Here is a 52,027-nt window from a genome sequence, read left to right on the forward strand (position 1 = left end):
GCATGGTGAAGTAGCGCGAGGCGTTGAAGGCGTCCACCAGGGTGCGGCTTTGCGGCGTGGCGCTCTGGTCCCAGACCACCAGCGGCACCCGGTCCACGTCGAGGGTGAGCGCGTAGCCGAAGAGAAAGAGCATAAGCACCGGGATGGCGATCCCGATCCCCAGGCTCCTCCAGTCGCGCAGCACGTGGAGGAACTCCTTGTGCGCTATGGCACGGACCCGCTTCAGCTTCACGAAGCGACTCCGAGGCCCGCCGGAACCTTGAGGGGGAGCTCGATCCGGAAGATGGAACCGCCGCCGGGACGGGGCTCAGCCCAGATCCTCCCCCCCATGAGCTCGGTGATGCGCCGGGCGATCCCCAACCCGAGGCCGAGCCCCGGGAAGGGACGGGTCACCGAACCGTCGGACTGGGTGAAGTCGAGGAAGACGCGCTCGAGGTCCTGGTCGGCGATGCCGATGCCGGTGTCGAGGACCGAGAAGAGCAGGCGCGGCTCGGCATCAGTTGCCCGGTGCTCCAGCTCGAGGGCCACCTCCCCCTCCCTGGTGAACTTGAGGGCGTTGCCGACAACCATGGTGAGGAGCCGGCGCAGGAGCCCCTGGTCCGACTCGATCGCCTCGGGGAGCCCCGCCGCGAGGGTGAGCCGCAGGGTGAGCCCCTTCCCCGCCGCCACCGTTTCCAGCTCGCCCAGGACCGCATCCAGAAAGGGTCTCAGGGTGAAGGGGAGGCTCTCGGCGCTCGCCCCCTCCCCCTCCAGGCGGCTCGTCTCGATCAGGTCCTCGATGATCCCCAATAGCTTCAGGGCGGCCTTCTGCACCAGGGAGAGGTACTTGCGCTTGTCGTCGTCCTCCTCGGAGGTGAGCACGAGGTCGGTCATCCCGAGGATCGGGGTGAGCGGGGTGCGCAGCTCGTGGCTGATGGCGCGCAGGAACTCCTTCTTGGCCCGGTCGGCGGCGCTCGAGAGGGACTCCAAAAGGTCGCGGTAGCGCTTGAGCTCGAGGTGGTTTTTGACCCGGGCCCGCACGATGTGCGGCGAGATCGGCTTGGTGACGTAGTCGATGGCACCGAGCTCGAGCCCGCGGATCTCGTCCTCCTCCTGGCACATGGCGGTGACGAAGATGATCGGGATGTCGCGGGTGCCGGCGTCGCCCTTGAGGACCGCGCAGAGCTGGTAGCCGTCCATCCCCGGCATCATGACGTCCAAAAGGATCAGGTCCGGCTTGTCGGCGCGGATCAGCTCGAGCGCCTCGGCGCCGCTGGTGGCGAAGACCATCTCGTAGTCGTCCCCGAGGCTCTCGCTTAAAAGCTCGATGTTGGTTGGGTTGTCGTCGACGATCATCACGGTCTGGCGCTTCATAGCCGCTCCCTCCCCGGGATTGCCAGGGTCGCGATCTTGCTGGTGAGGCGTGCCAGGAGCGTGCGCGCCTTCTTGAAATCGAGCTTGTCCATGCAGCTCTCCATCTCCCTTAGTTCTTCCTTGAATTCTCCCGGCAGGCCGTCGCGCAGCTTGGCAAACTGGCGCTTGGCGTTGAGGCTGTTTTTCGACAAGAGCCGCTCCAGCTCGGCGAGCTCGGCCGCGAGCCGCTCCTGGGCCACGCTGGAGCGGGTGACCGGCGCCGGGGCGGTCTCCGCGGGGAGCGTCCGCAGCGCCGCCAGAAACGGTTCGAGCACCTCGGAAAGGCGGCTTAAGGGGTGCCAGGTATCCTCTGCGCCGGCGATGGCGCGCTCCAGCCCGAGCGCCGCTGCGTGCACGTAGGTGGCCGAGAGGTTTCCCGCCACCCCCTTCAGGGTGTGGCTCAGGCGGCGCGCCGGCTCGTTTTCGCCGCGCGCCAGGGCCCCCTTCAGCTCTTCCAGCACCCCGGTGAAGTCGGTCTCGAACTCTTTCAACAGCTTGACCAGGAGGGAGCGGTTCCCCCCCAGCCTCTTGAGCGCCTGGGCCAGATCGAAGCCGGGAAGCTGCGCCAGCGGGTCTCCGGTCCCCTCCGGGGGGGGCGGTGCGGCCGGCTCGGCGGGCCTTGCGCGCTCCTCTTCCTGGGCCAGGGCCCTCACGATGGCGTCCAGGAGGAGCGAGTTGCGGGCCGGCAGCGGAAGCACCACGGCGATGTCGAGTTCCGCCGCGCGCTCGCGCAGCTTATCGGCGGACTCGAGCGCCACGGTGACCAGGATGGGGGGGCGGGGCGACTGCCAGGCGGCGACCTCGCGGCAGATGAGCTCGACGCCGTCCATTCCGGCACTGGCCTGGCTCACCACTACGAGGTCGACCGGCTGCGCCCCGGGGAGTGCGGCCCGCTCCAGCGCGGCGCGCGCCTGGGCCGCGGTCCCGGTGAATTCGACCGCGAAGGGGAGCCCGTGTACCGCCTGGACCAGCCGCTCGCGCGGGAACGGTTCGGACTCGAGCGCCAGGATCTTCAGGTTGCGCAGCTTCGGGTCGTCGCTCTGCGCCGGGGCCTCGGCCGTCCCGGAGAGCCCGAAGTTGATGGTGAAGGAGAAGCAGCTCCCGGTCCCGGGAACGCTCTCCACGCCGAGCCCCCCGCCCATGAGCTCCACCAGCTGGCTCGAGATGGAGAGCCCGAGGCCGGTGCCGCCGTAGCGGCGGGTGGTGGAGGAGTCCGCCTGGGTGAAGGGGGTGAAGATCTTCTCCAGCTGCTCGGGGGTGAGACCCACGCCGGTATCCTGGACCGAGAAGCGTACCGCCACCTGGTCCTCCTGCCACCCGGCGGGGCGGACCTCCACCAGCACCTCCCCCTTCTCGGTGAACTTCACCGCGTTGGCGATCAGGTTGTTGAGCACCTGGGCCAGGCGCAGCGGGTCGCCGGTCACAAGCGCCGGGAGTTCGGGGGCCACGCGGACCCGGTAGTGGATCCCCTTCTCCTGGGCCCTGGGGGCCATCATGTCCGAGACGGTCTTCAGTACCTGGGAGAGGTTGAACTCGGTCCACTCGAGCTCGATGCGCCCCGACTCGATCTTGGAGAAGTCCAGGATGTCGTTGATGATCTCCAGGAGGTTGCGACTCGAGGAGCAGATCTTCTCCAGGTAGTCGCGCTGCTTGGGGGTGAGCTCGGTCTTGAGCGCCAGGTGGCCAAGCCCCAGGACCGCGTTCATCGGGGTGCGGATCTCGTGGCTCATGTTGGCCAGGAGCTGGCTCATGGCCCGGCTGGAGGCCTGCACCAGGTCGCGCTCCTGCCGCAGGGCCTCGGCCTCGCGCTTGGCGCTTATGTCCTCGATCATGGCCGCGAAGTAGCGCGGCTCCCCGGCCCGGTTGCGCACAAGGGACATGGAGAAGTTGACCCAGACCGGCGCGCCCTCCTTTTTCAGGTGCCTAAGCTCCATGGAGTAGCTGTCGATCTCGCGGTTTAAAAGCCGCTCGACGTTGTCGTGCTCGGGGGCCAGGTCTTCGGGGTGGATGATCTCGTCGAGCACCCTCCCGAGGAGCTCCTCCTGGCTGTACCCGAGGATCTCGCAGAAGCGGCGGTTGATCCGGATCAGCCCCCCCTTGAGGGTCAGGTGGCAGATGCCGACCGCGGCCTGCTCGAAGGTGTTGCGGAAGCGCTCCTCGCTCTCCTTCAGCTGCTCCTCGGCCTGCTTGCGCGAGGTGACGTCGGTGAGGATCCCCAAGAGGCCGTAGGTGCGCCCCGCGTCGTCCTTGAGCGGGATGAGGGCCTTGCTGATCCAGGCGTTGTCCCGCTCGCGGAGTTCGTCGCGCTCTTCGGGGACCCCGGCGGCCAGGACCCGGGCATCGTCCTGCAGGCGCTTCTGGGCGAGTTGCGGCGGGAAGAGGTCGTGGTCGGTCCGGCCGAAGACCTGGGCGGGCTCGAGCCCGAGGTCCCGGGCGAAGCTCGAGTTGCAGGAGAGGTAGACCGAGTTCAGGTCCTTTAAGAAGATGCGCTGGGGGAGGTTCTCGATGAGGGCCCGGTAGCGTTTCTCGAAGAAGAGCGCCCCTTCGGCCTCCTCGCGCCCGGTGACGTCCTGCAAAACGCCGATAAGCCGCTCAGGCTCGCCGGCGGCGTCGCGGAAGAGCGCTCCGGAGTGGGCGATCAGGCGGCGCACCCCGTCGCTGGGGATAAGCGCGTGCTGCACCGCGAAGCGGTCGGCGCCGGAGAGGGCGCGGGTCACGGCGGCGGAGAGGGTCTCGCGCTCCTCTTCCGGGAGAAGCGCGAGCAGTCCCGGGAAGCTTTCCGAAGCGGCGCCGCCCGAGAGGATGCGGCTCGCCTCGGCGGAGAGGCGCAGCCGGCCGCCGGGGAGTTCCCACTCCCAGCTCCCGACGCCGCAGAGGTCCTCGATGCTTTCCTGGCGCAGCGCCCCGCTCCGGGCGAGCGCGTCGCGGCGCCCGAGTTCGCGCCTGCCCCAAAGCGCCGCGGCCGCACCGGCTGCCAGCACCCAGAGCGAGGCGACGAGCGGCTTTTGCGGGAAGAGCCAGGGTGCCAGCGCCGCCGCGCCGGCGGGAAGAAGCACGCGTGCGGCGCGGAGACTCGCGCGGTCCCGGGTTATGGGTTCTGCCGTTTCGGGCATCGGGTCACCATCTAAGAGGTGCAGGTCTTGGGCGTCAGGGGGCGAGTACACCACCCCCCGTACGTATCGGTCGGGAACCGGAAAACTGAACGGCCGGCACTAGCCGGAGCGCGCCTCCATGAAGGAGACGAAGAGGTCCTCGAGCGACGGGGCGATCCGCTCCAGGCGGACCTCCTGGTCGGGGAGCGCCTCCTTTAAAAGCGGGATGATCGCCTCGGCACGCTCCACGGTGAGGTGCAGCCCGGCGCCGAAGAGGGTCGCCTGGCGCACCCCGGGGAGCGACTCGACCCGTTTGAGCACCTCGAAGGGGCGCTCGCACTCAAGCGCCACGATCTCCCCCGGGAAGTTCCTCTTAAGCTCGGCGGGGCTCCCCAGGGCGATGAGTTCCCCTCCGAAGATGAAGCCGAGCCGGTCGCAGCACTCCGCCTCCTCGAGGTAGTGGGTGGTGACGAAGATGGTGACCCCCTCCCCGGCCAGGCGGTAGATGAGCTCCCAGAAGCTGCGCCGGGAGACCGGGTCGACGCCGGAGGTCGGCTCGTCCAGAAAGACGATGGGGGGCTCGTGCAGGATGGCGCAGCCCAGGGCCAGGCGCTGCTTCCAGCCGCCGGAGAGGGTGGCGGTGCGGGCGCCGCGCTTGTCGGCGAGCCCGGCCATCTCTATGACCCACTCCTTGCGCTCGCGCTTCTTGGCCCCCGGGATGCGGTAGATGCCGCTGTAGAAATCGATGTTCTCCTCGACGGTCAGGTCCTCGTAGAGGGAGAACTTCTGGCTCATGTAGCCGATCTGTTTCTTGATCTGCTCGGATTCCGTGGCGATGTCGAAGCCGGCCACGCTCCCTTTTCCGGAGCTTGGGGGGAGGATGCCGCAGAGCATGCGGATGGTGGTCGACTTCCCCGCGCCGTTGGGGCCCAGAAAGCCGAAGATCTCGCCCCGGGCGACGTCGAGGCTCACCCGGTTCACCGCGGTGAAGTCGCCGAAGCGGCGGGTGAGTTCGCGCAGGGTGACCGCCGGAGGGGGTGCCGTTGCGGTTGCAGCGGCGGCGGGCTGGGGTTGTGGTTCGGGCATGGGTAGCCTTTTTGTGTGGTTGCAAAAGCGCGTGAGCGACACCCGGTGTGGTCCCGGGGGGATCGCTCGGATCGGCCGGATCGGTCGGATCGGGGTTGCCGCGCCGGGTTCTGGTTTAAGGCTGCTCGCGCAACAGGGAGACCAGGAGGTCCTCCAGGGTCGGCGGCACGGGACGCACGGCAACCTCGAGCCCCTCGGCCTCGAGCACCGAGCGGGCCTTCGACTCGGCCGCCCCCGGGTCGGCAGCGAAGAGGTGCAGCTTCTCTCCGAAGAGGACCACCGAGCCGCCGGGGAAGGCGCCGCTTAATACCCGCACCGCGTGGCGCGGATCCGGGGTGGCGAGCTCCAGCACCCCTCCCTTTACCATCCGCTTCAGGTTGCGCGGCGTGTCGCAGGCCAAGAGCCTGCCGCGGTGCATGAGCCCGACCCGCCCGCAGCGCTCGGCCTCGTCGAGGTAGGCGGTGGCCACGAAGACGGTGACCCCCTCGGCCAAGAGCCCGTAGAGGATGCGCCAGAAGTCGCGCCGCGAGACCGGGTCCACCCCGTTGGTCGGCTCGTCCAGGAAGAGGACCCGCGGCCGGTGCACCAGGGCGCAGGCAAGCCCGAGCTTCTGCTTCATCCCCCCGGAGAGCTTCCCGGCCGGGCGGTCCCGGAAGGGGGTCAGCTTCCCGAACTCGAGGAGCTCGTCGATGCGCGCGTCGCGCCCCCGGCGCGGGATCATCTGGATATCGGCGTAGAAGCGGAGGTTCTCCTGCACGGTCAAGTCGGGGTAGAGCCCGAAGCGCTGGCTCATGTAGCCGATCTTGGAGCGGAGCGCCTCGTCGGCGCGGCGCATGTCGCCCCCCAGGACCCGTACCTCCCCTGCCGTGGGATCCATGATCCCGGTGAGCATGCGCAGCGTGGTGCTCTTGCCGGCGCCGTCCGAGCCGACCAGGCCGAAGAGCTCCCCCGCGGGGATCTCCAGGTTGAGCTCCTCGACGGCGCTCAGCTCGCCGAAGCGCTTGTGGAGCTTTTCGGTGCGGATCGCGGGGGTCTCAGGCACGGCGCGCCCCCGCTTTTCGCGCGGCGAGGAGGAGCCGGATCACCGGGTGCCCCCCACCTGGATCTCGGCGTCGGCCGGCATCCCCGGCTTGAGCTCGAGCCCCGGGTTTGCCAGGGTGACCTTGATCCGGTAGACGAGCTTCACCCTCTCCTTCTCGGTCTGCACGCTCTTGGGGGTGAACTCCGCCTCGCTGGAGATGAAGCTCACCTGCCCGGGGTAGACCTTTCCGGGGTGGCTGTCGGTCGTGACCCGCACCGCCTGGCCGAGCTTCACCCGGCCGAGCTGGTTCTCGGGGATGTACCCCTTGAGCCAGCACTGGGAGGTGTCCCCGAGGGTGACGACCGGCGTCCCCGCCGCCACCTGTTCGCCGGGCTCGATCGACTTGGAGAGGACCACCCCGCCGATCGGCGCGCGCAGGGTCGCCCAGTCGAGACGCTCCTGAGCGCTCGCCACCCGGGCGCGGGCCGCCGCCAGACGCGCCTGGGCCTGGTCGATCTGCTCGCGGCGGGGCCCCTTGCGCAGGAGGGCGAGCGCCTCGCGCCGCTCGCGCACGCCGGCCGCCGCCGAGTCGCTGGCCGCCAGGGCCGCGTCGAGTTCGCGCTTGGGGATCACTTCCTTGCCAAAGAGGACCTTGTCGCGCTGGTAATCGGTGGCGAGCCGCTTCGCCTCGGCTTCGGCGCGGGCCAAAAGCGCCTCGCCCTGCGCCAGCTCCTCGCGGCGGGAACCCGCCTTGAGTTCGGCAAGGGCCGCTGCCGCGGCGGCCTCTTCACCGCGGGCCGCCTCGAGCGCCTGGGTGAGTTCCGCCGCATCGAGCCGGGCCACCAGGTCTCCCTGGCGTACCAGGGCACCCTCGTCCACCAGGCGCTGGGTCACCCGGCCGGGGACCTGGAAACTCACCTGCACCTCGGTGAGTTCGATGTTGCCGGAGATGCGCAGCACCCCCTCCGGCCCGCGCGAACCGCCGCGGCGCAGGTAAAGGATCGCGGCGATTGCGACCGCGATGACGACTCCGACCAGGACTGCTTTTTTCACGGCCACCTCCATTTTCCTCACTCTTATAGCACCAGTTCGGGATTTTTGGAACGCTCTATGCTCTTTAATACGGGCATGCGCCACCAGGCAGCATCATGCCGCAGCGTAAGGGGGGGAACTTATGAGGAAAACGGTCCTGTGCATACATGACGAACAGCTCCTCGGGAGCCTAAAAAAGAGGCTGAAGGATCAGGGATGTGCTGAAATAATAGTCCCGGCGAGCCTCGAGGAACTCTTGGCCCATGCCCTGGCGAACCGTCCCGAGGTGATCGTCGTGGAATACGCGGCCGGCGAGCCGGCAACCGGCGCCACCGTGAAGAAGCTCTGGGATCAGCTGGGGGTCCCGATCGTCATGCTCGCGGAGAGCGGCGAGATCGAGGCGGTGGAGCGCTGGGGCGAAGGGGTGCTCTCCACCATCCTCGCCAAGCCGGTGCGCGAGGACGAGCTGATGGCGGCTCTCAGGCTCTCGGTTGCCGCCGCGCGCCGCGTCGAGGAGCTCAAGGAGGAGATCAGCTCTCTTAAGGAGAGCATCGAGACCAGGAAGGTGGTCGAGAAGGCCAAGGGGCGCCTCATGGAGCGCGACCGGTTGAGCGAGGCGGAGGCCTTCCGCCGGATGCAGCGGCTCGCCATGGACCGCAGGATCTCCATGCGCCAGCTGGCCGAGGCGATCCTCTTGACCGACCGGATCGGCGGCTGAACCGGAAGCTTTCCGGAAAATAAGCAGTTGACACAGGCAAGGGGAATCCTTATATTTCTAGGCAAGTAGAGGGGAGTAGCTATCGGCCTGAAAAGAGCCGACCCGCAGTTCGTCAGGACGGCCGATGAGGCCCGGACCGCGGGGCATGACGAGAGTCAACGCAAGCAAGACCTTTACCCAGCGCGCAACAGCGCCCGGGTGAAGGTCTTTTTTATTTGCCGCGGGCGATTTAGAATCAGCTAAGGAGGTACCACCATGAACCGCTTCAAGACCACTCTGCTTCTCACCTCGCTCACCCTGCTCATGGTCGCCATGGGGAGCGCCATCGGCGGCCGCGGGGGGATGTACATCGCCTTCATCATGGCCCTGGGGATGAACGTCTTCTCCTACTGGTTCTCGGACAAGATCGTCCTCAGCATGTACGGCGCCCAGGAGATCGGCGAGCAGGACCACCCGGCCTTCTACGGCATGATCCGGCGCCTGGCGATCCAGGCCCAGCTCCCGATGCCCAAGGTCTACATCATCCCCTCCGAGAGCCCGAACGCCTTCGCCACCGGCCGCAACCCGGAACACGCAGCGGTGGCCGCCACCGAGGGGATCCTGCGCATCCTGACCCCGGAAGAGCTGGAGGGGGTCATGGCGCACGAACTCGGCCACGTCATGAACCGCGACATCCTGATCTCGACCATCGCCGCGACCATCGCGGGGGCCATCTCGATGCTCGGAAACATGCTGCAGTGGGCCGCCATCTTCGGCAACAGAAGCTCGGACGACGAAGAGGGGGGCGGGCTCTTGGGCGGGCTCGCCATGGCCATCATCGCGCCGATCGCCGCCATGCTGATCCAGCTTGCGGTCTCCCGCTCCCGCGAGTACCTGGCGGACGAGACCGGCGCCCGGATCTGCGGCCGACCGCTCGCCCTGGCGAGCGCGCTGAGAAAACTGCACAGCGCCTCGCAGATGCTCCCGATGCAGGAGGCACGGCCGGCCACGGCGCACCTCTTCATCGTGAACCCGCTCACGGCAGGGGGGCTCATGCAGCTCTTCTCGACCCACCCCCCCATGGAGGATCGGATCGCGCGCCTCGAACAGATGGCCCGCTAACACCGGAAAGGGAGCGCACCGATGTCCGCCCAAGAGACGATGTGGCTGGTCTTTGCCCTGATGATCGGGGTGATGTTCCTGGCCGACCTGTGGCTTTTCAACCGCAACAGTCACGAGATACGCTTCCGCGAGGCCCTGACCTGGACCCTGGTCTGGGTGGGTCTCGCACTCGCCTTCAACGGCGGGATCTGGTACTTCCTGGGGCACGACAAGGCGCTTGAGTTCCTGGCGGGGTACCTGATCGAGGAGTCGCTCTCGGTCGACAACCTGTTCGTCTTCATCATGATCTTCGCCTTCTTCAAGGTCTCCCGGGCCCAGCAGCCGAAGATCCTCAAGTGGGGGATCATCGGCGCCCTGGTACTGCGGGGGATCTTCATCGTGGTGGGGATCGGCCTCATAGAGCGCTTCCACTGGATGATCTACCTGTTCGGGGTGGTGCTTTGCTACACCGGACTCAAGATGGCCTTCAAGCCCGAGGAGCAGGTGGAACCGGAGAAGAGCCTGGTGGTGCGGCTTTTGCGCCGGGTCATGCCGATCACCCGGAAGCAGCACGGCGATCGTTTCTTCGTGAAGCGGCGCGGCGTGTGGGCGGCGACGCCGCTTTTGCTCACCCTGGTCGTCGTGGAGACGAGCGATCTGATCTTCGCCATCGACTCGATCCCCGCGGTCCTCGCGGTGACCCGGGACCCCTTCATCGTGTACAGCTCGAACGTCTTCGCCATCATGGGGCTGCGCTCCCTGTACTACCTCCTGGCCCACGTCATGGAGATGTTCCGCTACCTTAAGTTCGGCGTCTCCCTGATCCTCGCCTTCGTGGGGGCCAAGATGCTGTTGACCGACCTGGTGGAGATCCCGCTGGCGCTCTCCTTGGGGGTGATCGTCGGGACGCTGGCCGTAGCGATCCTGGTTTCGGTTGTGGCGGGTAAGGCAGGGGATAAGGCAGGGACCGGGGACTAGAGACTTGAAGTGAGGCAGGGGCTCGGACTGGTGGGGCGGGACGAAAGGCAGGGACTGGAGGCTGGGGACTATCTGCGTAAAACGGGCACCTGACCCTTCGGTCGGTGCCCGTTTTTCTTTGGCTGACGCTTTGCCGCACCCCGCTACTCGACCGGGGCCTCGGGCTCGTTTTTGGTGATCTTCACCTGGGAGATGGCGGTGCGGGTCACCTCGACACAGGTGAGGGTGAACCCCTGGAGTTCGATGCTCTCGCCCTGCTCGGGGAAGCGTCCCAGACGGTCCAGGATGAGCCCCGCCAGGGTATCGAAGGGGAGATCGTCCCCCAGTTCCATCTCGAGGAGGTCCTCCAGGTCGGAGACGGAGATGAGGGCATCCACCAGGTAACTGCCGTCCGCCAGCACCTGCACGGTGCTCGGCTCTCCCACGTCGTGCTCGTCCTCGATCTCGCCTACGAGCTCCTCCAGGAGGTCTTCGGTGGTGACGATCCCGGAGATCCCGCCGTACTCGTCGACCACGAAGGCCATGTGCACCCGGGTCTTCTGCATCTCCTTCAAGAGTTCGCTCACCTTCTTCCCCTCGGGGACGAAGAACGGGGGGCGCACGATGGAACGGATGTCGAAATCGGGCTCGCGCACCATGCGCCCCAAGAGGTCCTTGCCGTGGATGAACCCGACGGTCTCCTCGATGCTCCCCAGGTAGACCGGGTAGCGCGAGTACATGTTGTCCAGCACCCCGTTTAAGATCTCCTCCTTGGGGAGGCTCAGGTCGAAGGCGACCACCCGGGTCCGGGGGACCATCACCTCGCGCACGGCGGTGTGGGTGAAGTCGAAGATGTTGTCGATGAAGGTGTGCTCGGTCTCGGAGAAGATGCCGCTTTCGTGCCCCTCGGCCACGATGTGCTGCACCTCCTCGCGGGTCATGAAGGCCCGGCCCTCCCCCTGGATGCGCAAAAGGGTAAGCACGGCCTTGCTGGAATAGGTCAAGAGCGCCACGAGGACGGAGGCCACCCGGGCCAGGAAGTTCACCACCGGGGCGACCCTGAGCGAGAGGGTGTCGGCGTACTGGAGCCCCAGGGTCTTGGGGACCAGCTCGCCCACGATGAGCAGGAGGTAGGAGATGGTGGCGACCACGACGGAGAGCGAGAGCGGCTCGGCGGCGTTTCGGATCACCGCGAACTGCGAGTGCTGCAAAAGAGGGCGCAGGTAATCGACGGCGATGACGCCACCGACCGCGGAGGCGGTGGAGCCGACCACGGTCATGCCGATCTGCACGATGGCGAGCAGGCGATGGGGGTCCTTCTGCAGCCCGTCGACGATGACCGCGCGGTAGTCCCCCTGGTTCACCAACTGGGCGATCCTGCTTTTTCTGACGGAGATGATGGCGAATTCGGAACAGGCGAAGAAGCCGTTGACGACGATGAGGACGCAGACCAGCAAAAGCTCGAGGAAAACGGTATCCAACTCTCCTCCCGGGAAGGGTGTCATGACAGTAGCGGCGCCGGCTCTGCGGCGTCCACGCCGGCTGGAAACCGGGTGTTTTTACGGCGTTTCATTTTCACCGTTAAATGATTTTCTGTCAAACCTTTTGTGGGGTTGCGGCGCAACAGGGCCCGGCGCACCGCCGCCCTCACTTGCCGATCTTGAAGGAGAGCAGGAAGCGCTCCCCCTCGCACTGGAAGGGGATTACCAGGGTCCCCGCCTGGGAGATGCTCTCCAGGTTGTAGTCGCTGCCGTAGATGACCGTGGGGGTGGAGAGGTTGAGGTCGCTCCCCTTGGGAGAGAAGATGTGCTTCACGTCGCCTCCCACCATGTTGGCCATCTCGCCCATGGCGTCGTTCACATCCTCGTCGATATCGGCGACCTCCATGCCGAGCATGTTGGAGGCGACCTTCAGGGCGAGCGCCTTGGGGCAGTGCAGCGCCAAGAGCCCGGTGTAGCTCCCCGCGAGCCCGACCATGCTGGTGAGTGTCTCATGAAAGCTGGTGACCGGCTCGGTCAGGGGGTACTGGTCAACCACATCAAGCATCACCATGGTGGAGAAGACACCTTTGGTGATCTCCGCGATTTTCAAGCGAACCTCGTCCTCCGTCAGGTTCACCGCGCTCAAGACTTCTGCTTCCAACCCCATCTGAGAGCCTCCTGTAAGTTAATGAAGTGTAGTCTACCCAGTTTTGCCGGAAAAAAAAGACGGGGTGAAAAAAAAGAGGGCGGCTGACGGCAAATCGCCCCCTGTCCTCGTTTTTTTCAAGGGTTCATCCGGGATTTACGAGAAGGCGTCCAATGAGGCTCCCTCTCCCCTTGCGGGAGAGGGGAAGGGTGAGGGGGAAGGCGCCACCTCATTGCATATGGCAGCTTCACCCACCCCCCTACCCCCTCCCGTCAAGGGAGGGGGGAAGGCGGTCTTCCCGAAACTGTCGGAAGAACCTTTGCGAAGCGGGGGACGTGCGGGGCTTTCTTGAGCGCTGGGTGGGAGGGCTTCTGGTCTTCGGAGTTTGCCGGAAGAGGGACGACACCGGTCGCCGGCGCCGCGGTTCAGCTTACCGCGGACTCGCCGCGGGCGAGGGAGAGGCAGAAGGAGCCGATGTGGGAGAGTTCGCGCTGCAGGAGTTCCTCGACGCGGTCGGTCACCTCGGCGAGCTGCCGGCCGCGGGCCAGCATGAGCTGGGCGTTCGCCATGAGCGGCCGGTCCACCGGGTCGCCGATCTGGCTCAAAAGGAGCACGTAGGCTCCGCTCACCCCGTCCACCTTCTGGCAGATCTCGCGGGCCAAACGGTGCGCCAGGATGCTGTAGATCTTACCCACGTGGCTCATCGGGTTCTTGCCGGCCGCGGCCTCGGTGCCGATAGGGCGCCCGATGGGTATGAGACCGTTCACCCGGTTGCCGCGCCCCACCTGCCCGGAGTCGGCGTCCTCGGCCGAGGTCCCCAGGAGCGAGAGGTAGACCCCTCCCAGCCCCCTCCCCTGCTGGTCCAGGGTGTTGAAGTGCAGGGTGACCCGCCCGAAGCCGCCGCGCTCGGCCATGAAGCGGTACATCTCGGCACGGACCAGCTCCTTGCGGGCGAAGTACTCGGCCTCGGAGCCGATGCGCCCGGCCAGAAGCGGCATCGCCACGGTGAGGTCGAGCTCGTCGCGAAAACGGAGCCCCATCACCTTGACGTCCTCGCCGGTCTCGGGGAAGCGCTCCTTGAAGGAGACGGCGTTCAGCTCCTGCTCGAGGGCGAGCACGGCCTGCTCGGTGGGGCTCAAGGGGTAGTAGCCGACGGCCGCCGAGGTGTCGTTGGCGCCGCGCACCGCACCGGGGCGCACGAAGATGTCGGTTAACTCCTGGGAGCCCGGAGCGAGCTTGAAGCGGATCCTCAGGTGCCGGTCCGGGTCGACGCCGCGCAGGTGCTGGCGGAACCAGTCCCGGACCGCCTTCTGGGCTATCTGCTCCACCGGGATGTTCTTCCCCTGGAAGGAGAAGGTGGCCCGGTCCCCGACGGTGAGTTCCATCGGCTCGAGCACCTCGCCGCCGCCAAACCCCCTGCTGACCCGGCCCGCCGCCAAAAGCCCCTTGTCGATGTTGTGGTGCAGGATGGTGCCGAACTCCTTCAGGTAGGCCTGGGAGAGCGCCACCGAGATGGCCTCCATGACGCTGTCGCAGATCTGGTCCGGGTGCCCCACCCCCTTGCGCTCCACCATTTCCACGTTCTGTTCGGTGACGCTCCCGCCGGTATGCTGTTCCACGAGAATCATGGAGCCTCCTTTGCCGCGGCACGGCGGGCCCCCGCGCCTGGCGCGGGCAGCCCCTGAACAGTGTAGCCCTCAATGACCGGAGATCAATGAAAAGGGGAGGCTTGACCGCGACCATGAGGAGAGCCAGGGAGGTAAGTGACGTAAGGGACCTAAGGGACGGAAGGGACCAAGCTGACCTAGGGGACGAAGCGGTGGGCGTCAGTAGTGGCGGCGCACCAGGAAGCCGCCGCGCGCCAGGCGGGACTGGAGCCACAGGCCGAGCCAGAGCTTGATGAGCCTGCGGGTCGCGGGGATGAGGAAGAAGATGGCGATGAGGTCGGTGCAGAAACCGGGGAGGACGAGGAGGAGCCCACCCAAAAGGATGAGGGCGCCGTCCAGAAGCTGCGCGGCCGGAAGCCGCCCCTGGGCCAGCTCGCCGCGCACCTGGTCCAGGATGCGGAACCCCTGGCTGCGCACCAGAAAGGCTCCGGCGAGGCTCACGGCCAAGAGGAGCGCCGCGGTGGGGAGCCCCCCGATTGCCGAGCCGACCTTGATGATGAGGTAGATCTCGAGGACCGGGACGGCGAGTAAGAGGAGGAATAGTTTAAACATGTTTGCGAAGCTTCCCGCTACTTCTTGATGTCGATGCCGTAGGACTTGATCTTGCGGTGCAGGTTGCTCCGCTCGAGCTCGATCGCCTCGGCGGTGCGGGAGACGTTCCAGTCGTTCTCCTCGAGCTTCTGGATGATGAACTCCTTCTCGAACTCCTCGCGCGCCTCCCGAAGCGATGAGAGCTCCAGCACGGAGTCCAGGCGCCCCGCGCCCCCTTCCCGTCCCGCCGCCTCGCCGCGGTAGTAGTCGGGGAGATGGTTCACGGTGATGGTGCCGCCCGAGGTCATGATCACCAGGCGCTCCACGATGTTCTTGAGCTCGCGCACGTTCCCCGGCCAGTCGTAGCGCTTCAGGGTTTCCATCGCCTCGGGGACGATCCGCTTCAGTTCGCGCCCCTCGCGGTTGCAGTAGGCGCTCAAGAAGTACTCGGCCAAAAGCGGGATGTCGTCGCGGCGCTCCCGAAGCGCGGGGACCTTGAAGGGGACCACGTTGAGCCGGTAGTAGAGGTCTTCGCGGAAGGCGCCGTTTCTGATCTCCTCCTCGAGGTGCTTGTTGGTGGCGGCCACCACGCGGACGTCGACCTCGAGGGTCCTGGTGCCGCCGACCCGCTCGAACTTCTTCTCCTGCAGGATGCGCAGCACCTTGGCCTGGGTCTTAAGCGACATGTCGCCGATCTCGTCCAGGAAGAGCGTCCCGCCGTCGGCCAGGTCGAATTTCCCCTTCTTCTGGGAAACCGCGCCGGTGAAGGCGCCGCGCTCGTGGCCGAAGAGCTCGCTTTCGATGAGCTCTTCGGGGATGGCCGCGCAGTTGATCTCGATGAAGGGCTTGTCCCGGCGCTGGCTGTGGTAGTGCACCGAGCGGGCCACCAGCTCCTTCCCCGTGCCGTTCTCGCCGGTGATCAGGACCGAGGCGTTGGTGGGGGCGACCATCTCGATCTGCTCCTTGAGCCGCAGCATGGCGGCGGAGCTCCCGATCATCTCGTGGCTTTGCAGCACCATGCCGCGCAGGGAGGCGTTCTCCTCCTTGAGCCGGGTCATGGCGAGCGCGTTCTCCACGCTGACCACCACCTTCTCCAGGGAGAGCGGCTTCTCGATGAAGTCGTAGGCGCCGAGCTTGGTGGACTTGACGGCGGTCTCGATGGTGCCGTGGCCGCTCATCATGATGACGTTCAAATCGGGGTGCTGCTCCTTTAGCTGCTTCAGGGTCTCCAGGCCGTCCATGCGCGGCATCCAGATGTCCAAAAGCACGAGCCCCGGGAGTTCCCGCTTGCACAGGGCGAGCGCCTCGAAGCCGTCCGCCGCGCAGACGGTGCGGTACCCCTCGTCCTCCAGTATCCCCGCCAGGGAGGAGCGGATCCCCTCTTCGTCGTCAACGATGAGTATGGTGTCGGTCATGGTCGGTCCCTGCGGTTTGCCGGCGTCAGGCGGAAAGGCCCACTTCCCGGGCGAGTTCGCGCCAGGCGGGGAGCGAGCGCTCGATCATCCCCTGGTCCACGCAGTAGGCGATGCGGAAGTAGCCGGGAGCGCCGAAGCCGGCACCCGGGACCAAGAGGATGCGGTGCTTCTGGGCGAGCTTCACGAACTCGACGTCGTCGGCCAGAGGCGACTTGGGGAAGAAGTAGAAGGCGCCGTCGGGTTTCACCATCTCGAAGCCCAGACCGGTGAGGGCGTCGTAGAGCAGGTCGCGCTTTCTCTGGTAGAGGGCGATGTCGACCGAGACGTGCTGCAGGTCGGCCACCAGGCGCTGCATGAGCGCCGGCGCGTTGACGAAGCCGAGCACCCGGTTGGAGAAGACCGTCCCCTCCATGAACTGCTCCACGTTGTTCATGCGCGGGTTGGCCGCCAGGTAGCCGATGCGCTCGCCGGGGAGCGCCAGGTCTTTCGAGTGCGAGGTGACGATGACCGAGTTTTTCACGTAGCGGAAGATGTTGGGGACGCTCTTGCCGTCGTAGACGATGCGGGCGTAGGGCTCGTCGGAGATCACGCAGATCTGGCGGCCGAACTGGGCCTCCTTGGCGCTCACCAGCTCGCCCAGGCGGGCCAGGGTCTCGGCCGGGTAGATGACGCCGGTCGGGTTGTTGGGGGAGCAGATGATGATGGCCCGGGTCTTCTCGGTGATGGCGGCGCCGATGGCGTCCACGTCGAGCTGGAAGGTGTCGCGGTCGGTCCAGACCACCACCGGCTGGCCGCCGTGGTTGTCGATGTAGAAGCGGTACTCGACGAAGTAGGGCGCGAGCAGGATCACCTCGTCGTCGGGGTTCAGGATGGTCTTCAAGACCACGTTGAGGGCGCCGCCGGCGCCGCAGGTCATCACCACGTGGTCCCCCTTCACGGGGAGGTCGGAGGCGCTGGACAAAAGGCGCGCCACGGCGTTACGGGTCTCCAGGTAGCCGGCGTTGTTCATGTAGCGGTGCATCCCCGGCAAGGGGGCCTGGGCGAGCTTTAAGAACTCGCCGTGGAACTGCTGGGGCGGCTCGACGTCGGGGTTTCCCAGGGTAAAGTCGTAGACCTGGTCGGCGCCGAACTGCTGGCGCAGCCGCTCCCCTTCCTCGAACATCTTCCTGATCCACGATGAATTGGCGATGAAACCGGCTATCTTTCGGGCAACGGCCATGTCGAGCGCACTCCTTGCAGTGTTTTTCAAGTTTTTTAACACACTATTGGCGGGGGGGGCAAGGCGTAAAGGCAACGGGGAAAGGAAAGGCGGGGGGGCGTTGAAGGGTTACCTCGTTGAGTGGTGAGGCGCTAAGGTGTTGGGTGACTTCGGGAGAAGGCGTTGAAAGGCGAATCCCCCCTGTCCCCACTTGCGCAAAGCGTTGAAATATCTAAGCTTTTTCCGGCTAAAGGTCACGCTTTTCAGGTGCACCCGCTGAACCGTTGCTCCTTCTGTCGCCCGCGTCCACGCAAAAAAAGGGATCGGCAGCTGCGCCGATCCCTTTTCTCATCCAGGCTACCTGCAACGACGCAACGGTAGTAGCGCCGTGCGCCCGCCGGGCCGTGCTACTTGCCGCAGCACTTCTTGTACTTCTGGCCGCTGCCGCAGCTGCAGGGGTCGTTGCGCCCGATCTTCGGGCCGCGCACCAGCGGCTGCTGCCCGACCGACTTCCCGTCGGTGAAGTACCAGCGGCCGGCCTCCTTCTTGAAGGCCGCCAGCTCGTGGTGCACCTTCTCGTCCCCCTTCTCGGTGTAGCGGGCCACGAACTCGACCTCGCCTCTGGTGTCCTCGGGGCCGCCATTTTTGGTGGTGACGATCTCCAGCCCGTGCCACTGGGCACTCTCGGCCCACTCCTTGGTGCCGTCGTGATCGTACCCCTCGCGGTGCTGGGGGTGGGTGGTAGTGAATATGTAGTCGGTCTCGACCTTCACGTAGGCCGAATAACGCGACCGCATCAGCGCCTCGGCCGTCTCGGCCGGGCGCACCCCCTTGATGACGGGCTCACAACACTCGGCATAGGCCCGGCCGGTTCCACAGGGACACAACTCCATCTCTACTTCCTCCTTCTTGCTCTTCGTAAAATCTCTGCCTTAGGGCAGCATCAGCTCTCGTAGTCGGCGGCGGTGACCTGGGAGCAGACGCTCCTCATGTAGGCCGCCACCTCGTTGGCATGGTAGGGGTGCACCTGGTAGGCCTGCAGGTCCTCGAGGGAATCGAACTTGGTGACCAGGGCAATGTCGGCGGAACGCTCGGAATGGATCAGGTCCAGCCCCACCTCCAGGTGGCGCAGCATCTCGACCTTCCCCTCCATGCTCAAAAGCCGCGACTGGGCCTCCTTGACCGCCTCGGGGGTGCGCTCCTTCAATTTGAAAAGTACGATGTGTGTAATCATCTGCCCGCTCCTCGCTTGGGTGGTGTCAACCGCAGCCACTTTAATACATCGGCGCCCGCCATCCTGTCAACGACCGCTGTCCCGGAAAACGAGAAATCCCTCAAATTAAACTTGCATGCCACCATCAATGCTGTTATAAGGGCCAACAAGACCATTATTGTCCTGTTGGTATTTTTTATCTCCCGGAGGGGTGCATGGCTGGCATTTTAAAATTCATGTGTATAATGGTACTGGCTTGTTTAATGTATGCCGCACCGGCCCAGGCTGCGCCGAGCGTGCTCTTCGATGCCGGCCATGGCGAGCGCTTCCTCCCCGGAGCCGACGGTCCGCTGCAGCTCTCCGGATTCGCCGAGATCCTCACCCGTGCCGGGTTCCAGGTCGGGGCCCTGAAGGAGCCGATCAGCGACCAAAGCCTCGCCGGTGCCGATGCGCTGGTCATCTCGGGGGCCTTCCAGCCGCTGGGAGCCGACGAGATCCCGGCCCTGATCCGCTTCATGCAGCGCGGCGGGCGGGTCTCCATCATGCTGCACATCGCCCCGCCGCTGGGGGCGCTGCTCGAGCAGCTCGGCATCACCTACACAAACGGGGTGATCGAGGAGCAGGAAAACCTCATCGACAACCAGCCCCACGACTTCCGGGTGACCCGGATGCAGGAGCACCCGGTGTTCCAGGGGATCAAGAGTTTCAGTCTCTACGGGGTCTGGGGGCTCGGCTGCCTGGACCAGCGTTCCCGGAGCGTCGCCACAACCAGCCCGCGCGCCTGGATCGACCTGCGCCGCAACAGGATCCGCAGCGACGACGAGACCATGTCCTTTACCGTGGTCTGCGCCGGCGAGGTCGGCCGGGGGGGCTTCCTGGTCTTCGGCGACGACGCGATCTTCCAGAACAAGTTTCTCACGCAGGAAAACCGGACGCTCGGCGAGAACCTGGCTTCCTGGCTCAAAACCGGCAAGACTCCCCTTGAGGGTACCGGCGTTTCCCGCTGAATTTGCAGCACGACAATTTCAAGGAGGTAGCAAAGATGGCTCAGGCTTTGGAAATCTACAAGTGCGAGAGTTGCGGCAACATCGTCGAGGTGTTTCATGCGGGTCCGGGTGAACTGGTCTGCTGCGGCAGCGCGATGAAGCTGATGGTCGCCAACACGGTCGACGCGGCAAAAGAGAAGCACGTGCCGGTGATCGAGAAGGGGAACGGCAGCATCACCGTGAAGGTCGGTTCGGTGGCGCACCCGATGGAGAGCGCCCACTACATCGAGTGGATCGAGCTGATCGCCGACGGCAAGGTCTACCGCGCCCAGCTCGCTCCGGGGCAGGCCCCCGAGGCGACCTTCCCGATCACTGCGGACAAGGTGACCGCCCGCGAGTACTGCAACCTGCACGGCCAGTGGTCCGCCGAAGCCTAGGCCGGTTTTCGGAGAAGTAAAAAGGGGGATGGCAGTTTTTGCCATCCCCCTTTTTTTGTGGTTCGCGCTAAAGCGACGCGGGCTAGCGGCCACCGCCGCGACGGGCCGGGTGGTTGGTCGGCCGCGGCGCGTTACGGGTGCCGGCGCCGACCGCGTGCTTGCCGGCCAGCGGCTGGTTGGCCGGGTGTGAGCCGCTGCGCTCACCGGCGCCTGCCGGCTGAGCTGCGGGGCGGGCGCCCGGGACACCGGAGGCGCCGCGTGGTTCCTGACCCCGCGGCGGGGAACCGGACGGACGTGCGCTGTGCCCCTTGCCGCCAGCCGCGCCCCCCTTGCCGCCAGCCGCGCCCCCCTGGGTGCCTGCGGCGCCCTTTTGGGCAGGTTTCTCGCGGCGGCGCTGCGGCTCGCGCGGCGGACGGGCGAACTCCTCGTCCTTCTTGGGGGGCGGCATGGTGTAGTCGAACCCCTCCATGCGGCGCCGCTCGATCTTGGAGCCGAGCACCCGCTCGATGCTGCGCACCATCACCTCGTCCTCAGAGGTCACCATGGTGAAGGCGTCACCGGTCCGGGCGGCCCGGCCGGTGCGGCCGATGCGGTGCGTGTAGGCCTCGGGGGTGTCGGGGATGTCGTAGTTGATGACGTGGGAGACCTGGGAGACGTCGATGCCGCGCGCGGCGATGTCGGTGGCGACGAGGATCTGGAAGGTGCCGTCCCGGAAACCGTCGAGGGCTGCCTGGCGCCGGTTCTGGGAGAGGTTCCCCTGCAGGGAGGCGGCGCGGTAGCCGCTTTTCTCCAGCTGTTCCCCTACCCTCTTGGCGCGGTGCTTGGTCTTGGTGAACACGAGGACGCTCTCGGTGTCGCTGTGGCGCAAAAGCTCGAACAGAAGCGGCGTCTTCAGGTGCTGGGATACCGGGTAGAGCGCGTGGGAGACCGTGGCGGCCGGCGCGGTCCGGCTCACCTGCACGGTCACCGGCTGGTGCAGGATCTCCTGGGCCAGCCTGCGGATGTCGTCCGGCATGGTCGCCGAGAACATCAGGGTCTGGCGCTTGGCGGGGAGCACCCTGAGGATGCGGCGCACGTCGGGGAGAAAGCCCATGTCGAACATCTGGTCCGCCTCGTCGAGGACGAGCGCCTCGACCCCGGTGAGGTCCACGGTCCCCTGGGAGATGTGGTCCAAAAGGCGGCCCGGGCAGGCCACGACGATCTCCACCCCTTCCTTCAATTTCTTGATCTGCGGGTTGATGTTGACCCCGCCGTAGACGGTGATGCTCCTTAAGCGGGTGAAGCGCCCCATGGCGTTGAGGGCGTCGTTGATCTGCTCGGCGAGTTCCCGGGTCGGGGCGAGCACCAGGGCGCGCAGCTTGCCGCGCGGGCCGGGTACCAGGTGGCTCAAGAGCGGCAGCCCGAACGCGGCGGTCTTGCCGGTGCCGGTCTGGGCGAGTCCCATGACGTCGCGCCCCTCGAGGACCGGGGGAATGGCCTGCTGCTGGATGGGGGTCGGGTTGAGGTAGCCGAGCGCCTCGACGCCGGCCTGAATCTGGGGATGCAAGTTAAACTGTTGGAAATCCACGGATACTCCTATTCTTTACGTTTCTGACCACAAAAAAACCCCAAGAAGCCTCCATGGCCCGTGGGGTCTGTTTGACGATCAGCAAGCCAAACCTTACCACAAAGGTGCCTTCGAGGCGAGTAAATTGTCGGCGGCACGCGGATTTCCCCGGGGAGGCGCGGCGGCTTAGGGGGCCCCGGCGTATACCACAAGGCCCTGAACCGGCGCTCGATTCCAGTTGACAGCCGGCGAAGGACTCCATTACTATCCCGCCAACCTAGCGGCGACGGAGATGCGGGCGCGATGCACTTCAGAAGACTGACAGCCTTATTCATGATTTGCGCCTACCTGATCCTCCCGCTGGACAGCTTTGCCGGCCATCGGGTGACCGGCGCCGAACGCTCCCCTGCCCCGCTCACCCTTTCCGCTTTAGACCATCCCTGCGACGCTCCGCTGGCCGGCGAACTCTCCGGTCCGGCCGGCGACAGCCACTGCCCCTGCTCCGAAGAACACGAGTCGGGGGGGTGCGGCTCCAGCTGTTCCTGCTGCTCCTGCTGCAGCTATCACGCGCCGTTTCCCGGCCCCCTTGCCTGGCCGGCCGGCGCCCCCGAGCGCAGCTGCCGCCTGCGCGACCCCTTCCAGTTCCTCCCCGAGGTCTACCTCGCGATCTTCGTCCCCCCGCAAAACCGCGCCTGACGGGCGCCCCTCAGCGCCTGCACTACCGACTCCCGTTTTTTTCCGGCCTTAAAAAGCCGGCATGCCATGCCCTGTCCGTTTTTCCATCCGCCCGGCTCACGCGGGGGGCCGCCAGTAGCGAGCCCTTCCTTGCGCCGGCAGACCAAGGAGTAGACCGTGAATAACGAACGCACCCTCCCCCAGGCCACCTGGGACTTCTTCTGCTCGCTGAAGCTCGCGATGGCGCTTTTGCTGTCGCTGGCCATCACCTCGATCATCGGCACGGTGATCCCCCAGGGGAACCTGGCGCCCCAGTACCTGGAGAGCATCGGCCAGACCAAGTTCCGGCTCTACCAGGCCCTGGGCTTTTTCGACATGTACCACTCCTGGTGGTTCGTGCTGCTCCTGGTGGCGCTCTCGGTGAACCTCTTCGCCTGCTCCTTCAAAAGGCTGCCGCAGATCTGGAAGGTGATGACCAACCCGACGCTCACCCTCGACGAGGGGCTCAAAAAGAGCCTCGGCAACCTGACAACCCTCAAGGTCTCCGGCTCGGCGGAAGCCCTCACGGAGCGGGTCGCCGCGCTGGTCGCCGCGCATTTCGCGACCCCGCGCACCACCGAGAAAGACGGCAGCTTCCACCTCTACGCCGAGAAGACCCCCTGGTGCCGGCTGGCGGTCTACGCGGTGCACGTAAGCATCCTGGTGATCTTCGCCGGCGCCATCGTCGGCTCGCTCTTCGGCTTCAAGGGGTACGTCACCATCCCCGAGGGGGGGAGCGCTTCTAGCATCGTGCTGCGCAACGACACGACCCGCGACCTCGGCTTCTCCGTCAACTGCGAGAAGTTCTCGGTCTCCTTCTACGACACCGGGGCCCCCAAGGAGTTCAAGAGCATCCTGACCGTGACCGAGAACGGGCGCCCCGTGGCGGGGCTTGAGAAGGTCCCGGTCATCGTCAACTCCCCGCTCACCTACAAGGGGATCACCTTCTACCAGTCGAGCTACGGCAAGGTGGGGCAGCACAACTTCCTGGTGAGCACCCCCGAGGGGGGGAACCCGGTCCAGGTGACCATCCCGAGCGAGGGGGCGGCGCGCCTCCCCGACGGCAGCGAGGTGCACGTTTTGGAGGCGACCCAGGACGTGGGGCCGTTCCTCCCCGGGAAGACCGGCCCGGCCGCGCAGCTGGAGATGCACACCCCGACCGGCAAGACCTTCCGGATCGTCGCCTTCGGGAACTACCCCGAGCTGAACCGGGAGGCGGTGCTCAGGGAGGGGCACCCCGCCTTCCGCTACCTGGGGGGGACCGAGGGGATGTACACCGGCCTGCAGGTGAACCGCGACCCGGGGGTGGCCATCGTCTGGCTGGGGTGCCTGCTCATGGTGGTCGGGGTCTACGTCGCCTTTTTCATGTCGCACCGCAGGGTCTGGGTGCAGGTGAAAGACGGCGAGGTCGTCCTGGGGGGGAACGCCAACAAGAACCCGGCCGGTTTCGAACTCGCCTTCGACCGCCTGGTGCAACAGCTGAAGGGTGAACTCGCACCCGGGGAGGAAAAATGACCAGCTCGCTGCTTTTCAACGTAACCACCATCGCCTACCTCGTCTCGATGCTGGTCTTCTTCGCCTTCCTGGCCAGCCGGGTGGAGAAGCTCGGCACCCTGGGAAGCCTCACCGCCCTCGCAGGCCTCGTCCTGCAGACCGGGGCGATCGGCCTGCGCTGGCGCGAGTCCTACCAGATGGGGGTGGGGCACGCCCCCCTCTCCAACCTCTACGAGTCGGTGGTCTTCTTCTCCTGGACCATCGTGCTCATCTACCTTCTGCTCGACCTGCGCTACCGCTACCGGGTGATCGGGGCCTTCGTGATGCCCTTCGCCCTTTTGGGGATGACCTGGGCCCAGCTCGCCCTGCAGAGCGGGATCGAGCCCCTGGTGCCGGCCTTGCAGAGCAACTGGCTTTTGTACCACGTGGTCACCTGCTTCCTGGGGTACGCGGCGTTCGCGGTGGCCTGCGGCATCTCGATCATGTACCTGGTGCGCGATGCCGCCGGGGAGGCCGCGGCCGGCGGCGGGGTGCTGGCGAGCTTCCCCCCGGTGAAGGTGCTCGACGACCTCAACTACCGCGCCATCATGGTCGGCTTTCCGCTTTTGACCCTCGGGATCGTCACCGGGGCGGCCTGGGCAAACTACGCCTGGGGGACCTACTGGAGCTGGGACCCCAAGGAGACCTGGTCGCTCATCGTCTGGTTCGTCTACGCGGCCTTCCTGCACGCCCGCATCACCCGCGGCTGGGTCGGGCGGCGCGCCGCCTGGCTCTCGGTGGTGGGGTTCGCCGCCACCATCTTCTGCTACCTGGGGGTGAACCTCTTCCTCTCCGGCCTGCACAGCTACGGGCGCTGACCGAAAGGGTTCCTGCTGTCGAAAGTTGGCGGCAGCGGCACTAAAGCCGCTGCCGCTTTTTTACCGCCGCGCAAAAGAGCCCGGCGCCAGCTCCTCCCCCCACGCGAGAAGGGACCTCAAGCTCGCGCCCGAACCACTCGGTTTTTTCCCCCTCCCCCTCCCCTCTCAGTGCCTCCCGTCCCGGCGCTCGCGGCGGCGCTCCTCACGATGCTGCAGCCCCGGGCGGTACCAGGAGCCGCGGTAGTGCGCGCGGTCCTGCAGAAACTCCTGGTACTCGCGGTTGCGGAAGTCCCGGATATCCACGTAGCGGTGGCGGCGCAGCGCCACCGGAAGCCGCCTCGCCGGGACCAGTGCCCAGGGCCCCCGGTAGGAGCGCGCCGAGTACCAGTAGCCTGCGCTGTAGAGGTAGTAGCCCCCCTCCCCGTAGGCGATGTCGTAGGGGATCTCCACGCTCATGTAGAGGCCGAGCGCCGGCAGGTAGATGAACTGGGGCGCCTGGTCCACCACCAAGGGGGGAGGCGCGCCGGGCGCCGGGGCCGCCGGCGGGTAGCTGCTCCCCAGGGCCGGGGGTGGCAGGGGGGGTGCTGCGCCGTTCACCTCGACGTTTACCCGGGCCTGGACCGCCTGGGCCCCGACCAGTACCACAAGAACTGCTCCTGCCATCTTTTGCTTCATGAACCTCTCCTTTTAAGCGCAGGGACCGTGCGGGCCGCGCGCAGAGCCTGAAGCTAGCAGCGAAATAAGGACGAATTATGAAAAACCGGGTAAATATTCAGCAAATCCTTACGACCCCGTAGCGATTTTTACCGGTCTATGTTAGAAAAGGGGCAGGTTAATGTGAGGTTGTCCGCTGGATAAGCCCAAAGGCCACGCCATGAAACTGATGATCAAATACCGGCTCTTTCTGGCCATGCTGACCGCCACCGGCGCCGTGGTCATCTGCATGTTCCTCATCATGCAGTGGAGCATCGGGCGCGGCTTTCTCGCCTACGTGAACACCATCGAGAAGGAGCGGGTCGACAAGCTCGCCCAGGTGCTGGAGCAGTCCTACGCCGCGCGGGGGAGCTGGGAGTTTCTGCGCGAGGATCCGGTGCAGTGGTTCAGCCTGATCGACTCCACCCTGCCGCGCGAGCTGATCGGTGCCGAGCCACCCGAGCGCCGGGAACGCCGGATGGCGCGCCGGGCCGAGGCACTGAAGGAGCGCGGCTTTATGAGCCTCACCACCCAGCAGCTCCCGCCGCACGCGCCGCACCGCTTCGAGTCGCGGGTGATCCTTTTGGACGCCTCCCACCGCAGGGTCGCCGGGGCCGGGAGGGTCCCGGAGCGGGTGACGCTGAAGCAGCTCAGCCACGACGACACCGTGGTGGGGTACCTGGGGCTCTTGCCCCGGCTCAGGCTCACCGACCGGCACCAGTTGGTCTTCATGCAGCAACAGCAGCTCGCCATGGCGCTCATCGCCGTGGTGATGCTGCTCGTCTCCGCGGCCATCTCGCTCCCGCTGGCGAACCGCCTGGTGCACCCGATCAAAAAGCTCGCCGCCTCGCTGCACCGGCTCGCCTCCGGGGCCTTCGAGACCCGGGTCGCGGTGGGGCCCTTGGACGAGCTGGGGCAGCTTGCGCGCGACGTCAACACCCTGGCCTTCTCCCTGGAGAAAAACGAGCAGGCGCGCCGGCTCTGGGTGGCCGACATCTCGCACGAGCTGCGCACGCCGCTCTCAATCCTGCGCGGCGAGATCGAGGCGATCCAGGACGGGGTGCGCGAGGCGGGTCCCGAGACCATGCGCTCCCTGCACGCCGAGGTGATGCGGCTCTCCCGCCTGGTTGACGACCTGTACCAGCTCTCCCTGTGCGACATCGGCGCCCTGAGCTACCGCAAGAGCGACCAGGACCTGGCCCAGCTCCTGGACGACTCGGTCGGCTCCTTCGGCACCGAGTTCGAGCAGAAGGGGATCGCGCTGGTCGCCGAGCTGCCGGGGAACCTCCCCTGCCGCATCTTCGCCGACCCGATCCGGCTGCAGCAGCTCTTCGACAACATCCTGGACAACTCGCTCAAGTACACCGACCCCGGCGGGAGGCTGGTGGTCCGCCTCGAGTGCCAGGGGGACCGGGCGCTCGTCACCCTGGCCGACTCGGCGCCGGGGGTCACCCCTGAGGAGCTCGGGCGCCTCTTCGACCGGCTCTACCGGGTGGAGAGCTCGCGCAACCGCGCCCTGGGCGGTGCGGGGCTCGGGCTTGCCATCTGCAAGAGCATCGTCGAGGCGCACGAGGGGACCATCGACGCCCACCCCTCGCCCTTGGGCGGGATCCAGATCCGCATCGAACTACCGCTTACCGGGAGCAGAACATGAACCAGCACATTCTGATCGTCGAGGATGAAGAGAAACTTGCCGCCCTCCTGGGGGATTACCTGAAGCAGGCGGGGTTCGAGTCGGACTGGATCGAAGACGGCCTTGCCGTCGTCCCCTCGGTGCGGCAGCGCATGCCCGACCTGATCCTGCTCGACCTGATGCTCCCCGGGCGCGACGGCCTGGAGATCTGCAAGGAGATCCGCAGCTTCTCCGAGGTCCCCATCATCATGATCACGGCGCGCGTCGAGGAGATCGACCGCCTCCTGGGGCTGGAGCTTGGGGCCGACGACTACATCTGCAAGCCGTTCAGCCCGCGCGAGGTGGTGGCCCGGGTCAAGTCGGTGCTGCGCCGCTCGGGCGAACACCAGGCCCCCGCCACCGGCGGGCTCGCGCTCGACCCCGAGCGTTTCCAGGCGCTTTTGAACGGACGGGACCTGGAGCTCACTGCGGTCGAGTTCAAGCTCCTGCACTTCCTGTTTCAAAACCCGGGGCGCATCTACTCGCGCACCCAGCTCATGGACCGCATCTACTCGGACCAGCGCATCGTAAGCGACCGGACCATCGACAGCCACATCAAGAAGCTGCGCAAGAAACTCTCCTCGGTGGCCCCTGACCAGGAGCTCATCCACTCCATCTACGGGGTGGGCTACAAGTTCGAGGCCCCCTGACCCGTCGCACCCGGCGGCAGCCCCGCCGACGCCCATTGCACCCCTCAAAGCCCCCTTTCCCCGGCAGCCGGCACTGTCACAGCGCGTAACCGCGAAGCCCCCTGTGACAGTGCCATCGCTCTCGATCCCCCCTTCCCCCGCATTTTTTTCGGGAGCCGGCCCTTTTTATCCGTATATCTCCTAAAGTCTTCCCGAAGTCTTCCGATGTGGGTAAGAAACTACCTACACGAGACTCAGTGAACGGTACACCTCGCGGTTCGAAATTCCGGGCAAGGCCCGGGGGAACCCACGCAGCAGGTGCGCTCCGCGGGCCTCGGATGGCCGAGGGAGGCGGTGGATGACCAAGCATACGGAAGAGCCAGCCGGCAACCGGAGGGGAGGGGCAGAGCTGCCCCGGGAGCTGACCCGGGCCAAGGCCCCCCCGACCCCGGGCGAGATGGCCGAGCTGCACCGCAAGGTGGTTGACAGCGAGCTCAAGGCCGAGGATACGGCGGAGTACCTGGAGTTGGAGCGATACTAAGAGGGGGGCGAGCCCCCGGAAGGAGAGCCGAGCATGGAAGAACAAAGCGGCGTGGCAACCAGGCAGTACCTCACCTTTACCCTGGACAGCGAGACCTTCGCCCTGGAGATCCACAAGGTTCGCGAGGTGCTGGACCTCACCACGGTGACCAAGGTCCCCCAGACCCCGGAGTTCATGCGCGGGGTGATCAACCTGCGCGGCAACGTGGTGCCGGTGGTCGACCTGCGCCTCAAGTTCGGGCTGCCGGTCTGCGCCCAGACCGTGCACACCTGCATCATCATCGTGGAGGTGGCGCTGGAGGAGGAGACCCTGGTGATGGGGGCCATGGCCGATTCGGTCCAGGAGGTGCTCGATCTCGAACCGGACCAGGTCCAGCCTCCCCCCCGCATCGGCACGCGGCTCAACCTCGACTTCATACGCGGCATGGGGAGGCGCGGCGACGACTTCGTCATGATCCTCGACGTGGACGCGGTGTTCTCCTCGGACGAGCTGGAGGCCCTCGGCCTCGAGACCGCCACCGAAGCGGCCTGACACAAGCCGGGTCAACGGTTCCGCAAAGAGCGCCTCGAGCGAGTGCCTGCTGAGAAAAGCAGCGCGCGACCGGGCAGTTCTCTCACAGCCTCGGCACTGTGGGAGTAACTGCCTTTTTTTGTCTTAAGTTTCCCACACGACCTGTCGATGAATCTGAATGAAGTCACCGTTCGTTCAACAAGGTTTTATCCATTGACAGGAGGGGTGCACCATGCTCAAGAACATGAAGATCGCGACCAGGCTCGCTCTGGCCAACGGAGTCCTGCTGCTCATCATAGTGGGGCTCATCTGGACCAGCATCGCCAACATGGCGCAGATCGAGAAGAATCTCGAACGGATCGTCACCATCAACAACATCCGGATCGAGATGAGCAACGAGATGAACGACTGCATCACCGAGGTCTCGATCAACCTGCGCAACATCCTTTTGGACCGCAGCCTCGATAAGCGCCAGGAGTACGTGAAGCGGATCGGCGACCAGCGCACCAAGTACGACGAGGCGCTCAAGAAGGTGACCGAACTCACCCCCAAGGACGACACCAAGGGGCTCGAGGCCCTGACCAAGGTAAAGGGGCTCCAGGAGAAGGCCCGGCCGCTGAACAGCAAGGTCGTCGACCTGGCGCTGGCCGGCAAGGATAGCGAAGGGATCCAGATGCTGAACAGCGAGGCGCGCCCGGCCGTGCGGGCCTGGCTCAACGGCATCGCGGAGCTTTTGGAGCACGGCAAGGCGCGCAACAAGCTGCGCTACGAGCAGGCCCAGGTGGCCTACCTCCAGGCGCGCAACCTCATGTTCGGGCTGGGGGCCCTGGCGCTCCTGCTCTCCGCCGTCATCACCTTCCTGTTGGCCCGTTCGATCACCCGACCGCTCGCCCAGGCGGTCCAGGTCGCGGACCGGCTCTCCCAGGGCGATCTCACCATGGAGGTCAAGGCCGAGAGCACCGACGAGACCGGGCAGCTTCTGACGGCGATGGGCTCGATGCTGGATCGCCTGAGGGAGATCGTCGCCGAGGTGAGCTCCGCGGCGGACAACGTGGCGTCCGGCGCCAACGAGCTCTCGGCGAGCGCCGAGACCATGTCGCAGGGGGCGAGCGAGCAGGCGGCCGCCGCCGAGGAGGCCTCCTCGTCCATGGAGGAGATGTCCTCGAACATCAGGCAGAACGCGGACAACGCACTGCAGACCGAGAAGATCGCGGTGAAGTCCTCGACGGACGCCCAGGACGGCGGACACGCCGTGGCTCAGACCGTGGACGCCATGAAGGAGATCGCCACCAAGATCAACATCATCGAGGAGATCGCCCGGCAGACGAACCTCCTGGCCCTGAACGCGGCGATCGAGGCGGCCCGCGCCGGCGAGCACGGCAAGGGGTTCGCGGTGGTGGCAAGCGAGGTGAGAAAGCTCGCCGAGCGGAGCCAGCAGGCGGCGGCGGGGATCCTGGAGCTCTCCTCGAGCTCGGTGCAGATCGCCGAGAAGGCGGGGACCATGCTCGCCACCATGGTGCCGGACATCCAGAAGACCGCCGAACTGGTGCAGGAGATCAGCGCCTCGAGCCGCGAGCAGGACACCGGCGCCGAGCAGATCAACAAGGCGATGCAGCAGCTCGACCAGGTGATCCAGCAAAACGCCTCGGCAGCCGAGGAGATGTCCTCCACCGCCGAAGAGCTCTCCAGCCAGGCAGAGCAGCTGCAGTCGAGTATCGGCTTCTTCAACGTGGGGGACGGCAACCGCCACCAGACCGTGCGCCGCGCGGCGAAGAGCGCGCCGCAGGCAAAAAGGGGCAGCACGCCGGCCCGGCCGGCGGCAGGCAGGGTCAGCCGCTCCGCGGGGTTCGACGTCGAGCTTGACGAAACGCCCCACGACCTGCAGGACGAGGCCTTCATGAAATACTAGCGGCAACCGTTTCCCTGAACGACCAAAGCCGGGGTGGCGCCTTTTCCAGCGCCACCCCGGCTTTTTTTGGTTCATCAGGGATTTCGGGGATGCGAGGCTGCTAGAGGAGCTGCACCTCGCTCACCCGGACGATGAGGAGCGCCTGGCGGAAGATCACGGTGAGCTGCTGGCGGTAGTTGTGCCACCAGTCGCGGTCCAGGTCCTCGACCATCACCTCGTAGATCACGATGTCGTCATGCACCGTGGTCTCGCGGGTCTCCTTCCACAGCCCGCGCGCCGGCGAGCGCATGTAGGTGGTGATGCCGCCGAAGCGCTCCGAGAGCTCGTCGCGTACCCGCAAAAAGAGCTCCTGCCCGAACGGCTTTCCCTCGTTGTCGTAAAGCGGCAACAGGATCTGAATAAGGTGCATGTCTTGGCTCTCCCCTCGGCGCCAGGTCCGCTGCCGGACCGAAAAAAGGGGCGCACCCGTCAGGTACGCCCCCTTCGCTTCCCATCTTATTCCGGTTACTGTGCCTCGCGCACGTCCAGGATCTCGCGCACGTGCAGGCGCATCACCTCGACGAGCTTCTCCTTGGCAACCCCCTGTACCTTGAAGGTGTTCACCCAGGTGCCGTCGGCCGCACCCTGCACCTCGGAGAAGCCCAGGCCGACGATGTCGCCCCCCGCCTCGTAGATGGCGCTGGTGATCTCGGCCAGGGTACCCTTGGCCCCCGAGGTGGCCACGGTGATGCGCACACCGGGACGGCGCCCTCCCAAGAGCTGCAGGAGGGTCTTGAAGAGGTCCGACTCGGAGATGATGCCCACCAGGGTGGTGCCGCGCAGCACCGGAAGGCCGCCGATCCGGCTGTCGGCCATGACGCGGGCCGCCTCCTCGAGCGGGGTGTCCTCCTGGACCATGATCACCTCGCGGGTCATGATCTTCTCCACGGTGAGCTTGGCCAGGAGCTCGTGGATCTCCCAGATGGCGAGCGTGGTGGCGGGAGACGGCGAGGCCAACAGGAGGTCGCGGTCGGAGACGATGCCGATCACCCCCCCCTGGGCGTCCACCACCGGCAGGCGCCGGATCTTTCGTTCACTCATCAGGCGCAACGCGTCGGTTACCGACACCTCCGGCGTGATGGTTACCGGGTTCAACGTCATTCTGTCTCGGACAAGCATAGCAACCTCCTTTGGTTTGCTTACATAACTGGATGGGGCGCTCGGCGCCAGTAGCTTTCACACCACATCGAAAGTCGCAAGAAAAAGATCTTTTGATGGAACTTCGCCATCCGATTCTGACACTCGCCCTACCAGATACAGTATAACAGGTGTCAGAAAACGAACAACGGGCAACTAAGAGCATTGACGTATACGGCTAGTGCCAGTCAACAATCGGGTTGTTCAGGGATTACACTCTCCAAGTTCCTGCAGATAGTCGACCAGCACCTGGTCCATCTGCCTGAAATGTCCGTGCAGCCACTCGCACATAAGGTGCAGCGACTCGATGGCGAGGGTGGTACTGGCCCCCTCCTTGAGGAAGCGCTGTTCCAGCTGGTTCACCTGCCGGTAAAAGTCCTGGTGCTCCGCCCGGTGCGCCGCGTACCCCGGGTAGCCGCCCGCTGTCGAGCTGCAGCTTCTCCTCGTCGCGGAAGTGGCGGCGCACGTAGCGCTTGAGAAACCAGATGAGCCTGCCGATCTCGTCGGCCATGCGCTGCTCGCGGCAGGCCAACAGGAGATCCGCCACCTTGTTCAACAGGTCGCGGTGCTGGCCGTCGATCTCCTCGTTGCCGGTGGCCATCCAGTCGTGCCAGGCGGTCATGCGCAGGGGGGGACGGACGGGGGATTCGCCGTGCGGACGGGGGGTGCTGGGCTCAGACATGGTTCCTCAGGGCAAGCTCGGTGGGATGGGGGCTTAAGTAGATTTGACCGTTCAGGTACTGGTCGTCGAACTTAAGGCAGTAGTGCTTGAGCATGGTGACCGGGACGATCTGGGGGACCAGGCGGTCGTGGTACTGGCGGATCAGCTCGAGGAGTTCCTCTTTTTCTTCCCGGCTCAACACCGTCTTGAAGTACCCCATGATGTGCATGAGCACGTTGGTGTGTTTCTTCACCGTGGCGATGAGCGCCATGGCCATCATGAGGAGCTCCTCGTAGCGCTGGAAGAGCTCCGCTTTCTTGAGATTTTTGCCGTTCCCCACCAGGGCGCCCAGCTCGCGGTAGAGGGTCGGGCTGTGCGCCATGACCAAAAGCTTGTGCGCGGTGTGGAACCCTACCAGGTCGCCCAGACCCGGCTCACCGGCCAGAAAGGCCTTCCAGCGTGCGTAGGTGAAGACCCGTTCGATGAAGTTCTCGCGCAGGACCGGGTCGCAAAGGCGCCCCTCCTCCTCGACCGGGAGGAAGGGGAACTGGCGCACCACCTCGGCGGCGAACAGGCCGCGGCCGTTTTTGGCGGGCATGCCGCTGTTGTAGACCTTGACCCGGTGCAGCCCCGAACTTGGGGAGTTCTTCTTGAAGATGAAGCCGCACAGCCCCTCGCCCTTGAGCGCCGCCACCCGCTCGCGGCAGAAGGAGCGCATCTGCTCGGTCTTGTCCTGGCGGCTCTTGACCGTCACCAGGCGGGGGGTTGCCGGATTCCCCTCCAGGCGCATCGCCTCGCGGGGGACCGGCATGCCGCACTCCACCTCGGGACAGACCGGCAGGAAGCGGAAGAACTTCCCCAGGGTCCCGGTTATGTAGCGGTCGTGGCGGTGCCCGCCGTCGTAGCGGACCTTCTCTCCCAGCAGACAGGAACTGATCCCCACCGCAATCTGGTCATTCATGCTGTAATTGCTCCGGGTTAGCTGAGTAGGAACCTTTGTTCTCGAGGTTCTCATTATGCCAGAACGCGTCTGGGACGCAATGGCTAATTAGAGAAATGGGCGTCGGCGGATCAACTATCGGGCGGCGGCCCGGCAGCTGTCGGAAGCCGGAACCCTCAGCGCACCACGCTGAAGTAGCGCCCCTCCGGGTGGTGGAAGACCAGCGCCGAGACGCTCGCCTCGGGGTCCATCATGTACCCTTCGGTGAGCGCCACCCCGATCCGGGAGGGGTCGAGGAGCGCGAAGAGCTTCTCCTGGTCGGCGAGCTCCGGGCAGGCCGGATAGCCGAAGGAGACCCTGATCCCCTGGTAGTCGGCGTTGAGGATCCCCTTCATGGTGAGCGAGGGGTCGTCCACGATCCCCCAGGCGTCGCGCAGCCGCTGGTGCAGCCACTCGGCGCTCGCCTCGGCGAGCTCCAGGGCGAGGGCCTGCAACAGGTGGCACTCGAGGTACTCCCCTTGCCCTTTGAGCCGTTCGGACTCCTGGCGCACGCCGAGGCCGCAGGTGACCGTGAAGAGCGCCACGGTGTCGAGCTCGCCCGCGGCCTTGGGGCGCGCGAAGTCGGCGAGGCAGAGCCTCTCCCCGCCGGCCTGGCGCGGGAAGCTAAAGCGCATGATCTCGGCGCCTGAGCCCTCGGGGTCGTAGAGGATCAGGTCGTCCCCCTCCCCCGCCGCCGGGTAGAAACGGTAGAGCGCCTGGGGGCGGATCAGCGCGTTGTTCTCGATCTTCTCGAGCATCCGGTTCACCTGGCCGTGCAGCTTGACCGCCTTCTCGTCCCCGGCGGCCAGGAGCTTATCCAGGACGCCGATGAGCCCCAGGTGCTTGCTGTAGAGCATCTGGCGGTTCAGGTAGGGGAGGATGCGCCCGAGCGGGATGTCCCTTAGGATGTGCGTCTCGAAGTCGGGAGGGGTGAGGATCGGGGCGTCGGGGCGCACCGCGGAGCGGGCCGGCGGCTCCCCGGCAGCCTCCTTGGCGGCGCGCTGCGGGAGGGGGGTTCCCGCCTCCTGCTGGCGCTGGGCGAGTTCGGCCAGCAGCGCCCCGCGCCGGGAGGGGTCGCTCAGTTGGTTCACGAGGTCGAGCCCGTTCATGGCGTCTTTGGCGTAGAGCACCGCCCCCCCGTACTCGGAGGCTATCCGGGTGTCGGCGAACTTCTTGGAGAGGGCCGCCCCCCCGACGAGGAGCGGGATGTCGATCCCCGCGGCCTTGAGGTCGGCGGCGGTGACCGCCATCTGCTGGGCGCTCTTCACCAAGAGCCCGGAGAGCCCCAGGTAATCGGGCTTCTCGCGCCGGCAGGCCTCGACGAGCACCTCGGGGGGAACCTTGATCCCCAGGTTCACCACCTGGTAGCCGTTGTTGGAGAGGATGATCTCCACCAGGTTCTTGCCTATGTCGTGCACGTCCCCCTTCACCGTGGCAAGCAGGAGCTTCGCCTTCGCGTGGCTGTCGCTCTTCTCCATGAACGGCTCCAGGTAGGCGACCGCCGTCTTCATCGCCTCGGCGCTCTGCAGCACCTCGGCCACGATGAGCTGGTTGTCGTTGAAGAGCCGCCCCACCTCGGCCATCCCGGCCATGAGCGGCCCGTTGATGATGTCGAGCGGCCTGTCGCCGCGCTCGAGTGCCGCCTTGAGGTCGTCGGTGAGCCCGGCCTTGGTGCCGTCCACGATGTAGCGCGGCAGCCGCTCGTCCAGGGGGAGTTCGGCGGCCGGCGCCCGCTCCACCGGGGCCCGGTCCCTGAAGGCCGCGGCGAAGGCGGCGACCGGGTCCGCGCCGCGCCAGAAGATGAGGTCCTCGGCGAGGCGGCGCTCCTCCTCGGACAGCGCGGCGTAGCGCTCGAGCTTCTCGGTGTTCACGATGGCGTAGGTGAGGCCGGCCTTGACGCAGTGGTAGAGGAAGACGGCGTTCAAGACCTCGCGGCCGGCGGCGGGGAGGCCGAAGGAGACGTTGGAGATCCCGAGGATGGTGGCGCACTGCGGGAAGGCCTCGGTAATGAGCCGGACCCCCTCGATGGTCTGCTCTGCGGAGCCGATGTAGTTCTCGTCGCCGGTCCCGACCGGAAAGACCAGCGGGTCGAAGATGAGGTCCTCCGGGCGCAGCCCGTACTCACCGGTTAGAAGGTCGAAGGAGCGGCGTGCCACGGCGAGCTTGCGCTCAGCCGTGAGCGCCATGCCGTGCTGCGGGTCGTCGTCGATGCAGCCGACCACCACGGCGCCGCCAAAGCGCCTCAAAAGCGGGGTCACCTGCTGGAAGCGGACCTCGCCGTCCTCCAGGTTGATGGAGTTCACCAGGCATTTCCCCTGCAGCCTCTTCAGGGCGAGCTCGAGGACGCCTGCGTCGGTCGAGTCGATCATGATCGGGACCCGCACCTTGTTGGGGAGGTAATCGAGGATGCGGCTTAGGTCGGCGGCCTCGTCGCGGTCCGGGTTCGCCACGCAGACGTCGATCACCTGGGCGCCCCCCTTCACCTGGGCGCGGGCGATCTCGCTCCCCTCCTCGAAGCTCTCGGCGATGACCAGGTTCTTGAAGCGGCGCGAGCCGATCACGTTGGTGCGCTCGCCGACCAGGACCGGGCGCAGCTCGTCCTCGACGAAGAGCGCCTCGGTCCCCGAGACCACCCGGCGCCGGGAGGAGACCGGGATGCGCGGCGCCTTCCCCTGGATCATCTCGGCGATCGCCTTGATGTGGGCGGGGGTGGTGCCGCAGCACCCCCCCACCAGGTTGAGCCAGCCGGCGTCGACGAAGCGGGCGAGCTTTCCGGCGAGCGAGGCCGGGGTCTCGGCGTAGTGGCCGTTTTCGTCGGGGAGCCCGGCGTTGGGGTAGACCGAGACCGCGCAGGTGGCGAGGGCGGCGAGGCTGCGCAGGTGGTCGGTCATGAACTCGGGGCCGGTGGCGCAGTTAAGCCCCACGCTTAAAAGCCCCAGGTGGTCCTCCAGGTGGGCGACACTCGCGTAGAGCGCCTCGATGGTCTGGCCGGCCAGCATGCTGCCGGTCGGTTCGATGGTCCCCGAGATCATGAGCGGCACCCGGCGCCCGGCCTTCTCGAAGGCGCGCGCGATGCCGTCGGCGGCCGCCTTCAGGTTCGTGGTGTCCTGGGCCGTTTCCAGCAAGAGGAGGTCGACCCCGCCGGCCAGAAGTCCCAGCGCCTGTCCCTCGAAGGCGCGGGAGAGCTCGTCGAAGCTGACCCCGCCGGTGACCGAGATGCTGCGGGTGGTGGGGCCCATGGAGCCGGCCACGAAGCGCGGCCTTTCGGCGCCGGCGAAGGCGGCGCAGGCCTTGCGGGCGATTTCCGCCGCGCTGCGGTTGATTTCGAAGGCCCTGTCGGCGATGCCGTACTCGGCGAGGACGATGCTGGTGGCGCCGAAGCTGTTGGTTTCGACGATGTCGGCGCCGGCCTCCAAGTAGGAGCGGTGGATCTCCTCGATGACGTCGGGGCGGGTCAGCACCAGCATCTCGTTGCACCCTTCGAAGGCAGCGCCGCCGAAGTCCTCGGCGCTTAGGTGGCGCTCCTGCAGCTGGGTGCCCATGGCACCGTCGATGACCAGGATGCGGCGGGCGAGTTCCTCGCTGATGGGGTGGGTCATGGGTTACTCCGTTGGCTGCACCGGTTCGGTGCTCAGGTTCGGACGAACTGCATTCATTAGCTAAGCCTCCGCGGGGGAAGCTGCCCGATGGGACAGGCGGCGCCACCTCAAGCGGCGTCGACGCCAAACCGGTACCGTTAATTATCGGCACGAAATTCGGCCTCATGAATTTTGCCACCGGGTAGGCCACCTGGCAATCTGCGGCAAGCTTTTATTTCGACTGACGCTTTGCCTGCCGGGTCGACGGTGGCACAAGGGCGCGAGTTGTGGCACTATGTGGCTCCACATTTTTTCTTGACCCGCCTACAGCTTCACACTGTAGGCTCGGTTTCAGTCACGGCCATGACGACACAGAAAACCGGCACAAAGGAGATTTGACGATGGAAAAGAAAGTGACTGTCGAGGAGTGGGTAGCAAGGTTCCGGGCCATCGGGCTCGACGACGCGGCAATGGAGAAGTGGCACCGGCTCTTTGAAAAGGAAAACCCGGAGGGGCACCAGAGCTTCCTTGCCTGGCTGGGTCTTCCCGAGGAGCGCATCGCCGAGGTGCGCACCAAGTTCAAGTAACGTTCAGGTAAAACCACGGGGACTCCGGTTTCAGCGCCGGAGGCCCCGTTTCTGCGGAGGTTCCATGTACCAGATCACGCAGCTGGCCAGGCAGTTCGGCCTGTCCCGCAGCACGCTCCTCTACTACGACCGGATCGGGCTCTTGTCCCCTTCCCTGCGCTCCTCCGCCAACTACCGCAGCTACTCGGAGGCGGACCGCGAGCGCCTGGAGACCATCTGCTCCCTGAAGCAGGCCGGCCTCGACATCGCCGGGATAAAAGCGGTGCTCGAGCAGGTGCCCAGCGACACGGCGGCCGTGCTGCAGCAGCGCCTGAACCAGATCGCCGCCGAGATCCACGCACTGCAGGCCAAGCAGCGCCTTTTGGCGGGGATGCTGAGACTCTCGGGCGCAGGGGGGCCCAAATCCGCGGTGGACAAGGAGATGTTCGTGGAGATGCTCAGGGCTTCCGGGATGGACGACGAGGCGATGCACCAGCTGCACAGCGAGTTCGAGCGCCGCGCGCCCCAGGCGCACCACAACTTCCTGCTTGCGCTGGGGATCGCGGAACCTGAGGCGCAGAGGATCCGCGCCTGGTCGCAGGGGAAATCAGGGGCTAGGGACTAGGGGCTGGTAATTCAGGCGAAGAAGAGGGCGTAACAGGTGAGGTAGGTGAGCTGGCAGGCGGCTACCACCCAGCCGTTTTTCAGCATGGAGCGCATGTCCTCGGAACCGGCGAAGCCGAGCGAGCTCACCATGTTCGCGCCGGGAAAGACGAAGTTGTTCACCCTGGTCGCCACCACGAGCGCCACCGACCAGGCGAGCATGGAGACGCCGTAGCGCGACAAAAGCGGCCCGAACATCTCGTTCAAAAGCTTGAGTGTCGCAACGGTCGCCCCGGAGATGCCGAAGGCGCCCAGGAACCCGCCGGTAACGACGATGGCCGAGCGCCCGCCGAGCTCCATCCCGGGCTTTAAGAGCGTACCCAGGGCGGCGAAGCCCCCGGCCTTCTCCACGAAACCGATGAAGGGGTCGAGCAGCAAGAAGAGCAGGAAGAGCCCGACGTTGCCGGCCATCCCCTGCACGATGAGGCGCAGGATCTCGTCGAGGGTAAGCCCCCCGGTGAGCCCGGTGATGAAGGAGAGCCCGAGCATGATGACGATGACGAAGGAGGTCGGGGCGTGGAAGGCGATCCCCCAGACGGCGGCGGCCAGGAAAGAGATGCTGAAGACGGTGGTGGCGCGCCTTGAGGCGGGGGTCGGCTCGAAACGCTCCAGGTCCTCGGGGAGCCGGTAGGCCTCGCTGTCCTTAGTGCGCCGCTGGATGCGCTGCACCATGAACCAGGTGGCGCTGAAGGTGATGAGGGCTACTGGGCCCGAGACGTAGAGGAGCATCTCGCCGTAGCTCAGCCTGGTGAGCCCCAAAAGGGTGATGACCGGCGGGGTGAAGGGGCCCAGGATGAGCGCCTCCTCCCCCACCGCCTGGAAGATGACGGCGACCGTGGAGCGGGAGAGCCCCACCGCGGCCGCAATGGGGACCACGATGGGGGCGATGATGGCGTTGCCGCCGGCCATGGTCCCCAAAAGCCCCACCATGACGAGACAGGCGGTCATGATGCCGACCAGCGCCTTTTTCTGGCTGTCGATCCCGATGCCGTGGATGATCCGGTGCACGATGGTGTGCGAGACACCGGTCGCCGCCAGGACCTCCCCCAGCCCCCGCCCCAGCATGATGATGAGACCCACCATGGCGAGGAAGGACCCCATCGCCGAGGCGAGCGCCTGCCCGAAGGAGAGCAGGGTCTGGTGGCTTAAAAGCGCCCCCAAAACCACGCCGAGTACCGTGGCGGTCAAGACCTCCACGCCGCGAAACACCAGCACCACGTAGACCAGCAGCGGCAAAAGCCCCGCCAGTCCCCAGAAAAGCGAGCTCGATTCAAGGTGCATGGGGAGCACTCCTCGACACCAGGCAGGCTACCCGGTCACTTAGCCGGCGCCAGGGTGAGCGCCGCCAGTTCCTGTTCCAGGCGCGCGATCTGCTCCTGGTCCCGGGTCACTTCCTCGAGTTTCTTGTAGTAGGCGGCCCGGTAGGGCGCCGGGTTGCTCAAGGGGGTCTTGGTGACGTACGGGTTGTCCTCGGCGGTCACCTTCCCCTTGGCCTTTTTCGCCTCGTACTCCTTGATCTCGGCCGCAGTCGGCGTGCGCCCCTTGGCCACCGTCCAGCGGTGGCGCAGCTTGGCAAGCTCCGCCTGCTTGGCCGGGAGGGCCTCCTTGAGCGTCTTCAGCTCGGCCGTGAGCGCCTTCGCGCGGCTTGCTGCCGACGACGGGCGCGCCGCGCTCCCCTTCCCCGCCTCGATCTCGGCCTTCGAGGTGACGCCGTCAGTTGCGCAGCGCACCGCGGGAACAGCGGCGGCTACCCAGATGAGGGCGACCAGGGCGGCACTGGCGATCTTCTTGTTCATGGCACTCCTCCCGCGTGTCCCTCGGGGTCAGGCCCCGGGGAGCAGTCCGTCGACGAGATCCAGGATCGCCTCGTCGCGGTTCAGGGTGTAGAGGTGAACGCCGGGGGCCCCTTGGGCCAGGAGTCCTGCGGCTTGACTTCGGGCGTGGGCGATCCCGAGTTTCTGCACGGCAGCCGCCCCCCCTGCCCGATCGGCCTCCTCGAGCTTGGCCAGGAACTCGGGCGGGATGCTCGCGCCGCACAGCGAGACGATGCGCCGGATCACCTTGAGGCTCACCACGGGAAGGATCCCCGGGATGATCGGCTTCTGAATCCCCAGCGCCCTGGCGCGCGCGACGAAGTCGAAGTAGCTCTCGTTGTCGAAGAAGAGCTGGGTGATCACGAAGTCCCCCCCAAGCTCCAGCTTCTTTTTCAAAAAGGCGAGGTCATCCTCGGGGCTGGTCGCCTCGGGATGGGCCTCCGGATACCCCGCGACCCCGATCCCCATCTCGGGATGCGCCGCGCGGATGAAGGAGGCGAGGTCCGAGGCGTGCGACAGGGAGCGGCAGACCGAGACCTCCGGGCCCGCATCCTGGGGGAGGTCCCCCCTGAGCGCCAGGACGTTGTAGACCTCCGCACTCGCCAGCTCGTCCAGAAACTGCTGCAGTGCGCCGCGCTCGGTCCCGATGCAGGTGAGGTGCGCCATGCTCTCCAGGCCGTGGTCGCGCTTCAGGCGGGTCACGATCTCGAGGGTGTCCCCCTGGCTGCTCCCTCCCGCGCCGTAGGTCACCGAGGCGAACAGCGGGTTGAGCTCGGCCAGCCGCTGGGCGACCTTGAAGAAGTGGGGCCACTCGTTTTTGTCTTTGGGGGGGAAGAACTCCAGGGAGAGAAACTGCTTTCCCTGGCTCATCTGGTCGACAATTTTCATGTATGCTCCGGATCCCACTCCGGTTGTTGCCGAAAAGCGGGTGATGACTCGCGTGTGGCAGATTGCCACATTGCTTAAGAAAAAGACAAGATTTTTACGCGTTCCCGGCAGGAAAAAGCTTCTGCCGGGGAAGCACTGCCGTCGAGTGGCTCCCCCTCCCGCAAGGGGAGGTGGGACGCTTGGGAGGCGCCCACGTCCTCACTCGCATCGGCTCTCGGGGTAATTTCTTGACCGGCTGGGGCGTGCGGGGACTGCCGCGGCCACGGGGCGGGTGCGGGAGCCGCCGCTCGAGCGCGGCTAACTGCGCACGGCGCCGAAAAAAACGTTGCCGCGGCGGCGTTGTTAATGCTATAGATAGTAGCTTCGCGACCACGGGTCCACCCTGTGGTCGCTTCATTTTGCCCAAAGAGAGAAACTGCCCATGATTACAGCATCGAACGTCACCCTGTCCTACGGAAAGAGGGTCCTCTTCAAGGACGTCAACATAAAGTTCACCCCCGGCAACTGCTACGGCCTGATCGGCGCGAACGGCGCCGGCAAGTCCACCTTTTTAAAGATCCTCTCCGGCGAGATCGAGGCGGACAAGGGGGACATCAGCGTCGGCAAGGGGCGCATCGCGGTCCTCAAGCAGGACCAGTTCGCCTACGACGAGCACACCGTGCTGAACACCGTGATCATGGGGCACAAGAGGCTCTACGAGGTGATGGCCGAGCGCGAGGCGATCTACTCGAAGCCGGAGTTCTCCGAGGAGGACGGCATCCGCTCCGCGGAGCTGGAATCCGATTTCGCCGAGATGAACGGCTACGAGGCGGAGAGCGAGGCGGCGGTACTCTTGAACGGCCTGGGGATCCCCGAGGAGCTGCGCGGCAAGCTTATGAAGGAGCTGGAAGGTGGCGAGAAGGTGCGCGTCCTTTTGGCCCAGGCGCTCTTCGGCAACCCGGACGTGCTCCTTTTGGACGAGCCGACCAACCACCTCGACCTCAAATCGATCTCCTGGCTCGAGGATTTCCTGTTCCGCTTCCAGAACACGGTGATCGTGGTCTCCCACGACCGTCACTTCTTGAACCAGGTCTGCACCCACATAGCGGACATCGACTTCAGCCGGATCCAGGTCTACGTCGGCAACTACGACTTCTGGTACCAGGCGAGCCAGTTGAACCTGAAGCAGCGCCAGGACGACGCCAAGAAGACCTCGGACAAGGCCGAGGAACTGAAGGCGTTCATCCAGCGCTTCAGCTCGAACGCCTCCAAGGCCAAGCAGGCGACCTCCAGGAAAAAGCTCCTCGAGAAGCTTACCGTAGAGGACATGCCGATCTCCTCGCGCAAGTACCCCTGGGTGGTGTTCAAGCCGGAGCGCCCCTGCGGCGACATCATCCTCGAGGTGAAGGGGCTCTCGAAGACCGTGGACGGGGTCGATATGTTCAAGGACTTCGACCTCATGGTCAGGAAGGGGGACAAGATCGCCTTTGTCGGTGCCAACTCCCTCGCGAAGACCACCTTCTTCCAGATCCTGGCCGGCGAGATCGAGCCGGACGCCGGCACCTTCCGCTGGGGCCAGACCATCACCAGCGCCTACTTCCCCAAGGAGAACGGCGAGTACTTCAAGGGTGACTACAACCTCATCGAGTGGCTCTTGCAGTACTCCCCCCCCACCGAAGGGGAGAGCTTCGCGCGCGGCTTTCTGGGGCGCATGCTCTTCTCGGGCGAGGAGGCCACCAAGAAGACCAGCGTCCTCTCCGGGGGCGAGCGGGTGCGCTGCATGCTGTCGCGCATGATGCTGACCGGCGCGAACGCCATCATCCTGGACGAGCCGACCAACCACCTCGACCTCGAGTCGATCACCGCTTTGAACAACGGGCTCATCTCCTACACCGAGGTGGTGCTCTTCGCCTCCCACGACCACGAGTTCGTCTCCACCGTGGCGAACCGGATCGTCGAGTTCACCCCGGGCGGCGGCAACATCGACCGGACCATGCAGTTCGACGATTACCTGGAGAGCGCCGAGGTGAACGCGGCCCGCGACCAGCTCTGCAACGGCCACGCGGAACTGAGCCTGTAACGAGCGGTCACAGGCGGACGTATCGAGAAAGGGTTCCCCCAGGGGAGCCCTTTTTTTTCGTCCAGGCAGTGGGGGGGTACTTCGAGGTGAATCTGGGGCTTCGAGTCCGAACATCGCCACATCGCCACGGAGACACGGAGACACGGAGCACACGGAGAAAAGCGAACCGTTAGGGACGCCAGGCGGCACGACCTCGTATTCTTGAGGTTCTCCGTGGCCTCCGTGCCTCCGTGGCAGATTCCGGGGTTACCTGGCGAACCTTTCCAATGCCAGCTGTGCGGCGTGGTAGCCGCACATGCCGTGCACGCCGCCGCCGGGAGGGGTCGAGGAGGAGCAGAGGAAGATGCGGCTGTCTGAGGTGGCGTACGGGTGCGGCCCGATCACCGGACGGGCCAGGATCTGGCGCAGGTCCTGGACCCCGCCGTTGATATCGCCGCCGACGCAGTTTGCGTTGTACCGCTCGAAGCCGGCACAGTCGCGCACCGAACGAGCCAGGATCAGCTCCCGGAAACCCGGGGCGAAACGCTCGACCTGGCGCTCGATCCGTTCGGTCATATCCACGCTCGAGCCGTTGGGGACATGGCAGTAGGCCCAGCCGGTCTGTTTTCCCTCGGGAGCCCGCGACGGATCGAACAGGCTCTGCTGCGCAAGCAGCACGAAGGGGTGTTCGGGATGCCCCCCCTGCCAGACCTCCTTCTCGCCCGCCGCGATCTCCTCGAGCGTCCCGCCCAGGTGCACGGTCGCCGCCCGCCGACACTCTGCCGCACGCCAGGGGATCGGGCCCGAAAGGGCCCAGTCGAGCTTGAAGACGCCCGGACCGTAACGGTAGTTCTCCAGGTGCTGCCGGTAGCCCGGCGTGAGGCGGGCCCCCGCGATCGTGAGAGCCTGCCGGGGTGTCACATTCATAAAAACCAGCCCGCTACCGGAAACCCCATCCAGCGAACGAACCATCTCCCCGGTGACGATTTTCCCTCCCAAGGACTCCAGGTATCCCGTCAACGCCATCGTAATCTGCTGCGCGCCACCCTTTGGAAACGGCCAGCCGTTGAGATGCCCGAGCACCCCGAGGATGAGACCGAAGGCTGCGGAACCGGCCCGGTCCAGGGGGAGAAAGGAGTGCGCGGAAAGCCCGGCAAAGAGCGCCTTGGCCCGGCTTTTTTGGAACCGGTTCTCGGCAAGACCTGCGGCCGATCTCAGCCCGTGGATGCCGAAGCCGGCCATGAGCAGCGGATGGGTGGGAAAATGCAGCGGTGCCAGCAGCTCGGGGGCCAAGAGCTCCCAGTCTTCCAGGAGCGGCTCGAAAAGCTGTTGGTAGGCGCTGCGGTCTCCGGCATCGAGGGTCTCGACGGTTCTGGGGATCTCTTTGTGCAGGAGGACGGCCGTTCCGTCGTCGAACGGGTGGGCGAGTGCGGCGTCGGGGTAGATCCAGGTAAGCCCGAACCGGGAAAGGGGGAGAGCCCTGAAGCAGGGGGAGGCTTCGGCTAGGGGGTGGATGGCGGAACAGGCGTCGTGCAGGAAACCGGGGAGCGTCAATTCGAGGGTCCGGGTGGCGCCGCCGACGGTTGCGCCGGCTTCCAGCACCGTCACCGGAAAACCGTGTCGCGCCATGGTGACAGCGGCAGCAAGCCCGTTTGGTCCCGACCCGATCACCACGACTTCCGGTTTTCCAGCGCTGGCAGCCATCCTATCCTCCGGTTCAGCAGACGGTAGCAGTCGACGGCAGCGGGTTCGAGGCGGTTCGCTCGCCCTTTCTGCCGTCTCTTATTTTACCGTCAAGAAGTTCCGGACGCCGGTGAAAACTATCTGGGCGGCGAGTGCCGCGACGAAGAGCCCCGTCAACTTGCTGAGGATGGTGATCCCCTTCTTGCCGACCAGGTGTTCGATGAACGATGCCCCGACCAAGAGAGCACCGACGCAGAGTACGGCAGCGGCAAGCGCGGCACAGCCGACGAAGATCTGCCAGTTCTGCTGCACCTCGGCCCCCATCACCAGGAGCGCGCCGGTGGTACCCGGGCCAACCGTGATCGGGATGGCAAGCGGGACCACCGAGATGGCCTCGCGCTTTTCGCTGGGGGGAGCGCTGTCGTCGCCATGCACCATGTGCACCGCCGAGAGGAAGAGGAGGCTCCCCGCGCCGATACGGAAGGAGTCGAGCGTGATGCCGAACAGGGAGAACAGGGTGTTGCCGAAGGAGTAGAGCACGAAGCAGGTGACCAGCACGGCGAGGGTCACCCGGATCGCGGTAGTGCGGCGCTGCGCCGCAGTGAGCTCCGGGGTCATGGCGAGGAACGTGGACAGAACGAAAAACGGCGTGAGCAGGAAGAAAAACCTGACCATGATGGTGAAGAAGTAATTGGTGTAATCGTTCATCGTGAAGCGCTTTCTCCTTGAGACGGGTAGGCTTGGATGCAGAAAAGCACAGAGTAGCACAGAGGAAAAGCTTTGACTACCGGCGCCCGCTCTGTGCCAGGTGCTTTCACACCATGAGCAGTGTCGCCGACACCGAAAGCCTTTCCTCTGGGCGCCTCTGTGCTCCTTTGTGGTTACTGCTTTTTGCTGCGGGCCTGCTAAAAGCAAGCAAGCTGGGACAGAGATTCTTCATATTCTGCGGAGAATCCAGTCCCCCCTGGCTAGGGGGTGGGTGAAGCTGCCAGCTCCCGATGAGGCGGCGCTTTCCCCCTCACCCTCTCCCGCAAGGGGAGAGGGGACTCGGCATCACCTGTCCCCTGTGTTCCCCGCCTTTTCCTCCGTGAACCTCTGTGGTGAGGCCTCTGTCTTACGCAGTCTTCAAAACGATCTTCCCGAAGTGTTTATCCGCTTCCATCATGCCGTGCGCGGCAGCCACCTCTTCGATCGGGAACACCTTCTCGATGATCGGCACGATGCTGCGGTCGGCGAACTTGGGGATGGCGCGCCGCACGAATTCGGCCACGATCTCCCCCTTCTCGGAAACCGGACGGGAGCGCAGCACGCTACCGATGATCGACTGGCGCTTCACCATCATGAGCGCGAGGTTAAGCTCCGCCTTGATGCCGGAGATGACGCCGATGCTGACGAGTTTCCCTTTGTACCCCAGCGAGCTCATGTTGGGGGCGAGGTACTTGGCGCCCACGTGGTCCAGGATCACGTCGACACCCTTTTTGTTGGTGAACTCCTTCACCACCTCCGAGAAGTCGGGGGTCTCCTTGAAGTTGATCACCAGGTCGGCACCCAGCGCTTTCACCCGGTCCATTTTCTCGGGCGAGGCGGTGACGATCAGTTTGGCGTTGGGGGTGAGGGCTTTGCAGAGCTGGATGGCGGCGGTGTTCACCCCGCCTCCTCCGCCGTGCAGAATGGCCGTCTGACCGTCCTTAAGCTCGCCGATCATGAAGACGTTGAGGAACGCGGTGATGTAGGATTCGCAGACGCAGGCGGCTTCCTCGAAGCTCATCGATTCGGGGATGCGCATCAGGTGGTTCGCGTAAGCTACGGCGTATTCGGCATAGCCACCGCCGCCGACCAGCGACATGACGCGGTCGCCGACCTGCCAGCCGGTGACGCCGGGGCCGAGCGCTTCGACGGTCCCCGCCACCTCGAGACCGAGGATCTCGGAGTCGCCCGGCGGGGGGGGATACTTCCCTTCGCGCTGCACCAGGTCCGGGCGGTTGATGGAGGTGGCGTGCACCCGTACCAAAACCTCGTTCTCCTTGGGCACCGGCGTCTCGGCCTCACCGCACTTCAGCACCTCGATGCCGCCAAATCCTTCCATCAGCACAGCTTTCATAGATATCGCCTCCTGGGATTGAATGATCAAGTCAGCCGGCTCGCGCACGCGCGATACCGTATACGGCGAACACTATCTCAAAATGGCCGGCACAGGGCAACGAAATTCTGCAGTTGGCTCAGGATCAGCGGAATTTTATGGCGATGCCTCGAGCGGTCATCTCGCTGGACGGGAACAGGATGTAGGTTTCGCGCTCCCCCTTGATCTCGGGATAGATCACGGCATCGGCACCCATCTTGGCGGCCTCCTGGCGCAGGACCCGGTAACCCCACTCGTAGTCGGCGGCCTTCAGGTCATCGGGGGCACCGTAGCGCTCGCGCTGTACCGTGATCACCCCCATTTTGTCATAGGGGCGCTGCAATTCCTCTTGGGAAAGGATGGGCGGCAGGTTGTCGACGGCTTTACTACCGGTCGTCGCGCAACCGTTGCTGAATGAGAGGATACTCAACAGCATCAACGATAGTACGGTAGGTCTAAATACTTTGCAGCTCAGTGTCATAACGTCTCCCGTTCAGCTAAAAGCCTGTAGCTCGTGAATCCGTAACAGTTTAACCGTCATTTTCCCACTTTACAACTCTCTTTTCGGCATGTTATTATTCGACGTTTTCAATTCAACTGATGGAAAGGAAGTTCTCATGTCAGGTCATAATAAATGGAGTACGATCAAGCACAAAAAAGGTGCCGCTGACGCCAAGCGCGGCAAGGTTTTCACCAAGATCATCAAAGAGATCACCGTTGCCGCCAAGCTGGGTGGCGGAGACCCGGATGGCAACCCGCGCCTCAGGACGGCTATCGATAAGGCCAAGGCCGAGAACATGCCCAAAGACAACGTCGAGCGCGCCATCAAGAAGGGCGTGGGCGGCATGGAAGGCGTCAACTACGAGGAAACCACCTACGAAGGGTACGGTCCGGGCGGCACCGCGGTGCTCGTCGAGGTGATGACCGACAACCGCAACCGCACCGTCTCCGACGTGCGCAGCATCTTCTCCAAGTGCAACGGCAACATGGGCGAGTCCGGCTGCGTCGCCTGGCTCTTCGACAAGAAAGGGCTCCTGGTGTTCCCCAAATCCGTCGACTTCGACAAGCTGTTCGAGGCCTCCATCGAGGCGGGTGCCGACGACGTGGCCGACGAAGACGAGCAGTACGAGGTGCTCACCGACCCGACCGCGTTCCACGAGGTGAAGACCGCCCTCGAGGCCGCCGGGTTCAAGCCCGAGAACGCCGAGATCACCATGATCCCGCAGACCATGGTGAAGCTCGACGGCAAGAACGCCGAGAACATGCTGAAGCTCATGGACCGTCTGGAAGACAACGACGATGTCCAGAACGTCTACGCCAACTTCGACATCTCCGCCGAAGACATGGAGAAGATGATGTAACCTATCCCCTCCGGGACGGGCCGATCGACTGAGACGCGGCAGAGCGAGGACATCCCCGCCTGCCGCGTTTTTTATGTATTCGGCAGCAGAAATTAAAACATAACCCATAACGCCAGGATAACTCCATAAAAGCTGCCCACCGCAAAGGCAGTGACGCGCGACGTGCTACTTCTGCTACAACCGGTCTGTCATATCTGTTATAATCCGCGCGCTGATTCACCCTTGTTGACTGTTATCAAAGGAAGGCTTCGCATGATCATCCTGGGCATAGATCCCGGTTCCCGCAAGACCGGCTACGGTCTCATCTCCAAACAAGGCAACCGCCTGGTCCACATCGACAACGGCGCTATCTTCACCTCCAGCGCGAAGGACTTCCCGCAGCGCCTGCAGCAGATCTACTTCGGCCTCTCCGAGATCATCGAAGAGTACCAGCCGACCGCAGTGGCAGTGGAGAACGTCTTCGTCGCCAAGAACGTGCAGAGCGCCCTGAAACTGGGGCAGGCGCGCGGCGCAGCCATCGTCGCTGCCGTCTGCGGTGGACTCTCGGTCTTCGAGTACAGCGCCTCACAGGTAAAGCAGGCAGTCGTTGGTACGGGACGCGCCGAGAAGCTGCAGGTACAGCAGATGATCAAGGTCCTGCTGAACCTGCCGGAAATTGCTCAGGAAGATGCTTCCGACGCCCTCGCCGTCGCCGTCTGCCACGCGCACTCCGCAGGCGTCAACAACCTGGTTCGCTTGGCGAAATAGCAGGTCCCCTCTCCCGTCAAGGGAGGGGGACTGGTTAAAGGCTGTCGAAGAAGTTCGCCAGCAGGACTTTTCTCGAATCTTCCCCCCTTGATACGAGGCTCAGATGATCGCACTACTTACCGGAAAGATCGCTCTCAAGGCACCCGACTATATCATCCTCGACGTGAACGGCGTCGGCTACCGGGTGCAGATCCCCTTCTCCACCTACTATGCGCTCCCCGCCGAGGGAAGCGCCATATCGCTGCAGATCTACACCTCGGTCAAAGAGGACGCCATCAACCTGTACGGCTTCCGCACCCAGCAGGAGAAGGAACTCTTCCAGCTCCTGATCGGAGTCTCCGGCGTCGGCCCCAAGCTCGCCAACGCGATCCTCTCCAACAGCGAGCCGGGCGAGTTGGCGGAGTCGCTGTTGCGCGGCGACCTGGTACGGCTCTCGTCGATCCCGGGGATCGGCAAGAAGACGGCCGAGCGGCTCATCCTGGAGCTGAAGGAGAAGGTGAAGAAGCTGGGGTTGGCGCAGGGGGCGGCCCACGAGGCGGCGCCGGTAACCGGCAAGCAGGAGATCAAGGAGGATGTGCTCTCCGCACTGATCAACCTGGGCTACAAGGAATCGGTGGTGCAGAAGGCGCTCAACGAACTGCGCATCGCAGAGGACGCCACGGTGGAGACCGTCCTCAAGCAGGCGCTCAAGGTGTTGATGAGGTAAAGGGCCCATTGCGTAAACCTCCCCATCGCTTGACCTTTACGAGCATCTGTTATACCTTGGCTCGTCTGCGCAAGCAGGCAAGTCGCCGCAGTTTTGGAGAGTTATGACCCGCGCCATCAGTGCCGAGAAAACCGAAGACGATTACCTCGAATCGACGCTGCGCCCGCGCGCTCTCGACGAGTACGTGGGGCAGGAAAAGGCCAAGGGGAACCTGGCGCTCTTCATCGATGCAGCCCGCGGCCGGGGTGAGTCGCTGGATCACGTGCTGCTCTACGGCCCTCCCGGACTGGGCAAGACGACGCTCGCCAACATCATCGCCTGCGAGATGGGGGTGAGCATCAAGTCGACCTCGGGTCCCGTCATCGAGCGCCCGGGTGACCTGGCGGCCATCCTCACCAACCTGGAACCGCACGACGTCCTGTTCATCGACGAGATTCACCGGCTCTCCCACGTCGTCGAGGAGATCCTCTACCCCGCGATGGAGGACTTCCAGCTCGACATCATCATCGGCCAGGGCCCCAGCGCCCGCACCATCAAGATCGATCTCCCCAAGTTCACCCTGGTGGGAGCCACCACCCGTGCCGGCCTGCTCTCCTCGCCGCTCAGGGACCGTTTCGGCGTCATCTCCCGCCTCGAGTTCTACACCCATGAGGAACTCGCCTTCATCGTCACCCGCTCGGCGCGCATCTTCAACATGAGCATCGAGCCGGAAGGTGCCATGGAGCTTGCGCGCAGAAGCCGCGGGACACCGAGGATCGCCAACCGCCTGCTGCGCCGGGTGCGCGACTTCGCCCAGGTGCGCGCCACCGGCGTCATCACCAAGGAAGTAGCAGACCAGGCCCTCGAGCTCCTGGAGATCGACCAGATGGGGTTCGACACCATGGACCGGATGATCCTTTTGACCATCATCGACAAGTTCGGTGGCGGGCCGGTAGGTCTCGAGACCATCGCCGCGGCGATCAGCGAAGAGAGCGACACCATCGAGGACGTCTACGAGCCCTTCCTGATCCAGAACGGCTTCCTGAACCGCACCCCACGCGGCCGCGTAGCCACCGCCGCTGCCTACCAGCACTTCGGCCGGATAGCACCTACCCCGCCACAGGGCAAACTGTTTTAACGCAATCGTCCACTGTCAATTGTCCATTGGGTTCCTATGCAGCTAATCTTCGATTTCCCCGTCACGCCCCGATTCAGCTTCGACAACTTCGTGATGTGCGGCGGCAACAAGACGGCCTACCAGTTCGCGCGCAAACTCGCGTCCGAAGACGGTACCGAGAACCTGCTCTACGTCTACGGCCCGGAGGGGTCGGGGAAGACCCATCTTTTGACTGCCCTTGCCAACGAGGTGGGGGGGAAATACCTTTCCCTGCGGGATGCCCAGTCTCTTAAGCTCGGCCGTCTCGACCCGGAGACGCCGAGGCGCCTCACCGACTTCTTCGCCGACGCACCTGCCCTCGTGCTCGATGACCTGCACCTTTTGCCCAACGACCAGGACCTGCGGGTCGAGCTCTGGGAACTTTTCAACGCCTTTTACACTTCGGGGAAAAAGATAGCGATGTCGGGGCTGGTGGCGCCCAAGGAGTTGCCGCACCTGGACGGACACCTGACCAGCCGGCTCTTGTGGGGATTGGTGGCGCGCATGGACGTCTCGGACGACGACTCGCGGCGCATGATTCTGAAGAAACTGGCGGGGGATCGGCAGATGGCGCTACCGGACGAGGTGATCGACCAGATCCTGCTCCGCGTACGGCGCGACATCCCCTCGTTGGTCTATGCCCTGGAGACGATCAACCGGCATTCGATCTCGACGAAGCGTAAGGTGGGGGTGAAACTGGCGAAGGAGAGTATTGATTCGCTGGAGGGCTGAGCCGTCCTGGGGTGCAGCACGGGTGGGCCTTACACGACGTGGCAGGTTGACGGTTCTGCCGCTGCGGAGAACTTCTCCGACGCTTCGGATTACTTCTCAGACGCTTCGGATTACTTCTCCGACGCACCGGATTACTTTTCCGACGTACGGGATTACTTCTCTGACGCACCGGATTGCTTTTCCGACGCACCGGATTGCTTCTCCGACGTACCGGATTACTTCTCCGACGCACCGGATTGCTTCTCCGACGCACCGGATTGCTTCTCCGACGCCCCGGATTACTTCTCCGGCGTACCGGATTGCTTCTCCGACGTACCGGATTGCTTCTCCGACGCACCGGATTGCTTCTCCGACGTACCGGATTGCTTCTCCGACGTACCGGATTGCTTCTCCGACGCACCGCATTGCTTCTCCGACGCACCGGATTACTTCTCCGACGTACCGGATTGCTTCTCCGACGCACCGGACAACTTCTCCGGAGCTGCGGAGAACTTCTTCATCGCTCCTGACAACTTCTCAATGACGGTAGAGGGGCGGGCCTGTAAAATCCTTTGTGTAAATGGCCATTTTCGGTTAGAACCCACTCGATAGGAGGGAGCCGATGGCCAGTGTAGATGAATTGCTTGATGCTTTGATTAAGGACTGCAAGAAACCAGAAGACATA

At 65.1% G+C, this 52,027-nt stretch carries 49 protein-coding genes and 1 pseudogene (1 of these 50 cut by a window edge); 21 read left to right on the forward strand and 29 right to left on the reverse strand.

All coding sequences use genetic code 11. The annotated features are described in order from the left end of the window. From GMST_RS12885 to GMST_RS12910, 6 genes are all read right to left on the reverse strand, one after another. Positions 1 to 232, reverse strand: the start of a protein-coding gene (locus tag GMST_RS12885; protein ID WP_183355066.1) for an ABC transporter permease. The gene continues 905 nt to the left of window position 1, outside the view; only the first 232 of its 1,137 coding nucleotides appear in the window; its start codon is at positions 230 to 232; its stop codon lies beyond the left edge, outside the window. Continuing rightward, a complete protein-coding gene (locus GMST_RS12890; protein WP_183355067.1) occupies positions 229 to 1,353 on the reverse strand; it encodes a hybrid sensor histidine kinase/response regulator in 1,125 nt (374 codons plus the stop codon). Before GMST_RS12890 ends, GMST_RS12885 begins: the two co-directional genes overlap by 4 nt. Further along, complete coding sequence (locus GMST_RS12895; protein ID WP_183355068.1) at positions 1,350 to 4,505, reverse strand: PAS domain S-box protein; 3,156 nt, start codon at positions 4,503 to 4,505, stop codon at positions 1,350 to 1,352. Before GMST_RS12895 ends, GMST_RS12890 begins: the two co-directional genes overlap by 4 nt. A gap of 99 nt (positions 4,506 to 4,604) precedes the next feature. Next, a complete protein-coding gene (locus GMST_RS12900) occupies positions 4,605 to 5,570 on the reverse strand; it encodes an ABC transporter ATP-binding protein (protein ID WP_183355069.1) in 966 nt (321 codons plus the stop codon). Positions 5,571 to 5,685: 115 nt separating this feature from the next. Beyond that, positions 5,686 to 6,612 carry an ABC transporter ATP-binding protein gene (locus GMST_RS12905; RefSeq protein WP_183355070.1) on the reverse strand — a complete coding sequence of 309 codons (927 nt, stop codon included), beginning with the start codon at positions 6,610 to 6,612 and terminating at the stop codon, positions 5,686 to 5,688. Positions 6,613 to 6,651: 39 nt separating this feature from the next. After that, positions 6,652 to 7,644, reverse strand: a complete 993-nt coding sequence (locus tag GMST_RS12910) for an HlyD family secretion protein (protein ID WP_183355071.1) — start codon at positions 7,642 to 7,644, stop codon at positions 6,652 to 6,654. A gap of 121 nt (positions 7,645 to 7,765) precedes the next feature. Here GMST_RS12910 and GMST_RS12915 point away from each other — a divergent pair, with 121 nt between their 5' ends. The 3 genes from GMST_RS12915 (at position 7,766) to GMST_RS12925 (ending at position 10,399) form a co-directional block, all read left to right on the forward strand. Continuing rightward, positions 7,766 to 8,341: an ANTAR domain-containing response regulator gene (locus GMST_RS12915; RefSeq protein WP_183355072.1), complete on the forward strand. Its 576-nt coding sequence runs from the start codon at positions 7,766 to 7,768 to the stop codon at positions 8,339 to 8,341. A 255-nt stretch (positions 8,342 to 8,596) separates the two neighbouring features. Then, a complete protein-coding gene (gene htpX / locus GMST_RS12920; RefSeq protein WP_183355073.1) occupies positions 8,597 to 9,442 on the forward strand; it encodes a zinc metalloprotease HtpX in 846 nt (281 codons plus the stop codon). A gap of 21 nt (positions 9,443 to 9,463) precedes the next feature. After that, positions 9,464 to 10,399 carry a TerC family protein gene (locus GMST_RS12925; protein ID WP_183355074.1) on the forward strand — a complete coding sequence of 312 codons (936 nt, stop codon included), beginning with the start codon at positions 9,464 to 9,466 and terminating at the stop codon, positions 10,397 to 10,399. A gap of 143 nt (positions 10,400 to 10,542) precedes the next feature. On the opposite strand, the gene GMST_RS12930 is transcribed toward GMST_RS12925, so the two are convergent. The 8 genes from GMST_RS12930 to GMST_RS12965 all read right to left on the reverse strand — a co-directional run bounded on the left by GMST_RS12930 (position 10,543) and on the right by GMST_RS12965 (position 18,550). Continuing rightward, positions 10,543 to 11,859, reverse strand: a complete 1,317-nt coding sequence (locus GMST_RS12930; protein ID WP_183355075.1) for a hemolysin family protein — start codon at positions 11,857 to 11,859, stop codon at positions 10,543 to 10,545. A 166-nt stretch (positions 11,860 to 12,025) separates the two neighbouring features. After that, complete coding sequence (locus GMST_RS12935; protein WP_183355076.1) at positions 12,026 to 12,526, reverse strand: chemotaxis protein CheX; 501 nt, start codon at positions 12,524 to 12,526, stop codon at positions 12,026 to 12,028. A 404-nt stretch (positions 12,527 to 12,930) separates the two neighbouring features. Further along, on the reverse strand, positions 12,931 to 14,133 hold the full coding sequence (locus GMST_RS12940; RefSeq protein ID WP_183355077.1) for a methionine adenosyltransferase: 1,203 nt from the start codon (positions 14,131 to 14,133) through the stop codon (positions 12,931 to 12,933). 198 nt (positions 14,134 to 14,331) lie between these two features. Continuing rightward, positions 14,332 to 14,724: an FxsA family protein gene (locus GMST_RS12945; RefSeq protein ID WP_183355078.1), complete on the reverse strand. Its 393-nt coding sequence runs from the start codon at positions 14,722 to 14,724 to the stop codon at positions 14,332 to 14,334. 17 nt (positions 14,725 to 14,741) lie between these two features. After that, positions 14,742 to 16,118, reverse strand: a complete 1,377-nt coding sequence (locus tag GMST_RS12950) for a sigma-54-dependent transcriptional regulator (protein WP_183355079.1) — start codon at positions 16,116 to 16,118, stop codon at positions 14,742 to 14,744. A 25-nt stretch (positions 16,119 to 16,143) separates the two neighbouring features. Then, complete coding sequence (locus GMST_RS12955) at positions 16,144 to 17,337, reverse strand: pyridoxal phosphate-dependent aminotransferase (protein ID WP_183355080.1); 1,194 nt, start codon at positions 17,335 to 17,337, stop codon at positions 16,144 to 16,146. A gap of 386 nt (positions 17,338 to 17,723) precedes the next feature. Continuing rightward, positions 17,724 to 18,209, reverse strand: coding sequence for a YchJ family protein (locus GMST_RS12960; RefSeq protein WP_183355081.1), 486 nt, complete (start codon positions 18,207 to 18,209; stop codon positions 17,724 to 17,726). 50 nt (positions 18,210 to 18,259) lie between these two features. Next, the gene (locus GMST_RS12965) at positions 18,260 to 18,550 is read right to left on the reverse strand and encodes a Dabb family protein (RefSeq protein WP_183355082.1); all 291 of its coding nucleotides are present in this window, start codon (positions 18,548 to 18,550) and stop codon (positions 18,260 to 18,262) included. 242 nt (positions 18,551 to 18,792) lie between these two features. On the opposite strand from GMST_RS12965, the gene GMST_RS12970 reads away from it, so the two are divergent. Both GMST_RS12970 and GMST_RS12975 read left to right on the forward strand, forming a co-directional pair. Next, complete coding sequence (locus tag GMST_RS12970) at positions 18,793 to 19,536, forward strand: DUF4350 domain-containing protein (RefSeq protein ID WP_246399570.1); 744 nt, start codon at positions 18,793 to 18,795, stop codon at positions 19,534 to 19,536. A gap of 35 nt (positions 19,537 to 19,571) precedes the next feature. After that, positions 19,572 to 19,952, forward strand: coding sequence for a desulfoferrodoxin (locus GMST_RS12975; RefSeq protein WP_183355084.1), 381 nt, complete (start codon positions 19,572 to 19,574; stop codon positions 19,950 to 19,952). A gap of 82 nt (positions 19,953 to 20,034) precedes the next feature. On the opposite strand, the gene GMST_RS12980 is transcribed toward GMST_RS12975, so the two are convergent. After that, complete coding sequence (locus tag GMST_RS12980; protein WP_183355085.1) at positions 20,035 to 21,519, reverse strand: DEAD/DEAH box helicase; 1,485 nt, start codon at positions 21,517 to 21,519, stop codon at positions 20,035 to 20,037. Between the two features lie 282 nt (positions 21,520 to 21,801). On the opposite strand from GMST_RS12980, the gene GMST_RS12985 reads away from it, so the two are divergent. From GMST_RS12985 to ccsB, 3 genes are all read left to right on the forward strand, one after another. After that, positions 21,802 to 22,194, forward strand: coding sequence for a hypothetical protein (locus GMST_RS12985; RefSeq protein WP_183355086.1), 393 nt, complete (start codon positions 21,802 to 21,804; stop codon positions 22,192 to 22,194). A 156-nt stretch (positions 22,195 to 22,350) separates the two neighbouring features. Beyond that, entirely contained in the window at positions 22,351 to 23,727 is a 1,377-nt protein-coding gene (resB, locus tag GMST_RS12990) for a cytochrome c biogenesis protein ResB (RefSeq protein ID WP_246399573.1), read from the forward strand. Further along, positions 23,724 to 24,563, forward strand: coding sequence for a c-type cytochrome biogenesis protein CcsB (ccsB, locus tag GMST_RS12995; RefSeq protein ID WP_183355087.1), 840 nt, complete (start codon positions 23,724 to 23,726; stop codon positions 24,561 to 24,563). The genes resB and ccsB overlap by 4 nt, the downstream gene beginning before the upstream one ends. A 165-nt stretch (positions 24,564 to 24,728) precedes the next feature. Here the strand turns inward: ccsB and GMST_RS13000 are convergent, their stop codons facing one another. After that, positions 24,729 to 25,238: a hypothetical protein gene (locus GMST_RS13000; protein WP_183355088.1), complete on the reverse strand. Its 510-nt coding sequence runs from the start codon at positions 25,236 to 25,238 to the stop codon at positions 24,729 to 24,731. 199 nt (positions 25,239 to 25,437) lie between these two features. On the opposite strand from GMST_RS13000, the gene GMST_RS13005 reads away from it, so the two are divergent. From GMST_RS13005 to GMST_RS13025, 5 genes are all read left to right on the forward strand, one after another. Then, positions 25,438 to 26,910 (forward strand): ATP-binding protein, encoded by a 1,473-nt coding sequence (locus GMST_RS13005; RefSeq protein ID WP_183355089.1) that lies wholly within the window; start codon positions 25,438 to 25,440, stop codon positions 26,908 to 26,910. Further along, positions 26,907 to 27,578, forward strand: coding sequence for a response regulator (locus tag GMST_RS13010; protein ID WP_183355090.1), 672 nt, complete (start codon positions 26,907 to 26,909; stop codon positions 27,576 to 27,578). The genes GMST_RS13005 and GMST_RS13010 overlap by 4 nt, the downstream gene beginning before the upstream one ends. Positions 27,579 to 27,915: 337 nt before the next feature. Then, positions 27,916 to 28,098, forward strand: coding sequence for a hypothetical protein (locus GMST_RS13015; RefSeq protein ID WP_183355091.1), 183 nt, complete (start codon positions 27,916 to 27,918; stop codon positions 28,096 to 28,098). 33 nt (positions 28,099 to 28,131) lie between these two features. Further along, positions 28,132 to 28,629, forward strand: coding sequence for a chemotaxis protein CheW (locus tag GMST_RS13020; RefSeq protein ID WP_183355092.1), 498 nt, complete (start codon positions 28,132 to 28,134; stop codon positions 28,627 to 28,629). A 211-nt stretch (positions 28,630 to 28,840) separates the two neighbouring features. Continuing rightward, complete coding sequence (locus tag GMST_RS13025; protein ID WP_183355093.1) at positions 28,841 to 30,517, forward strand: methyl-accepting chemotaxis protein; 1,677 nt, start codon at positions 28,841 to 28,843, stop codon at positions 30,515 to 30,517. Between the two features lie 100 nt (positions 30,518 to 30,617). Here the strand turns inward: GMST_RS13025 and GMST_RS13030 are convergent, their stop codons facing one another. From GMST_RS13030 to metH, 6 genes and pseudogenes are all read right to left on the reverse strand, one after another. Further along, a complete protein-coding gene (locus GMST_RS13030) occupies positions 30,618 to 30,926 on the reverse strand; it encodes a hypothetical protein (RefSeq protein ID WP_183355095.1) in 309 nt (102 codons plus the stop codon). A gap of 95 nt (positions 30,927 to 31,021) precedes the next feature. Beyond that, positions 31,022 to 31,675 carry a CBS domain-containing protein gene (locus GMST_RS13035; RefSeq protein ID WP_183355096.1) on the reverse strand — a complete coding sequence of 218 codons (654 nt, stop codon included), beginning with the start codon at positions 31,673 to 31,675 and terminating at the stop codon, positions 31,022 to 31,024. A 222-nt stretch (positions 31,676 to 31,897) separates the two neighbouring features. Next, positions 31,898 to 32,056 (reverse strand): hypothetical protein, encoded by a 159-nt coding sequence (locus GMST_RS13040; RefSeq protein WP_183355097.1) that lies wholly within the window; start codon positions 32,054 to 32,056, stop codon positions 31,898 to 31,900. 127 nt (positions 32,057 to 32,183) lie between these two features. Further along, positions 32,184 to 32,375: pseudogene (locus GMST_RS22605) on the reverse strand (hypothetical protein); the annotation flags it as partial. Then, a complete protein-coding gene (locus GMST_RS13045) occupies positions 32,368 to 33,315 on the reverse strand; it encodes a YbgA family protein (RefSeq protein WP_183355098.1) in 948 nt (315 codons plus the stop codon). The pseudogene GMST_RS22605 and the gene GMST_RS13045, both read right to left, overlap by 8 nt. Positions 33,316 to 33,470: 155 nt before the next feature. Further along, positions 33,471 to 36,932, reverse strand: coding sequence for a methionine synthase (gene metH, locus GMST_RS13050; protein WP_183355100.1), 3,462 nt, complete (start codon positions 36,930 to 36,932; stop codon positions 33,471 to 33,473). Between the two features lie 380 nt (positions 36,933 to 37,312). Here metH and GMST_RS13055 point away from each other — a divergent pair, with 380 nt between their 5' ends. Both GMST_RS13055 and GMST_RS13060 read left to right on the forward strand, forming a co-directional pair. Continuing rightward, complete coding sequence (locus GMST_RS13055; protein ID WP_183355101.1) at positions 37,313 to 37,498, forward strand: MerR family transcriptional regulator; 186 nt, start codon at positions 37,313 to 37,315, stop codon at positions 37,496 to 37,498. Positions 37,499 to 37,562: 64 nt separating this feature from the next. Continuing rightward, on the forward strand, positions 37,563 to 38,102 hold the full coding sequence (locus GMST_RS13060) for a MerR family transcriptional regulator (RefSeq protein ID WP_183355102.1): 540 nt from the start codon (positions 37,563 to 37,565) through the stop codon (positions 38,100 to 38,102). Between the two features lie 11 nt (positions 38,103 to 38,113). On the opposite strand, the gene GMST_RS13065 is transcribed toward GMST_RS13060, so the two are convergent. The 3 genes from GMST_RS13065 to GMST_RS13075 are packed head-to-tail and all read right to left on the reverse strand — an operon-like array spanning position 38,114 to position 40,842. Continuing rightward, a complete protein-coding gene (locus GMST_RS13065) occupies positions 38,114 to 39,421 on the reverse strand; it encodes a Na+/H+ antiporter NhaC family protein (protein WP_183355104.1) in 1,308 nt (435 codons plus the stop codon). Between the two features lie 35 nt (positions 39,422 to 39,456). Continuing rightward, positions 39,457 to 39,936, reverse strand: a complete 480-nt coding sequence (locus GMST_RS13070; RefSeq protein ID WP_183355105.1) for a hypothetical protein — start codon at positions 39,934 to 39,936, stop codon at positions 39,457 to 39,459. A 27-nt stretch (positions 39,937 to 39,963) separates the two neighbouring features. Then, positions 39,964 to 40,842 carry a methylenetetrahydrofolate reductase gene (locus GMST_RS13075; protein WP_183355106.1) on the reverse strand — a complete coding sequence of 293 codons (879 nt, stop codon included), beginning with the start codon at positions 40,840 to 40,842 and terminating at the stop codon, positions 39,964 to 39,966. 421 nt (positions 40,843 to 41,263) lie between these two features. Here GMST_RS13075 and GMST_RS13080 point away from each other — a divergent pair, with 421 nt between their 5' ends. Further along, the gene (locus tag GMST_RS13080) at positions 41,264 to 42,901 is read left to right on the forward strand and encodes an ABC-F family ATP-binding cassette domain-containing protein (protein ID WP_183355107.1); all 1,638 of its coding nucleotides are present in this window, start codon (positions 41,264 to 41,266) and stop codon (positions 42,899 to 42,901) included. 246 nt (positions 42,902 to 43,147) lie between these two features. Here the strand turns inward: GMST_RS13080 and GMST_RS13085 are convergent, their stop codons facing one another. From GMST_RS13085 to GMST_RS13100, 4 genes are all read right to left on the reverse strand, one after another. Continuing rightward, positions 43,148 to 44,584, reverse strand: coding sequence for a phytoene desaturase family protein (locus tag GMST_RS13085; protein ID WP_183355108.1), 1,437 nt, complete (start codon positions 44,582 to 44,584; stop codon positions 43,148 to 43,150). A gap of 78 nt (positions 44,585 to 44,662) precedes the next feature. Continuing rightward, positions 44,663 to 45,271: a MarC family protein gene (locus tag GMST_RS13090; protein WP_183355110.1), complete on the reverse strand. Its 609-nt coding sequence runs from the start codon at positions 45,269 to 45,271 to the stop codon at positions 44,663 to 44,665. Between the two features lie 406 nt (positions 45,272 to 45,677). Further along, positions 45,678 to 46,664, reverse strand: coding sequence for an NAD(P)H-quinone oxidoreductase (locus tag GMST_RS13095; RefSeq protein ID WP_183355111.1), 987 nt, complete (start codon positions 46,662 to 46,664; stop codon positions 45,678 to 45,680). A 124-nt stretch (positions 46,665 to 46,788) separates the two neighbouring features. Beyond that, positions 46,789 to 47,163, reverse strand: coding sequence for a hypothetical protein (locus GMST_RS13100; RefSeq protein ID WP_183355112.1), 375 nt, complete (start codon positions 47,161 to 47,163; stop codon positions 46,789 to 46,791). Positions 47,164 to 47,299: 136 nt separating this feature from the next. Between GMST_RS13100 and GMST_RS13105 the strand changes: the two genes are divergently transcribed. From GMST_RS13105 to GMST_RS13125, 5 genes are all read left to right on the forward strand, one after another. Then, the gene (locus GMST_RS13105; RefSeq protein ID WP_183355114.1) at positions 47,300 to 48,043 is read left to right on the forward strand and encodes a YebC/PmpR family DNA-binding transcriptional regulator; all 744 of its coding nucleotides are present in this window, start codon (positions 47,300 to 47,302) and stop codon (positions 48,041 to 48,043) included. A gap of 252 nt (positions 48,044 to 48,295) precedes the next feature. Then, complete coding sequence (gene ruvC / locus GMST_RS13110) at positions 48,296 to 48,790, forward strand: crossover junction endodeoxyribonuclease RuvC (RefSeq protein ID WP_183355115.1); 495 nt, start codon at positions 48,296 to 48,298, stop codon at positions 48,788 to 48,790. A gap of 103 nt (positions 48,791 to 48,893) precedes the next feature. After that, positions 48,894 to 49,496: a Holliday junction branch migration protein RuvA gene (gene ruvA / locus GMST_RS13115; protein ID WP_183355117.1), complete on the forward strand. Its 603-nt coding sequence runs from the start codon at positions 48,894 to 48,896 to the stop codon at positions 49,494 to 49,496. Between the two features lie 103 nt (positions 49,497 to 49,599). Next, positions 49,600 to 50,613: a Holliday junction branch migration DNA helicase RuvB gene (ruvB, locus tag GMST_RS13120; RefSeq protein WP_183355118.1), complete on the forward strand. Its 1,014-nt coding sequence runs from the start codon at positions 49,600 to 49,602 to the stop codon at positions 50,611 to 50,613. A gap of 36 nt (positions 50,614 to 50,649) precedes the next feature. Beyond that, complete coding sequence (locus GMST_RS13125) at positions 50,650 to 51,363, forward strand: DnaA/Hda family protein (RefSeq protein WP_183355119.1); 714 nt, start codon at positions 50,650 to 50,652, stop codon at positions 51,361 to 51,363. The last annotated feature ends 664 nt before the right edge of the window (positions 51,364 to 52,027 follow it).

Origin of the sequence: Geomonas silvestris, from assembly GCF_014193515.1 — a bacterium.
Lineage (GTDB): Bacteria > Desulfobacterota > Desulfuromonadia > Geobacterales > Geobacteraceae > Geomonas > Geomonas silvestris.

What these genes read in the sequence shown, in the direction of transcription:
- GMST_RS12890 (WP_183355067.1), bottom strand. Translation starts at nt 1,353, where the DNA reads ATGAAGCGCCAGACCGTGATGATCGTCGACGACAACCCAACCAACATC.
- GMST_RS12895 (WP_183355068.1), bottom strand. Translation starts at nt 4,505, where the DNA reads ATGCCCGAAACGGCAGAACCCATAACCCGGGACCGCGCGAGTCTCCGC.
- GMST_RS12900 (WP_183355069.1), bottom strand. Translation starts at nt 5,570, where the DNA reads ATGCCCGAACCACAACCCCAGCCCGCCGCCGCTGCAACCGCAACGGCA.
- GMST_RS12915 (WP_183355072.1), top strand. Translation starts at nt 7,766, where the DNA reads ATGAGGAAAACGGTCCTGTGCATACATGACGAACAGCTCCTCGGGAGC.
- htpX (WP_183355073.1), top strand. Translation starts at nt 8,597, where the DNA reads ATGAACCGCTTCAAGACCACTCTGCTTCTCACCTCGCTCACCCTGCTC.
- GMST_RS12925 (WP_183355074.1), top strand. Translation starts at nt 9,464, where the DNA reads ATGTCCGCCCAAGAGACGATGTGGCTGGTCTTTGCCCTGATGATCGGG.
- GMST_RS12935 (WP_183355076.1), bottom strand. Translation starts at nt 12,526, where the DNA reads ATGGGGTTGGAAGCAGAAGTCTTGAGCGCGGTGAACCTGACGGAGGAC.
- GMST_RS12940 (WP_183355077.1), bottom strand. Translation starts at nt 14,133, where the DNA reads ATGATTCTCGTGGAACAGCATACCGGCGGGAGCGTCACCGAACAGAAC.
- GMST_RS12945 (WP_183355078.1), bottom strand. Translation starts at nt 14,724, where the DNA reads ATGTTTAAACTATTCCTCCTCTTACTCGCCGTCCCGGTCCTCGAGATC.
- GMST_RS12950 (WP_183355079.1), bottom strand. Translation starts at nt 16,118, where the DNA reads ATGACCGACACCATACTCATCGTTGACGACGAAGAGGGGATCCGCTCC.
- GMST_RS12955 (WP_183355080.1), bottom strand. Translation starts at nt 17,337, where the DNA reads ATGGCCGTTGCCCGAAAGATAGCCGGTTTCATCGCCAATTCATCGTGG.
- GMST_RS12960 (WP_183355081.1), bottom strand. Translation starts at nt 18,209, where the DNA reads ATGGAGTTGTGTCCCTGTGGAACCGGCCGGGCCTATGCCGAGTGTTGT.
- GMST_RS12965 (WP_183355082.1), bottom strand. Translation starts at nt 18,550, where the DNA reads ATGATTACACACATCGTACTTTTCAAATTGAAGGAGCGCACCCCCGAG.
- GMST_RS12970 (WP_246399570.1), top strand. Translation starts at nt 18,793, where the DNA reads ATGTATGCCGCACCGGCCCAGGCTGCGCCGAGCGTGCTCTTCGATGCC.
- GMST_RS12975 (WP_183355084.1), top strand. Translation starts at nt 19,572, where the DNA reads ATGGCTCAGGCTTTGGAAATCTACAAGTGCGAGAGTTGCGGCAACATC.
- GMST_RS12985 (WP_183355086.1), top strand. Translation starts at nt 21,802, where the DNA reads ATGCACTTCAGAAGACTGACAGCCTTATTCATGATTTGCGCCTACCTG.
- ccsB (WP_183355087.1), top strand. Translation starts at nt 23,724, where the DNA reads ATGACCAGCTCGCTGCTTTTCAACGTAACCACCATCGCCTACCTCGTC.
- GMST_RS13000 (WP_183355088.1), bottom strand. Translation starts at nt 25,238, where the DNA reads ATGAAGCAAAAGATGGCAGGAGCAGTTCTTGTGGTACTGGTCGGGGCC.
- GMST_RS13005 (WP_183355089.1), top strand. Translation starts at nt 25,438, where the DNA reads ATGAAACTGATGATCAAATACCGGCTCTTTCTGGCCATGCTGACCGCC.
- GMST_RS13010 (WP_183355090.1), top strand. Translation starts at nt 26,907, where the DNA reads ATGAACCAGCACATTCTGATCGTCGAGGATGAAGAGAAACTTGCCGCC.
- GMST_RS13015 (WP_183355091.1), top strand. Translation starts at nt 27,916, where the DNA reads ATGACCAAGCATACGGAAGAGCCAGCCGGCAACCGGAGGGGAGGGGCA.
- GMST_RS13020 (WP_183355092.1), top strand. Translation starts at nt 28,132, where the DNA reads ATGGAAGAACAAAGCGGCGTGGCAACCAGGCAGTACCTCACCTTTACC.
- GMST_RS13025 (WP_183355093.1), top strand. Translation starts at nt 28,841, where the DNA reads ATGCTCAAGAACATGAAGATCGCGACCAGGCTCGCTCTGGCCAACGGA.
- GMST_RS13030 (WP_183355095.1), bottom strand. Translation starts at nt 30,926, where the DNA reads ATGCACCTTATTCAGATCCTGTTGCCGCTTTACGACAACGAGGGAAAG.
- GMST_RS13035 (WP_183355096.1), bottom strand. Translation starts at nt 31,675, where the DNA reads ATGCTTGTCCGAGACAGAATGACGTTGAACCCGGTAACCATCACGCCG.
- GMST_RS13045 (WP_183355098.1), bottom strand. Translation starts at nt 33,315, where the DNA reads ATGAATGACCAGATTGCGGTGGGGATCAGTTCCTGTCTGCTGGGAGAG.
- metH (WP_183355100.1), bottom strand. Translation starts at nt 36,932, where the DNA reads ATGACCCACCCCATCAGCGAGGAACTCGCCCGCCGCATCCTGGTCATC.
- GMST_RS13055 (WP_183355101.1), top strand. Translation starts at nt 37,313, where the DNA reads ATGGAAAAGAAAGTGACTGTCGAGGAGTGGGTAGCAAGGTTCCGGGCC.
- GMST_RS13060 (WP_183355102.1), top strand. Translation starts at nt 37,563, where the DNA reads ATGTACCAGATCACGCAGCTGGCCAGGCAGTTCGGCCTGTCCCGCAGC.
- GMST_RS13065 (WP_183355104.1), bottom strand. Translation starts at nt 39,421, where the DNA reads ATGCACCTTGAATCGAGCTCGCTTTTCTGGGGACTGGCGGGGCTTTTG.
- GMST_RS13070 (WP_183355105.1), bottom strand. Translation starts at nt 39,936, where the DNA reads ATGAACAAGAAGATCGCCAGTGCCGCCCTGGTCGCCCTCATCTGGGTA.
- GMST_RS13075 (WP_183355106.1), bottom strand. Translation starts at nt 40,842, where the DNA reads ATGAAAATTGTCGACCAGATGAGCCAGGGAAAGCAGTTTCTCTCCCTG.
- GMST_RS13080 (WP_183355107.1), top strand. Translation starts at nt 41,264, where the DNA reads ATGATTACAGCATCGAACGTCACCCTGTCCTACGGAAAGAGGGTCCTC.
- GMST_RS13085 (WP_183355108.1), bottom strand. Translation starts at nt 44,584, where the DNA reads ATGGCTGCCAGCGCTGGAAAACCGGAAGTCGTGGTGATCGGGTCGGGA.
- GMST_RS13090 (WP_183355110.1), bottom strand. Translation starts at nt 45,271, where the DNA reads ATGAACGATTACACCAATTACTTCTTCACCATCATGGTCAGGTTTTTC.
- GMST_RS13095 (WP_183355111.1), bottom strand. Translation starts at nt 46,664, where the DNA reads ATGAAAGCTGTGCTGATGGAAGGATTTGGCGGCATCGAGGTGCTGAAG.
- GMST_RS13100 (WP_183355112.1), bottom strand. Translation starts at nt 47,163, where the DNA reads ATGACACTGAGCTGCAAAGTATTTAGACCTACCGTACTATCGTTGATG.
- GMST_RS13105 (WP_183355114.1), top strand. Translation starts at nt 47,300, where the DNA reads ATGTCAGGTCATAATAAATGGAGTACGATCAAGCACAAAAAAGGTGCC.
- ruvC (WP_183355115.1), top strand. Translation starts at nt 48,296, where the DNA reads ATGATCATCCTGGGCATAGATCCCGGTTCCCGCAAGACCGGCTACGGT.
- ruvA (WP_183355117.1), top strand. Translation starts at nt 48,894, where the DNA reads ATGATCGCACTACTTACCGGAAAGATCGCTCTCAAGGCACCCGACTAT.
- ruvB (WP_183355118.1), top strand. Translation starts at nt 49,600, where the DNA reads ATGACCCGCGCCATCAGTGCCGAGAAAACCGAAGACGATTACCTCGAA.
- GMST_RS13125 (WP_183355119.1), top strand. Translation starts at nt 50,650, where the DNA reads ATGCAGCTAATCTTCGATTTCCCCGTCACGCCCCGATTCAGCTTCGAC.